General features: G+C 66.2%; 53 protein-coding genes and 1 pseudogene (1 of these 54 cut by a window edge). 38 read left to right on the top strand and 16 right to left on the bottom strand.

Features of this window, described 5'->3' with window-relative positions; genetic code table 11:
- Positions 1-63 carry the start of a sulfatase-like hydrolase/transferase gene (locus V0R62_RS15490; protein WP_330104373.1) on the bottom strand. 1647 nt of this gene lie to the left of the window's left edge, so only the first 63 of its 1710 coding nucleotides appear in the window; it begins with the start codon at positions 61-63; its stop codon lies off the left edge, out of view.
- A gap of 384 nt (positions 64-447) precedes the next feature.
- On the opposite strand from V0R62_RS15490, the gene V0R62_RS15485 reads away from it, so the two are divergent.
- The 17 genes from V0R62_RS15485 to V0R62_RS15405 all read left to right on the top strand — a co-directional run bounded on the left by V0R62_RS15485 (position 448) and on the right by V0R62_RS15405 (position 18846).
- Positions 448-1797 (top strand): UDP-glucose dehydrogenase family protein, encoded by a 1350-nt coding sequence (locus V0R62_RS15485; RefSeq protein ID WP_330104372.1) that lies wholly within the window; start codon positions 448-450, stop codon positions 1795-1797.
- Positions 1794-2858 carry an NAD-dependent epimerase gene (locus V0R62_RS15480; RefSeq protein WP_330104371.1) on the top strand — a complete coding sequence of 355 codons (1065 nt, stop codon included), beginning with the start codon at positions 1794-1796 and terminating at the stop codon, positions 2856-2858. The genes V0R62_RS15485 and V0R62_RS15480 overlap by 4 nt, the downstream gene beginning before the upstream one ends.
- Positions 2855-3601, top strand: a complete 747-nt coding sequence (locus V0R62_RS15475; RefSeq protein WP_050705463.1) for a sugar transferase — start codon at positions 2855-2857, stop codon at positions 3599-3601. Before V0R62_RS15480 ends, V0R62_RS15475 begins: the two co-directional genes overlap by 4 nt.
- A 1-nt stretch (position 3602) precedes the next feature.
- Complete coding sequence (locus tag V0R62_RS15470) at positions 3603-4250, top strand: CpsD/CapB family tyrosine-protein kinase (RefSeq protein ID WP_050705462.1); 648 nt, start codon at positions 3603-3605, stop codon at positions 4248-4250.
- A 22-nt stretch (positions 4251-4272) separates the two neighbouring features.
- Positions 4273-5292: a polysaccharide biosynthesis/export family protein gene (locus V0R62_RS15465; protein ID WP_330104370.1), complete on the top strand. Its 1020-nt coding sequence runs from the start codon at positions 4273-4275 to the stop codon at positions 5290-5292.
- Between the two features lie 14 nt (positions 5293-5306).
- On the top strand, positions 5307-6881 hold the full coding sequence (locus tag V0R62_RS15460; protein WP_330104369.1) for a GumC family protein: 1575 nt from the start codon (positions 5307-5309) through the stop codon (positions 6879-6881).
- Positions 6878-8110: a glycosyltransferase family 4 protein gene (locus V0R62_RS15455; RefSeq protein WP_330104368.1), complete on the top strand. Its 1233-nt coding sequence runs from the start codon at positions 6878-6880 to the stop codon at positions 8108-8110. The genes V0R62_RS15460 and V0R62_RS15455 overlap by 4 nt, the downstream gene beginning before the upstream one ends.
- Entirely contained in the window at positions 8107-9477 is a 1371-nt protein-coding gene (locus tag V0R62_RS15450; RefSeq protein ID WP_330104367.1) for an O-antigen ligase family protein, read from the top strand. The genes V0R62_RS15455 and V0R62_RS15450 overlap by 4 nt, the downstream gene beginning before the upstream one ends.
- Entirely contained in the window at positions 9474-10439 is a 966-nt protein-coding gene (locus V0R62_RS15445) for a glycosyltransferase (RefSeq protein ID WP_203646314.1), read from the top strand. The genes V0R62_RS15450 and V0R62_RS15445 overlap by 4 nt, the downstream gene beginning before the upstream one ends.
- On the top strand, positions 10432-11568 hold the full coding sequence (locus V0R62_RS15440; RefSeq protein WP_330104366.1) for a glycosyltransferase family 2 protein: 1137 nt from the start codon (positions 10432-10434) through the stop codon (positions 11566-11568). Before V0R62_RS15445 ends, V0R62_RS15440 begins: the two co-directional genes overlap by 8 nt.
- Before the next feature lie 9 nt (positions 11569-11577).
- The gene (locus tag V0R62_RS15435; RefSeq protein WP_330104365.1) at positions 11578-12585 is read left to right on the top strand and encodes a polysaccharide deacetylase family protein; all 1008 of its coding nucleotides are present in this window, start codon (positions 11578-11580) and stop codon (positions 12583-12585) included.
- Positions 12585-13889, top strand: coding sequence for an oligosaccharide flippase family protein (locus tag V0R62_RS15430; protein ID WP_330104364.1), 1305 nt, complete (start codon positions 12585-12587; stop codon positions 13887-13889). Before V0R62_RS15435 ends, V0R62_RS15430 begins: the two co-directional genes overlap by 1 nt.
- Complete coding sequence (locus V0R62_RS15425; protein WP_330104363.1) at positions 13886-15796, top strand: hypothetical protein; 1911 nt, start codon at positions 13886-13888, stop codon at positions 15794-15796. The genes V0R62_RS15430 and V0R62_RS15425 overlap by 4 nt, the downstream gene beginning before the upstream one ends.
- Positions 15797-15830: 34 nt before the next feature.
- Positions 15831-16520, top strand: a complete 690-nt coding sequence (locus V0R62_RS15420; RefSeq protein WP_330104362.1) for a GNAT family N-acetyltransferase — start codon at positions 15831-15833, stop codon at positions 16518-16520.
- A gap of 4 nt (positions 16521-16524) precedes the next feature.
- A complete protein-coding gene (locus V0R62_RS15415) occupies positions 16525-17697 on the top strand; it encodes a GNAT family N-acetyltransferase (protein ID WP_330104361.1) in 1173 nt (390 codons plus the stop codon).
- On the top strand, positions 17669-18448 hold the full coding sequence (locus tag V0R62_RS15410; RefSeq protein ID WP_330104360.1) for a ChbG/HpnK family deacetylase: 780 nt from the start codon (positions 17669-17671) through the stop codon (positions 18446-18448). Before V0R62_RS15415 ends, V0R62_RS15410 begins: the two co-directional genes overlap by 29 nt.
- 110 nt (positions 18449-18558) lie before the next feature.
- Positions 18559-18846, top strand: coding sequence for a hypothetical protein (locus V0R62_RS15405; protein ID WP_330104359.1), 288 nt, complete (start codon positions 18559-18561; stop codon positions 18844-18846).
- A gap of 2 nt (positions 18847-18848) precedes the next feature.
- Here V0R62_RS15405 and V0R62_RS15400 read toward each other — a convergent pair whose 3' ends face one another.
- From V0R62_RS15400 to V0R62_RS15390, 3 genes are all read right to left on the bottom strand, one after another.
- A complete protein-coding gene (locus tag V0R62_RS15400) occupies positions 18849-19109 on the bottom strand; it encodes a DUF1652 domain-containing protein (RefSeq protein WP_330104358.1) in 261 nt (86 codons plus the stop codon).
- Between the two features lie 207 nt (positions 19110-19316).
- Positions 19317-20222, bottom strand: a complete 906-nt coding sequence (locus tag V0R62_RS15395) for a LysR family transcriptional regulator (protein WP_186714387.1) — start codon at positions 20220-20222, stop codon at positions 19317-19319.
- Between the two features lie 129 nt (positions 20223-20351).
- Positions 20352-20894: an RrF2 family transcriptional regulator gene (locus V0R62_RS15390; protein WP_330104357.1), complete on the bottom strand. Its 543-nt coding sequence runs from the start codon at positions 20892-20894 to the stop codon at positions 20352-20354.
- Between the two features lie 271 nt (positions 20895-21165).
- Here V0R62_RS15390 and V0R62_RS15385 point away from each other — a divergent pair, with 271 nt between their 5' ends.
- From V0R62_RS15385 to V0R62_RS15370, 4 genes are all read left to right on the top strand, one after another.
- Positions 21166-22368 carry an NAD(P)/FAD-dependent oxidoreductase gene (locus V0R62_RS15385; protein WP_330104356.1) on the top strand — a complete coding sequence of 401 codons (1203 nt, stop codon included), beginning with the start codon at positions 21166-21168 and terminating at the stop codon, positions 22366-22368.
- A 217-nt stretch (positions 22369-22585) separates the two neighbouring features.
- Entirely contained in the window at positions 22586-24211 is a 1626-nt protein-coding gene (locus V0R62_RS15380) for a methyl-accepting chemotaxis protein (RefSeq protein ID WP_330104355.1), read from the top strand.
- A 178-nt stretch (positions 24212-24389) separates the two neighbouring features.
- Entirely contained in the window at positions 24390-26012 is a 1623-nt protein-coding gene (locus tag V0R62_RS15375) for a methyl-accepting chemotaxis protein (protein ID WP_330104354.1), read from the top strand.
- Positions 26013-26168: 156 nt separating this feature from the next.
- Entirely contained in the window at positions 26169-28349 is a 2181-nt protein-coding gene (locus V0R62_RS15370) for a response regulator (protein WP_330104353.1), read from the top strand.
- On the opposite strand, the gene V0R62_RS15365 is transcribed toward V0R62_RS15370, so the two are convergent.
- Complete coding sequence (locus V0R62_RS15365) at positions 28339-30513, bottom strand: ATP-binding protein (RefSeq protein ID WP_330104352.1); 2175 nt, start codon at positions 30511-30513, stop codon at positions 28339-28341. The two genes, V0R62_RS15370 and V0R62_RS15365, sit on opposite strands and share 11 nt — an antisense overlap.
- Positions 30514-30600: 87 nt before the next feature.
- Positions 30601-31233, bottom strand: coding sequence for a LysE family translocator (locus V0R62_RS15360; protein WP_280080010.1), 633 nt, complete (start codon positions 31231-31233; stop codon positions 30601-30603).
- A gap of 415 nt (positions 31234-31648) precedes the next feature.
- Between V0R62_RS15360 and V0R62_RS15355 the strand changes: the two genes are divergently transcribed.
- From V0R62_RS15355 to V0R62_RS15340, 4 genes are all read left to right on the top strand, one after another.
- Positions 31649-31882, top strand: a complete 234-nt coding sequence (locus V0R62_RS15355) for a hypothetical protein (RefSeq protein ID WP_028689390.1) — start codon at positions 31649-31651, stop codon at positions 31880-31882.
- Positions 31883-32118: 236 nt separating this feature from the next.
- A complete protein-coding gene (locus V0R62_RS15350) occupies positions 32119-32484 on the top strand; it encodes a hypothetical protein (protein WP_330104351.1) in 366 nt (121 codons plus the stop codon).
- Between the two features lie 743 nt (positions 32485-33227).
- The gene (locus tag V0R62_RS15345; RefSeq protein WP_330104350.1) at positions 33228-34001 is read left to right on the top strand and encodes a hypothetical protein; all 774 of its coding nucleotides are present in this window, start codon (positions 33228-33230) and stop codon (positions 33999-34001) included.
- 447 nt (positions 34002-34448) lie between these two features.
- On the top strand, positions 34449-35450 hold the full coding sequence (locus V0R62_RS15340; protein ID WP_330104349.1) for a FecR family protein: 1002 nt from the start codon (positions 34449-34451) through the stop codon (positions 35448-35450).
- A 166-nt stretch (positions 35451-35616) separates the two neighbouring features.
- Here the strand turns inward: V0R62_RS15340 and V0R62_RS15335 are convergent, their stop codons facing one another.
- Positions 35617-36936 carry a Na+/H+ antiporter family protein gene (locus V0R62_RS15335; protein ID WP_330104348.1) on the bottom strand — a complete coding sequence of 440 codons (1320 nt, stop codon included), beginning with the start codon at positions 36934-36936 and terminating at the stop codon, positions 35617-35619.
- A 262-nt stretch (positions 36937-37198) separates the two neighbouring features.
- Between V0R62_RS15335 and V0R62_RS26860 the strand changes: the two are divergent.
- The 7 genes and pseudogenes from V0R62_RS26860 to V0R62_RS15305 form a co-directional block, all read left to right on the top strand.
- Positions 37199-38488, top strand: a pseudogene (locus tag V0R62_RS26860) (HAMP domain-containing protein); the annotation flags it as partial.
- Positions 38489-38590: 102 nt separating this feature from the next.
- Positions 38591-39346: a methyl-accepting chemotaxis protein gene (locus tag V0R62_RS26855; protein WP_371041468.1), complete on the top strand. Its 756-nt coding sequence runs from the start codon at positions 38591-38593 to the stop codon at positions 39344-39346.
- A gap of 177 nt (positions 39347-39523) precedes the next feature.
- Positions 39524-40540 (top strand): ABC transporter substrate-binding protein, encoded by a 1017-nt coding sequence (locus V0R62_RS15325; RefSeq protein WP_330104347.1) that lies wholly within the window; start codon positions 39524-39526, stop codon positions 40538-40540.
- Positions 40537-41385: an ABC transporter permease gene (locus tag V0R62_RS15320; RefSeq protein ID WP_330104346.1), complete on the top strand. Its 849-nt coding sequence runs from the start codon at positions 40537-40539 to the stop codon at positions 41383-41385. Before V0R62_RS15325 ends, V0R62_RS15320 begins: the two co-directional genes overlap by 4 nt.
- A 55-nt stretch (positions 41386-41440) precedes the next feature.
- Entirely contained in the window at positions 41441-42304 is an 864-nt protein-coding gene (locus tag V0R62_RS15315) for a LysR family transcriptional regulator (protein ID WP_330104345.1), read from the top strand.
- A gap of 132 nt (positions 42305-42436) precedes the next feature.
- A complete protein-coding gene (locus V0R62_RS15310) occupies positions 42437-43354 on the top strand; it encodes an AEC family transporter (RefSeq protein WP_330104344.1) in 918 nt (305 codons plus the stop codon).
- Positions 43355-43401: 47 nt separating this feature from the next.
- Positions 43402-44013, top strand: a complete 612-nt coding sequence (locus V0R62_RS15305) for a cell wall hydrolase (RefSeq protein WP_330104343.1) — start codon at positions 43402-43404, stop codon at positions 44011-44013.
- 15 nt (positions 44014-44028) lie between these two features.
- On the opposite strand, the gene V0R62_RS15300 is transcribed toward V0R62_RS15305, so the two are convergent.
- The 9 genes from V0R62_RS15300 to V0R62_RS15260 form a co-directional block, all read right to left on the bottom strand.
- On the bottom strand, positions 44029-44271 hold the full coding sequence (locus V0R62_RS15300) for a hypothetical protein (RefSeq protein WP_330104342.1): 243 nt from the start codon (positions 44269-44271) through the stop codon (positions 44029-44031).
- Positions 44272-44436: 165 nt separating this feature from the next.
- A complete protein-coding gene (ureG, locus tag V0R62_RS15295; RefSeq protein WP_330104341.1) occupies positions 44437-45078 on the bottom strand; it encodes an urease accessory protein UreG in 642 nt (213 codons plus the stop codon).
- Positions 45079-45089: 11 nt separating this feature from the next.
- On the bottom strand, positions 45090-45764 hold the full coding sequence (locus V0R62_RS15290; RefSeq protein WP_330104340.1) for an urease accessory protein UreF: 675 nt from the start codon (positions 45762-45764) through the stop codon (positions 45090-45092).
- Positions 45764-46309 (bottom strand): HupE/UreJ family protein, encoded by a 546-nt coding sequence (locus V0R62_RS15285; RefSeq protein WP_330104339.1) that lies wholly within the window; start codon positions 46307-46309, stop codon positions 45764-45766. The genes V0R62_RS15290 and V0R62_RS15285 overlap by 1 nt, the downstream gene beginning before the upstream one ends.
- A gap of 19 nt (positions 46310-46328) precedes the next feature.
- Complete coding sequence (gene ureE, locus V0R62_RS15280; RefSeq protein WP_330104338.1) at positions 46329-46814, bottom strand: urease accessory protein UreE; 486 nt, start codon at positions 46812-46814, stop codon at positions 46329-46331.
- Positions 46815-46824: 10 nt separating this feature from the next.
- Positions 46825-48528 carry an urease subunit alpha gene (gene ureC / locus V0R62_RS15275; protein WP_330104337.1) on the bottom strand — a complete coding sequence of 568 codons (1704 nt, stop codon included), beginning with the start codon at positions 48526-48528 and terminating at the stop codon, positions 46825-46827.
- Complete coding sequence (locus V0R62_RS15270) at positions 48525-48842, bottom strand: urease subunit beta (RefSeq protein ID WP_186714494.1); 318 nt, start codon at positions 48840-48842, stop codon at positions 48525-48527. The genes ureC and V0R62_RS15270 overlap by 4 nt, the downstream gene beginning before the upstream one ends.
- Before the next feature lie 10 nt (positions 48843-48852).
- Positions 48853-49155 carry an urease subunit gamma gene (locus V0R62_RS15265; RefSeq protein WP_038706005.1) on the bottom strand — a complete coding sequence of 101 codons (303 nt, stop codon included), beginning with the start codon at positions 49153-49155 and terminating at the stop codon, positions 48853-48855.
- 11 nt (positions 49156-49166) lie between these two features.
- Positions 49167-50000: an urease accessory protein UreD gene (locus tag V0R62_RS15260; protein WP_330104336.1), complete on the bottom strand. Its 834-nt coding sequence runs from the start codon at positions 49998-50000 to the stop codon at positions 49167-49169.
- 284 nt (positions 50001-50284) lie between these two features.
- Here V0R62_RS15260 and V0R62_RS15255 point away from each other — a divergent pair, with 284 nt between their 5' ends.
- The 6 genes from V0R62_RS15255 to V0R62_RS15230 all read left to right on the top strand — a co-directional run bounded on the left by V0R62_RS15255 (position 50285) and on the right by V0R62_RS15230 (position 56874).
- Positions 50285-50653 carry a glyoxalase superfamily protein gene (locus tag V0R62_RS15255; protein WP_050706017.1) on the top strand — a complete coding sequence of 123 codons (369 nt, stop codon included), beginning with the start codon at positions 50285-50287 and terminating at the stop codon, positions 50651-50653.
- Positions 50650-51003 carry a hypothetical protein gene (locus tag V0R62_RS15250; protein WP_186733310.1) on the top strand — a complete coding sequence of 118 codons (354 nt, stop codon included), beginning with the start codon at positions 50650-50652 and terminating at the stop codon, positions 51001-51003. The genes V0R62_RS15255 and V0R62_RS15250 overlap by 4 nt, the downstream gene beginning before the upstream one ends.
- 333 nt (positions 51004-51336) lie before the next feature.
- Positions 51337-52917, top strand: coding sequence for an ATP-binding cassette domain-containing protein (locus V0R62_RS15245; RefSeq protein WP_330104335.1), 1581 nt, complete (start codon positions 51337-51339; stop codon positions 52915-52917).
- A 630-nt stretch (positions 52918-53547) separates the two neighbouring features.
- Positions 53548-54567, top strand: a complete 1020-nt coding sequence (locus tag V0R62_RS15240; protein ID WP_028690746.1) for a branched-chain amino acid aminotransferase — start codon at positions 53548-53550, stop codon at positions 54565-54567.
- Positions 54568-54827: 260 nt separating this feature from the next.
- The gene (locus V0R62_RS15235; RefSeq protein ID WP_050706019.1) at positions 54828-55508 is read left to right on the top strand and encodes a response regulator transcription factor; all 681 of its coding nucleotides are present in this window, start codon (positions 54828-54830) and stop codon (positions 55506-55508) included.
- Positions 55486-56874, top strand: a complete 1389-nt coding sequence (locus tag V0R62_RS15230) for a sensor histidine kinase (RefSeq protein ID WP_330104334.1) — start codon at positions 55486-55488, stop codon at positions 56872-56874. The genes V0R62_RS15235 and V0R62_RS15230 overlap by 23 nt, the downstream gene beginning before the upstream one ends.
- The last annotated feature ends 55 nt before the right edge of the window (positions 56875-56929 follow it).

Genomic DNA, 56929 nt, shown 5'->3' with positions numbered 1-56929 from the left:
GTAATAGGCATGAAAGCTGGCCAGATAGACGAGCAACAGCAAAAGCTTGATCCATCCGCGCATGTTTCGGCCACTCCGGTCATGGAAATCTTCTCAAACCGTAGCAGTTGTGAAACAAACCACAACGCAAAAAAGTCAAAATTCCGACGACATACCGACACCGTAATCTGGCACCTGCCGCAAGTCGTTGTTGATTCTCCCTATCGTCTACAACCCGCTTATTCCGGTGCATCCAACCGTTCATCGGTTCGTCAAACGGCCAATTGCCACTAGCTATGCGCGCTAACACACGGATTGGAAACGGGTTGGTGGCAGATCGCCCGTTTCGCCAGTGGCTGTAAATTCGACGAAACATGCCATTGCTTTGACGCAAATCCACCGGACTGAGCTATACCCAATTCACATCACTGTTTCATCTCCCTTACTCATCCATACGAGGCACCGCGCATGGACGTGAGCGTTTTTGGCACCGGTTATGTCGGACTGGTTCAGGCAGCAGCCCTGGCGGATGTAGGTCATCGGGTCCTGTGCGTGGATGTCGATACCCACAAGATCAACCAGTTGCGCCAAGGTGTGCCGCCGATCAGCGAGCCGGGGCTGTCGGACCTGCTCGAGGACAACATCAAGGAAGGCCGCCTACTGTTCAGCACCCAGGCCAGCGATGCGGTCAGCCACGCCGAGCTGATCTTCATTGCCGTCGGCACGCCGCCCGACGAGGACGGCTCGGCCGACCTCAGCCATGTGCTCAACGTCACCCGGCAGATCGCCGCGCTGATGGAGACCGACCATACCCTGATCATCAAGTCCACCGTGCCGGTGGGCACCGCCGACCAGGTCATGGCCCTGGCCCGCGACGAACTGCAGCGCCTGGGCAAGGGCCAGTTGCAGGTGCGCGTGGTGTCCAACCCCGAGTTTCTCAAGGAAGGCAGCGCCCTGGCCGATTGCATGCGCCCGGACCGGATCATCGTCGGCACCCTCGACGAAGTCGCCCATGACCAGCTGGCCGAACTGTACGCGCCGTTCTGCCGCAACCACGAAAAGCTGATGTTCATGGACAACCGCAGCGCCGAGCTGACCAAGTACGCCGCCAACGCCATGCTCGCCACCCGCATCAGCTTCATGAACGAACTGGCCAACCTCAGCGAGCACCTGGGCGCCGACATCGAAGCGGTGCGCCGCGGCATCGGCTCCGACCCGCGCATCGGTTACCACTTCATTTACCCGGGCTGCGGTTTCGGCGGTTCGTGCTTCCCCAAGGACATCAAGGCCCTGCTGCATACCGCCGCCCACAGCGGCATGCCGTTGCGCCTGCTGCAAAGTGTCGACGAGGTCAACAACCAGCAGCGGCGCATCCTCTTCGCCAAGCTCAAGCAGCGCCTGGCGGGCCTGGCCGGCAAGTCCATCGCCCTGTGGGGACTGGCCTTCAAGCCCAACACCGACGACATGCGCGAAGCCCCCAGCCGCTATCTTATGGAGGCCCTGTGGGCCGAAGGCGCCACCGTGCGCGCCTACGACCCCGAAGCCATGGACGAGTGCCGGCGCCTGTACGGCTACCGTGACGACCTGCAACTGTGCGCCACCCGCGACGACACCCTGCAGGACGCCGATGCCCTGGTGATCTGCACCGAGTGGAAGAACTTCCGCGTGGTCGACTTCTCGATGCTCGCCAGCAAGCTGCGCGAGCGGGTGATCGTCGACGGGCGCAACCTGTACAACCCCGAGCAGGTTGCCGCCCACGGCCTGCACTACAGCGGCATCGGCCTGCGTCAGGTCACCCCGCAGGCAGACGCGCCATGAAGGTGCTGGTCACCGGCGCGGCCGGTTTCATCGGTGCCCACACCTGCCGCCAGCTGTTGCTCGAGGGGCACCAGGTGGTGGGCCTGGACAACTTCAACGACTACTACGAGCCGGCGCTCAAGCACGCCCGCGTGCACTGGGTACGGCAGACGGTCGGCGACTTCCCGCTGCACTGCCTGGACCTGGGCGACCGCGACGGCATGGCCCGGCTGTTCGCCAGCGAGCGCCCGGAGGTGGTGGTGCACCTGGCGGCCCAGGCCGGCGTGCGCTACTCGCTGCAGAACCCGCAGGCCTACCTGGACAGCAACCTGGCCGGTTTTCTCAACATTCTCGAAGGTTGCCGCCGCCACCCGGTCAAGCACCTGCTGTACGCCTCCTCAAGCTCCGTGTATGGCGCCAACCAGCAGACGCCCTATCGGGTGCAAGACCCGGTGAACCACCCGCTGTCGCTGTATGCCGCCACCAAGAAGGCCAACGAGGCCATGGCCCACAGCTACAGCCACCTTTATGGCATCCCCTGCAGCGGCCTGCGCTTCTTTACCGTGTATGGCCCCTGGGGTCGCCCGGACATGTCGCCGATGCAGTTCGCCAAGGCGATCAGCGAAGGTCGGCCGATCCAGCTGTTCAACCATGGCCGCCACCAGCGCGACTTCACCTACATCGACGACATCGTCGAAAGCCTGGTGCGGCTGATCCCCCTGCCCCCGGTCGCCGACCCACAGTGGGACGCGTTCGACCCGGACCCGGCCAGCAGCCACGCGCCCTGGCGCCTGTACAACATCGGCGGGCAGCGCCCGGTGGAGCTGCTCGACTACCTGGCCCTGCTGGAAAAACACCTGCAGCGCAACGCGGTGATCGAACTGCTGCCGCTGCAGCCGGGCGATGTGCTGGCCACCTGCGCCGACGCCAGCGCCCTGGCCAGGGTCACCGGCTTCACCCCACAAATAGGCCTTGATGAAGGGCTCGGGCGCTTCGTCGCCTGGTTCAAGAGCTACCACTTGCCCGCCGCCAGCGAAGCGGCGCCCACGGGCGAGCAGCCAGATCAGCGGAGGGCGGTATGACAGGACAACCCAAGAGCGCGCAACTGCAGGCGCTGTACCAGGACAAACGCATGGACCCGGCACACCGGCAGCGCATCGATGCCGCCATCCACATGCAGGGTCGCGGTTGGATGACCGGCCGTGCCGGGGGCCGCCCATGGACGCTGTCGCGCACCAATCGCGTGCTGTCGTGCCTGGCCGCGCTGACCCTGCTGCTGCTGCTGTCGCCGGTGTTCCTGGTGCTGGCGCTGCTGATCAAGCTGTCCAGCAAGGGCCCAGTGTTCTTCGTGCAGAAGCGCACCGGCTACCGGGGCCGCGCCTTCGGCATGTACAAGTTCCGCACCATGGTGGCCAACGCCGAGGCGCTCAAGGACTCGCTACGTCACCTGAACAAGCACGGCGCCGAATCCATCGATTTCAAGATCGACAAGGACCCGCGCATCACCTCGATAGGCGGCTGGCTGCGGCGCAGCAGCCTGGACGAGCTGCCCAACCTGATCAACGTGGTCACTGGCGACATGCGTCTGGTCGGACCGCGCCCCACCTCGTTCAACGCCTACCGCTACCACGACAACCACCTGGCGCGGCTCTCGATCTACCCGGGCATGACCGGCCTGTGGCAGATCTCCGGACGCAGCAATATCGACTTCGACCAACGCGTAGAGCTGGACCTGAGCTACATCAACGAACAGAGCCTGATGCTGGACCTGAAGATCCTGCTCAAGACCCCGTTCAAAGTCTTCACTGGCCACGGAGCAAGCTGAGATGGACGGTTCATCCTCAAGAAGTCTGACGATCGCTACCCCAAGCGAGACCAACCTGACCTCCACCGTGCTCGACCTCGACCAGCGCACCCTGCTGCTGACCGCGGCCAACACCGGCAGCGGCACCAGTACCAGCGCCCTGGCCTTTGCCAGCCAGCTGGCATTGATGAGCGCGGGCAACGTGCTGCTGATCGACGCCAGCCTCAGCCCCGGCGGCCTCAGCCAGCAGCTGGGCCTGGGCAAGCTGCGCGGCTACAGCGACCTGCTGTTCAACCAGGACACTCCGCCGCTGGCCCAGGACTGCATCGTGCGTCTGTCCGACCAACCGTTCGACGTGCTGCCGGTGGGCACCTGGAAACGCGGCCGCGACCGCCTTGACCACGAGCAGTTGCGCGTGCTGCTGCACCAGCTGAGCAACCAGTACCGCTTCGTGGTGATCGACGGCGAAGCCATCTATGCCAGCGCCGACAGCCTGGTGATCGGCACCCTGGTCGACGGCGTGATCCTGGTGGTGTGCGCCGAGGAGACCCGCTGGGAAGTCGCCCAGGCCGCCAGCCAGCGCCTGACCCAGGCCGGCGCGCGACTGATCGGCAGCGTGTTCAACAAGCGCAAGTACTACATGCCCAAGTGGCTGTACGAAAATCTCTGAGAGGCCGCACAGGATGAACGCCATGAGATATCCATCGATTGCCCTGTGCGTGCTGGCCCTGGCCGGCTGCGCCAGCCAGGAAGACCGCCAGATGCCGGTGCAGATCCTCACCGCGCCACCGGCCGAAAGCCAGGCCACCGAAGTCGCCCGCCGCGAGCAGGTACTGCGCCCGCAGGACGTGCTGGAGGTGATCTTCCACGTCAGCAACCGTTCGGCCGGGGTCTACCGCATCCAGTCCGGTGACACCCTGGACCTGAACTTCATGGCCGCCAGCGGCCTGAACGGCAACCAGCTGGTGCAGCCCGACGGCAGCATCACCCTGCCCAGCACCAACGCCGCGGTGCGCGTCGAAGGCATGACCCCCGGCGAGGCCGAGAGCGCCATCCGCCAGGCCTACCAGGACAAGCGGGTGTTCAAGCCCAACCGTGACCAGGTCACCGTGCGGGTGATCAGCCCGATGACCGACGAGGTCAACCTGAAGAACGCCCTCAACCACCCCGGCACCGGCATGAGCCGCGACATCACCGTGGGCAACGACGGCCGCGCCACTTTCCCGGAAATAGGCTCGGTGCCGCTGCAGGGCATGACCGTCAACCAGCTGCGCGACTACCTCAACGAGCGCTACGCCACCCTGCCCGGGCGCATGAGCGTGGACGTGCTGCTCAAGTCCACTGCCGCCAACGAGATCTACGTGCTCGGCGAAGTCGGCCAACCCGGCGCCTTCCAGATCCGCCGCCCGGTATCGGTGCTCGAGGCCCTGACCCTGGCCCGTGGCCCGACCCTGAAGGCCAAGCTCGGTTCGGTGGTGATCATGCGCCGTGAAGGCAACACCGTCCACGCGGTCAACTACGACGTCGACCAGGCGCTGTCCGGTGGCAGCCAGAAGCTCGCCTACCTGCAGCCCGAGGACATGCTCTACGTGCCCAAGACCAAGCTGGCCAGCGCCGCCGAGCTGTCCCGGCAACTGGCCGACGTGGTGCTGTTCCAGGGCTTCGGTTTCAGCTTCAGCTACCGCGTCGACAACAAAGAAAGCGACGACTGACCGGGGGAAGGACCATGACCACGCAACCCAAAGAAAACTATGTACATGAGTTCTTCCGCATCTTCTTCGCCAACCGCCAACTGGTGAAACGGGTGTTCCTGGTGTTCGCGGTGATCGCCGTGCTGTTGCCGCTGGTGCTCAAGCAGAGCTTCGACATCACCGCCGAAGTCATCGTGCAGTCCAAGAAACTCTCGCAGAGCGACACCACCTCGGCGCTCAGCCAGCAGGCCGACCAGTTCATCCCGCCGTCGCTGGCCGACATGGAGACCGAGAGCAACATCCTGCGCTCGCCAACCCTGATCCGCCAGACCATCGGCGAGCTGCGCAAGGAAGGCCACTACCCGGACGAGCCCGGTCTGCTGCGCCGTACCGTGCTCGACCCGGTACGCCACGCGGTGTTCGAGCCGCTGCACCGGCTGTTCGGCAACACCGTGGCCGATGACCGCGACACCCAGCTGGACACCCTCACCGATCAGGCGGTCAAGGACCTCAAGGTCGAGACCCTGCCCGGCTCCAACGTGATCTCCATCACCTACAGCGCCGACGATCCGAAGCTGGGCACGCTGTTCGTCAGCCGTCTGCTGGAGAACTTCCTGGCCAACCGCCAGGACCTGCAGTCCAACGAGCTGCCCGAGGCGTTCTACGAGCAGAAGAAACTGCACTACCAGGCCCGCCTGGGCGACCTGGAAAGCCAGCGCCTGGGGCTGCTGACCGCCATCGGCTCGTCGGACCCCAAGGAAGAGATCACCTTCCGCCTCAATGCCATCAACACCGAGGAGCAGGCGCTCAACCTGCAGCGTGACCGCCAGCTGCAGAACCAGAAGTGGCTCGACTACCTGCAGAGCAGCCTGGCCGCGGCCAGCAAGGCGAGGATGGCCGACTACGCGTTCCCCTACACCTTCACCACCACGGTCGACAACGTCGCCTTCGAGGACCGCGAGATCAAGCAGCTCGGCGAGCAGCTGACCACCCAGCTGGCCCGCTACAACGGCGACGCCACGGTGTTCCAGCCGGGTTCCGACCAGATGGTCATGGCCCGCCAGCAGATCGCCCAGTTGCGCGCGCAGTTCCTCAAGATCGTCGAGAACCGCATCCGTGAGCGCCAGCAGGACCTGGCCGTGACCCAGCAGGTGATCGAGCAGAAGACCCAGCGCATCGCCGACTACAGCAAGCGCATCCTCCAGCTGCGCGAGACCCAGAGCAAGACCCGTCAGCTGGACACCGAGATCGATGCCCTGCACAAGGCCTTCTCCACCTATGCCCAGCGTTACGAGGAAAGCCGCGGCCAGGGCCTGCTCGACGGCAGCCAGTCCAACGCGCGGATCCTCAGCGCCCCCTACGAACCCACCGCGGCGAGCTTCCCGAAACCTGGCCTGATCATTCCGTTCGGCCTGGTCACCGGCCTGCTGCTGGCGATCGCCGTGGTCTACGTCAGGGAGTTCTTCGACCACCGCTTCAAGCATCCGGCGCAGATCAGCCACGAGCTGGGCCTGCCGGTGCTGCTGGTGATCAACGACCAGGCCCCGGCGCTGCCCAACCCGCACAAGAGCTGGTCGCTGCCACGCCTGTGGCACTGGGTGCGCAATTGAACGCCGCGCTGCACGCCGGCCGGCCGATCCTGCACCTGCTCGGCAGTGGCGGGTTCTACGGCGCCGAGCGCATGCTCCTGGACCACTGCCAGGCCACCCCCGGCCAGCATCGGGTGCTGTTCCTCGATGCCCCGGCGGAACTGGTGGCGCGCTTTCGCGAGGCCGGTGTCGAATGCGACACCTGCCATGGGCTGGGGGCGGTGCTCAAGGTACTCGGCGCGCAGCGCGGCCAGCGTCCGTTGATCAACAGCCACAACTTCAAGGGCCAGCTGTTCGGCTGGATCGGCGCCACCCTGTGGCGCCTGCCGATGGTCAGCACCCAGCATGGCTTCACCCCGCGCAGCCGCAAGCAGCGCTTCTACACCTGGCTGAGCCTGCAGCTGTGCCGCACGCCGACGGTGGACACGGTGGTATGCGTGGCCGAGAGCATCGCCCGTATCCACCGCGATGCCGGCGTGTCCGAGGCCAAGTTGCGGGTGATACCCAACGGGCTGCCCGAGGCCCAAACGGCTGATGAGGATCATGTAGGAGCGGCCTTGCGCCGCGATGGGCCGCAAAGCGGCCCCAAGGCCTCCCACGCCGATAAGTCAGGCACATCGGATTACTCCGCAGCGGCGGCCGCTTCGCGCCCGATCGCGGCACAAGGCCGCTCCTACAGGGATTGCGATCATGACAAGGCCCCCTGGCTCGCCGCCTACGTCGGCCGCCTGTCCAGCGAAAAAGGTCCCGACCTGTTCCTCGACACCCTGATCCCGGTGTGCCAGCGCCACCCACAGGTCCACGCCGTGATGCTCGGCGAAGGCCCCGAGCGCGACACCCTGCAGGCCCGCATCGACGCCGCCGGTCTCACCGCGCGCATCACCCTGCCGGGCTTCCAGCGCGACATGCGCGGCTGGATGAAGCGCCTGGACGCCCTGGTCATCAGCTCGCGCACCGAAGGCACGCCGATGATCCTGCTCGAGGCCATGCAGGACGGCGTGCCGGTGGTGGCCTTCGGCGTCGGCGGCATCCCCGACGTCATCGAGCATGGCCGCAACGGCCTGCTGGCCGCGCCCCTGGCCAGCGCCGAGCTGGGCGGGCACCTCGAGGCCCTGCTGCAGGATCCTGCACAAGCCGCCGAACTGGTCGCCGGCGCCCGCCGCACGCAACGCGAACGCTACCACCTGCCGACCCTGGCACAACGCTGGGCCCTGGTGTATCGGGGCACGGCCGAGGAGGTTGTCGCATGATCATTCCCCTGTCGCTGGTGGCCCTGGTGGCCCTGCTGAGCCTGGGGCTGCTGGCCAGCCCCTACCCGTTCCTGGCCCCCGGCGGCGTGATCGGCCTGGCCGGCGTGCTGGTGCTGTACCGCAAGCCGGCCTGGGGCCTGCTGGCGATCGCCACCCTGGTGCCGCTGGAGGGGCTGCTCAAGGACGGCCTGGTGTCCGGTGCCAAGCTGGTGGGCATCGGCCTGGTGCTGATCCTCAGCCTGCAACTGGCGGTGCGCCAGTTGCCCGGCGAGCGCCTGCGCAGCAACCAGTGGCGCCTGCTGCTGCCGTTCATGGCCCTGTACCTGCTGAGCCTGTGGGCCAGCGACGACCTGGCGCTGTCGAGCGGCCACCTGCGCGAGTTGCTGGTGGGCCTGGTGGTGTTCGTCATCACCCTGCTGGTCGGCCGCGATCTCAACCTGCCGATGCTGGCCCGGCTGATCACCGTCAGCGTGTGCGTCACCTGCCTGTTCGCGATCTTCTCCACCAAGTACCAGGAGCAGGGCCGCGCCTCGGCCATGCTCGACCCCAACGCCTTCGCCCTGCTGATCACCATCGCCATGCCGCTGGGGCTGTGGCTGGCGATCAAGGCCCGGCAGATCCCGACCAAGCTGTTCTGGGCCGGCTGCTGCCTGTTGCTGCTGGTGGGCATGACCAAGACCGAATCGCGCTCGGGGCTGGTGGTGTTGCTGATCAGCCTGGGCATCGTGCTGTACAACTATCGCGAACAGCTGACGCGCATCCGCCCGCGCCACCTGGGCTTCGCCATGCTTGGCCTGGCCATCGTCCTGCCCCTGGGCGTGGCGCTGATGCCGGCGGGCTACGCCGAACGCATCCAGTCGCTGATGCTGCTCAAGTCCGGGGTCAACGCGCACCAGGATGAATCACTGGGCCGACGCGCCTCCTACCTGGTGGTGGGCAAGGAGATGATCAGCCACAGCCCGCTGCTCGGCACCGGCCCCGGCACCTTCCCGCTTCACTACGCTGACACTGGCTTCTCCAAGGCCTTCGCCCCGGTCAACAGCAAGACCACCGACCTCTACCGCCGCGCCCACAACACCTACCTGGAGCTGTTCAGCGAGGTTGGCCTGCCAGCGGGCCTGCTGTTCGTCGGCATGATCGCCCTGGCCCTGCGCAACTTCTGGCGGGCCCGCGCCATCTTCCGCGCGGCCGGCGATGCGGACCGCGCCGACCTGATGACCCACCTGACCATGAGCATGCTGGCCATCGGCCTGTTCCTGATGTTCCTCAGCGCCCCCAGCCACAAGTACCTGTGGCTGATGCTGGCGCTGTCCAGCGTGCTGCTGGGCCAGGCCCGTGAACAACAGCCAGTGGAGGTGGCCCGATGAGCCGGGTGAGCATCGTCATCCCGATGTTCAACGAGGCCCGCCATATCGGCCGCACCCTGGACGCCGCCCGGCGCTCGGCCAGCGCGGCGGGCCTGGCCTGCGAGCTGATCGTGGTCGACAACGGCTCCAGCGACGACGGCCCACGTATCGCCCGCGAACACGGCGCCCAGGTGCTGACCCTGCCCGGGGTGGCCATCGGCGCCCTGCGCAACGCCGGCGTGGCCGCCAGCCACGGCGAATGGCTGGCCTTCCTCGACGCCGACATCGAGGTGCCCGAGCACTGGCTGGACCTGCTGCTGGACCTGCAGCGCCGCGGCGAAGGTGATGTCTTCGCCCTCGACTGCGACACCCCGCGCCACGCCCCGTGGTTCGCCCAGGCCTGGCAACGGCGCACCCTGCGCACCGGCCAGACGGTTCAGGACTGCACCTGGCTGCCCACCCCCAACCTGCTGATGCGCCGCAGCTGGTTCGAGCAGGTCGGCGGTTTCGACGAGCGCCTGCGTACCGGCGAGGACAAGGACTTCACCCTGCGCCTGCATGAGTCCGGCGCCCGCCTGCGCGTGCTGCGCCAGCCCGCGGTGCTGCACTGGGGCTATGAGGCCAACTGGCGCGAATGGCTGGGCAAGGAGATGTGGCGCCAAGGCAGCCACCTGCAGTTGCTACGCAGCCATGGCGTCAGCCTGCGCCTGCTACGCTTCCCGCTGCTCTCGGTGGGGGCCTGGGTGCTGGACGCCATGGCCCTGTCGGCCCTGCTCGATGGTTTCCCCCATGTGGCGCTGTTCTTCCTGCTGGTCAGCGCCCTGCCCGCGCTGTTCCTGAGCCTGCGCCAGAGCCGCCGGCACCGTGACCCGCTGCTCACCCTGCAACTCTGGGGCCTGCACTGGCTGCGCCTGCACCTGGCCGGCGCGGCGTTCATCCTCAGCCTGTTCAACCGCACCGCAAGGAGGCCCGCCCGTGGCTGAGTTCATCTTCTGGCTATGCCTGCTGCTGCCGCTGTACGCCTGGGTCGGCTATCCCCTGCTGCTGACCCTGGCCGCGCCGTTCTTTGCCCGTCGCACGCATTCGCCCTTGCCGGCGCAGCGGGTGAGCGTGGTGATCGCCGCGCACAACGAAGAGCGGCATATCGAAGCCAAGCTCGCCAGCGTGCTCGGCCAGGACTACCCGGCCGCCGAGCTGCAGGTGGTGGTGGCCAGCGACGGCTCCAGCGACCGCACCGTGGCGCTGGCCCGTGCCCTGGGAGACCCGCGGGTGCAAGTGCTGGACCTGCCGCGCCTGGGCAAGGCCGGGGCGCTGAACAGTGCCGTGCAGGTGTGCACGGGCGACCTGCTGGTGTTCACCGACGCCGACAACCAGTGGTCGGCCGACACCCTCGGGCTGCTGCTGGCACCGTTCGCCGACGCGCAGGTTGGCGGCACCGCCGGGCACATGATCATCCCCGACCCGGGCAAGGGCCTGAGCATCGGCGACAGCCTGTACCGGCACTACGAAGCCTGGGTGCGCAAGGTGGAGAACCGCACCGGCTGCATGGTCTCGGCCGACGGCGCCCTTCTGGCCCTGCGCCGGGCGCTGTACCAACCGATTCCCAAGCAGGTCAATGACGATTTCTTCATCAGCACCTGCGCCCCGGCTGCAGGGCTGCGTATCGTCTACGTGCCCGAGGCGGTGGTGCTGGACCAGGGCGTGGACGAGGCCGACAAGCAGTTCCGCCGCCGCCAACGGGTCACCGTCGGTGGCCTGCTGAGCCTGGCCGCCCGCCGCGAGCTGCTCAATCCGGCACGCCACGGCCTGTACGCCATCGCCCTGATCAGCCACAAGCTGATCCGCCGCCTGGCCCCGGTGCTGCTGCTGCCATTGTTGCTGGCCAACCTGTGGCTGGCCATCGAACCCGGTTTCTACCGCCTGACCCTGGCCCTGCAATTGTTCGGCTACGCCGCCGCCATCGCCGGCCTGCTCGACGCCCGCCGCCGCCTGCCGCGCCCGTTCCGCCTGGCCGCCTTCGTGCTGGTCACCCTCGCCGGCATGAGCGTGGGCCTGTGGCAGTTCCTGCGCGGGCACAGCTACAGCCAATGGAACCCCGACCAGAATCGATGAGCGACGGACATGCCGATCAAGACCCACATCAAGCAGGCCAGTGGCTGGTTCTATTTCAAGTCGCCGCGCGGGCGCGCCGAGCTGCGCGGCGCCGGGGTGATCCTCATGCTGCACCGGGTACTGGCCGATGACGCCAGCGCCGCCCTGCCCCATCGCAACGAACTGTGCGTCGGCCCCCGGGCCTTCGAAGGGCTGCTGCGCTGGCTGCCCCGGCATTTCGACTGCGTCAGCCTCATGGACCTGCTCAAGAGCCACGAGGAGCCCCGCAGCGATACCCGCCCCAAGGTGGCCCTGACCTTCGACGACGGCTGGCGCGACAATGCCGTCAACGCCTTCCCGCTGCTGCAGCGCCACCAGGTGCCAGCGAGCATCTTCCTGTCCACCGACTTCATCGGCAGCCGCCAGCGCTTCTGGTGGGAAAGCGTCGGCGAGACCTTGTGGGGTACCCACGGCGAGGAGGCCCGCCGGCAACTGATCGAGCGCCTGCGCAAGCTCGGCCGACCATTGCCTGCGGCCTACTTCATGCACGAGCACAGCAAAGCCCGCAGCCTGGTGCTGGCGCGCTACCTGCAGACCCTCAAGAGCCTCAGTCCCCAAGCCCTGCATGTGCTGACCGACGCCTGCCCGCCGGAGTCGCTGCCCCAGGCCATGGACTGGCAGCAGGTGCGCGCCCTGGAGGACTCCGGCCTGGTGCGCTTCGGCCCCCATGGCGCCAGTCATGCCCTGCTGCCGTACCTGGACGACCACCGCCTCAACGAGGAGCTGCAACGCAGCCACGCCGCACTCAACGCCGGCTGCCGCGAACCGCTGCCGGTGTATTGCTACCCCAACGGCGACCACGACGAGCGCGTGCGCGCGCGGGTCGCCGCGCACCGCTACCCCTACGCCCTGAGCACCCGCCCGGGCATCTGCCAGGGCCACGACGACCCGCTGGCGCTGCCGCGCATCGGCGTCAGCCAGCGCAATGCCAGCCGGCCCTCGTTGCTGGCCTGGCGCATCAGCCGCGGAGAACGCTGATGAACCGCAACAGCTACCTGCGCCACCTGGCGCTGAGCATGGGCACCAAGCTTGCGATGATCGCCCTGCGCCTGCTGCGCAACGTGCTGCTGGCGCGCATCCTCGGGCCCAGCGAACGCGGCCTGTTCGCCCTGCTCAGCACCCTGCCCGACCTGATCAGCGCCGCCACCAGTGGCGGCCTGAACAGCGCGGTCGGCTACCAGGCGGCCAAGCAGCGCGACATGGGCCTGCTGCTGACCCAGGTGCTGGTCTACGGTTGCCTGCTGGCCGGGCTGCTGACCCTGGTCTGCGTGTTCCTGGTGCGCGAGTTCGGCACCGACCTGGAAATTACCGTGCAGCTGGGCCTGCTGGCCTGGCTGTTGCTACTGGCGGTGCCGATGACCGTGCTCAAGAGCGGCCTGCTAACCCTGCACAACGCCAGCGGCGGCGTCGGCGCATTCAACGCCCTGCGCCTGACCGAGTCGCTGGCACCGCTGCTGCTGTTCCTCGGATTGTTCTGGATGTGGCGCGACGAGGCCCTCGAGGCCGCGCTGATCAGCTGGCTGTGCGGCATCGCCCTGGTGCTGGCGCTGGGTCTGTGGTGGCTGCGCCGCCAGCACCCGCTGGCCTTGCGCTGGGATCGCGGCGGCCAGCGCGAGCTGCTGAGCTACAGCGCCAAGAGCCACCCCGACCTATTGTTCCAGCAGGTGATCCTGCGCTCGGACTACCTGTTCATCGGCGCCATGCTCGGCAGCACCGCCCTGGGCCACTACGCCATGGCCAGCGCCGCCGCCGAACTGCTGCTGATCGTCCCCGAGGCGGTGACCACCCCGCTGATGAAACGCCTGCTGCAGCAGGACGCCGGCATGGAGCGGCTGACACCCCTGGCCCTGCGCCTGACCGCCACGGTGATGCTCGGCGCCTGCCTGAGCATGGCGCTGATCGGCCAGTGGCTGATCGTCACCCTGTTCGGCGCCGACTACGCGCCGGCCTATCCGGCGCTGCTGGCCTTGCTGCCGGGCCTGTTCGGCCTGTGCTACGCCAGCATCCTGCGCCTGGACCTGCTGGGCAAGAACCGCCCCGGCACGGTGTCGCTGCTGATGGGCGCGGGCGCCGCGCTGAACCTGGTGCTCAACGTCTTGCTGATCCCCGCCTGGGGCATCGTCGGCGCGGCGGCGGCCTCGTCCATCGCCTACCTGGCGGTCACCCTGGCCATGCTGGTGCTGTATTGCCGCCTCAGCGGCGTGCCGCTGGGCCAGACCCTGATCATCCTGCCCGCCGACCTGGCGCCGCTGCGCCAGATGCTGCAACGGAGGGCGGCATGAAAGCCCTGCTGCTGTGCACCACGCTGTTGGCGCAGACGGCGCTCGCCGCGCCCGTGCAATGGGGCGAGATCCGCGATGGCAGCCTGTACCTGCTGCCGGCCCGCGCCGACGAGCTGCGCATCCAGTGGCGCCCGGCCTGGCAGGCCGACGCCAACCCGGAGCGCCTGTACCTGCTGGACGGCCAGGGCCGGCTGGCCGGCGAGCGGCGCATCGAGGCCGCGCAGGTGCGCGGCGAGCAGCGCTGGCCCCTGGCATCGGGTGGCGGCACTTATCGCCTGGAAGTACCCGGCTACAGCTTCCGCGACTACCGTATCCAGCACGATGCCAGCACCCGTGCGCTGTTCGCGCCGGCCAAGGTGCACTTCAGCGCCGAGGTCGGGCCGGGCGTCGAGCTGTACTTCCGGGTCAAGGCCGGCGAACGGGCGGTGTTGGCCGGCAAGCACCACGGCGGCGTCCACGGGCTGTTCGCCGAACGCCTCGGTGATGGTCGCCGCGTGCAATTGCCGCTCAAGCCCTACCGCGCCTACTGGCGCTTCGACCAGCTGCCGCTGCCGGTCAGCAGCCGTGACGAGACCTGGCGCCTGGGCCTGCAGGGCAGCGGCAAGGCGGCGTTCTGGCTCGACGGCAGCGCCAACCTGTTCGCCCAGCGTGCTGACGACCTGGGCGACCTGCCCCAGCAGCCGGGCCAGGTGCGCCTGGCCCTGGGCAGCAAAGTACTCGGCCCCACGCCAAGGCTAGGTGTGGCCCTGCCCTACGTGTTGCCGCCGGCCTCGAGCTTTGCCGCCCTAGATGCCCTGCGGCCCCAGGCCGCCGGTTTCTACAGCTTCGTCGACGTGCTGCAACGCCAACCCGACTTCGAGAACGCCTGGCGCAAGCTCTACCAGGAACGTTTCGGCATCCTCCAGGACATCACCCTGCTGGCCGGCAGCGCCCGGGTCGCCGACCTGCGCAGCGACCGCACCAGCAGCGATGGCCTTGACGCCTGGCTCGAGGCGACCAAGGCCCTGGGCGGCAAAGGCACCCACTACCTGGCCTTTGCCGACGAGCCCAACCTCAACTACCGCGACTACGCCAGCTACCGCGACTTCTTCCAGGCCATGGCCAGGCGCGTGCGCGAGTACCCCGGCGCCCGCGAGGCCGGCGTGCGCATCGCCATGCCGGCCTCCTCGCGCCTGCTCGGCGGGCCCTTCACCGACGACGGCAAGCAACGCCGAGGCATCGACTGGGCACGGCGCCTGCTCGCCGAACAGGGCGCGCAGATCGACGCCCTGGCCTGGCACGAGTGGATGGTCCGTGACCTGCTCGCCACCCGCAGCTACCGTGACAGCGTGCGTCAGGCCGCCGACCTGGTGGGCCTGGACGACCAGGGCCGGCCACGCAAGGCATTGCTGCTGGACCAGACCAACCTGTCCAGCGGCTCGAGCCTCAGCCCCTACGAACAGAACACCCACTACGCCGGCCTGTGGTGGACCTCGGTGGTGATCAACGCCGCCGGTGACGGCCTGCTCGACATGCTCAACTGGTTCCATGTCGCCGACGAGCCCGAGTGGCCCAAGGGCATGCTGCGCGATACCGGCGACCAGCGCTACGAACTCAAGCCGGTGGGCCTGGCCCAGCAGTTCATCCAGCGCCACTGGCTCGACCAGGTGCTGGCCCTGGACAACGACGCCTTCGAGGTCGACGCCCTGGCCATGGCCCGCCAGCGCCAGCGCAGCCTGCTGGGGGTGAACAAGGCCGAGCGCTTGCAACAGGTGGCGCTGACCCTGGGCGACTGCCCCGCCGGCCAGCTCGAATTGTTCGGCCCCGACAACCAGAGCCGCCGCGTCAGCTTCAGCTGCGCCGATGGCCAGGTCCGTTTTCAACTGCCAGGGCAGACCGTGTTCGCCCTGACCTGGAGCGCGTCATGAGACGCACCTCGATCAGCCATGCCCAGGAGGCACCATGACTGCATTCACCAAGATCCAGGACCGTATCAAGCGCAAGGGACTGCGTGACACCCTCGGTAGCGCCTTCCGGCACTACGTCTTCTATCATTGGGAACTGCTGTGGATGGAGCGCGACCTGGTCAGCCCGGTGCCGCCGCACCGGCTCAAGCCTTACGGCAGCCTGCGCGTCGAGAGCATCAGCGTGCACAACGTGCAGGCCTTCGCCCGCCACTTCGGCGACCGCGTCGAGACCATGCGCGAGCTGGCCGCCGAGGGCCATACCGGGCTGATGTTCCTCGACGACGACAACGACGCCGTGGCGTTCATCTGGGGCAGCAGCCGCCACTACCACGACCGTCACTACTACGGCTGCTGGTTCCCGGTCGGCCCGGGCGAGTTCTTCGAGTTCGGTGGCGAGCTGATCCGCAAGTACTGGGGCACCGAACTGTCGGTGGACCTGCAGCTGGAGTTGTGGAAGGCCATGGCCGCCCAAGGCTGCACCAAGGTGGTGGACGTGTGCGAGCAGCACAACATCCCGGCGCTCAAACTGCACCTGCGCATGGGCTATCAGGAGCAAGGACGGATCATGAACGTGTACTGCCTGTTCGGCCGCTGGAGGTTCTACCGCGAGAGCCGCTACACCACCTCGCGCCTGGAACCGCTGCGCAAGCCGGAGGTCCCGGCCTCCTCGGCCTCGGCGGGCTGAACCTATGACCCTGCAGCTCAGCTGGTGCGCCTCGCTGCGCAGCGACGATTTCCCCGCCGCCGACTACGAGGCGCTGCGCCGGCGCCTGCCCGGCAGCACGCCGTTCAACCACCTCGGCTGGCTACGCGCCGCCGAGGCCGCCCTGCTGCCCGGCCAGCGGCTCGGCGTGCTGCTCGGCTACCAAGACGAGCGCCTGTGCCTGTGCCTGCCCCTGGTCCGCGCCAGGGAGCCCTTCGGCCCGATGTTCGCCTCGGTAGTGCGCCACCTGGGCTATCCGCTGAGCGATCGCATCGCCCTGCTCATCGACCTGCCGGCGCTCTATGCCGACCAGGTCCTGCAGGCCATCCGCAAGCACCTGCCCCATGCCCTGCTGCAACTGAGCGAGGTGCCGGACAGCGCCGAGCAGGAAGGCTGGCTGCGCCAGTGGGCCGGCGCCAGTTCAACCTGGCAGCAGCGCCTGACCTGTCGCGTGCCGGTGCACCGCATCAACGAACAGGATCGCCAGGAGGTCAGCGGCGACCCGCGCTACAAGTTGCGCCGCGCGCGCAAACGGATCAACGCCTGCGGCGCCAGTGTGCGCCGGGTCATCGCCACTACTGAGAACATGGACGAGTTGCTCGACGCCATCAGCGCCGTCGAGGCCGTGAGCTGGAAAGGCGACGACGAGGTCGGCATCTTCTCCGGTCCCCAGCGCCGCCAGTGGATGTACCAGGCCTTCACCGCGCTGGCCGGCGAAGGCCTGGTGTGCCTGGTGCTGCTGGAGCTGGACGGGCGCTGCATCAGCTACCGCCTGGGCCTGTTGGAGCGCGGCCGGGTCTACGACTACAACCTCGCCTTCGTACCGGAACACCGTGACCTGGGCAGCGGCCGCGTGCTGCTGGAGGAGTGGATCCACTGGGGCCTGGATGCGGACTGGAAATGGATCGACGCCTCGCGGGTCAGCCTGGACAACTCCAGCCACCAGTTGCACGAACGCATGACCGGCCAACTCGAACAGTGGCGCCTGAGCAGCTACAGCTGGCGCCCCGACGGCGTGCTGCTGGGCCTGGCGCTGCGCTGCTGGCAATGGCTCAAGCCGCGCCTGCGCAGACGTTCGCCGCGCAACGAAGCCGATGTTGTCGCCCCCACCCCGCCACAGGAGCGCCCGGATGCCATCCCAGGTCATAGTCAACGCTGATGATTTCGGCCTCAGCGCCCACACCAACGCGGTCATCCTGCACGCCTTCCAGGCCGGGCTGATCAGCTCGGCCACGGCCATGGCCAACATGCCGGCCTTCGCCGCCGCCTGCGCACTGGCCCAGCAACCGGCGCTCAAGGGGCGTATCGGGCTGCACTTCAACCTCACCTACGGCCGCCCGCTGAGCCAGGCGATCCTTGCCGAGCCGCGCTTCTGCACGCCCCACGGCGAGTTCGACCTGCGCCTGAAGCAACGCACCCTGCGCCTGTCACGCCGCGAGCGTGCCGCGGTCGAAGCGGAGCTGGAGGCCCAGTGGAAACACTGCCTGGACCACGGCCTGATGCCCAGCCACCTGGATTCGCACCAGCACGTGCACAACATCTGGCCGGTAGGCACCGTCGTCGCCCGCTTCGCCCGCGCCCAGGGCGTGCCGGTGCGCCTGGCGCGCAACCTGGGGCACAACATCGGGCCGGCCAAGCGCACGTTCAAGACCCTGCTCAACTGGCGCCTGCGCCAGCTCGCCGGGAGCTCCGCCGACTTCGTCTGCACCCCGGCCGACCTCAAGGCCGGCCTGGCCCCCGAGCATGGCGTGCTGGAACTGGTAGCCCATCCCAGCGCGCTGGGCGGGCATGACTTCGGCGATGCCTACCTGGCCAGCGGCGAGTCGCTGCTGGCGCTGGTCGAACAGCGCCTGGGGCAGGTGCCCCGGGTAGGTTATGCGAGCCTGGGTATGCAGGAGGGAATGGGTTGATGGCCATTCCTGCAGGCATACAGGAGAAGGCACAGTCTGAAATAATTTGAACGTCTTGCCCTTTTAAGCTTCCAACGTTCGAGGTATGCCTCTTTCGTCGGAAAGCCACCATGAAGATGCCCTGCCGCGCCCCCTGCGTCTGTCTGGAACTGGACTTCGTCCGCGACACCCTGTTCGGCCGGGTGGCCCAGCGCGTCGAGTGCCAGGTGCAGCTGGCGGCCCTCAGCCTGCAGGGGCGTCCGGCACTGCGCCTGCACATCGAGCCACCACTGCCGGGCAAGGTCGAGAAAGCCCACAGCGTTGCCTTCGCCTGGGAGGGACGCAACTATCGCGGGGTGGTCCGCGAGCACGTCAGGTGCGGTGACGGTGGCATCAACCTGCTGCTCGAGCTTTTATGACCTCAGGCGCTGACCTTGCGCACAGTGGCCGGGGCATTGCGCTGCGCCTTGACCCTTGCCACCAAACCCAATAGATCATGGCAGCTGTTGAGCTCGGCTATCGGCACGCCGGTCACGGTCAGGCAGTCGTCCAGGCTCTCGCCCTGACCTAGCCGAATGGTCAGGTGTTCGCCGTCCGGGCAGCTCACCTCGCAGCGGTCAGGCAGGCAGGCCTGTTCGATCATCTGCCGCATCTCAAGCATCGAAACGCCAATCAACGACATGGTAAGACCCTCTCTGTACTGGATGGCCTGTTGGGTGTGGTACGCCCTCGACTGGCGTGTCGCCAATTGATATTGCCCATGCCCGGGCGCAGGTCCATTCGCCCAGGCAATGACAACGTCGAAGTGCCTTTAGCACCTTAGTGGAAGAAACCGCCGGCATGGGATTGTTCGATCAATGCGGCCATCTCGGCGACGGGTGGTCGGGGCTTAAAAGCGTGCCAGTTCCTCGCGACAGAACTCGACGAACAATTGCGCCGGTTTGGTCAGCTGCACTCGCTTGAGGTGCGCCGCCGCCAGACCGGACAGCGCCACCGGCTCGGTGATGTCGAGGGTCACCAGACGCTGCCCGTCGTAGGTAAATTCCGAATGCGGCCGGGTTACCAGCAGCGAGAAGCCGAAGCCCTGCCCCACCATGCCCCGGACCATCTCGATCGACGGCGAACTGAAGACGATGTTCGGCGTCAGCCCCAGCTCGTTGAACAGGCTGACGAAGTAGGTGCGGCTCGGCGCCACGTCGAGCAGGATCATTGGCTCCGGGCACAGGTCGCGCAGCGACACCTGGGTTTGCCCGGCGAAACGGTGCTTCTCCGGCAGCAGCACATAGGGTTTCTGCGCCGGCATCAACGGCTCGGTCTCGATGGTGCCGTCCAGGTCATGATCGTAGAGGAACGCCAGGTCGAAGGTGCCCGCCGTCAGGCCCTGGATCAGGTCCTGCTGTTCGCCATCGCGCAGGCGGATGTCCACCCCCGGGTAACGCTGGCGAAAACCGGCGATCAGTCGCGGCAGGTAAAGTGGCGCCACGGTCTCGAAGCAGCCGATGTCGATCTGCCCGGCCACCGTGTCGTTGTCGGCCAGGGCGTTCTGCTCGAACTCATGGGCCATCTGCAGCAAGGCTCGGGTCTTGGCGTAGAAGCGCTTGCCGCTGGGCGTCAGCGACACGCCCTGGGCGTGATGACGGATGAACAGCTGCACGCCGAAGCTCTCTTCCAGGCTCTTGATCGCGGTGGAGATCGACGGCTGGGCGATGTACAGCTGTCGCGAGGCCTCGGCGACGCTGCCGGCCTCCACGGTGGTGACGAAGTACTTGAGTTGGCGCAAGGTGTAGGAAGCCACGGTGACCTCTCGCGGGAGCTTTTCTGTCAGCTTACCTCGACTCAAGGCCGGTGGGCCGATCGCCCAGGCAAGGATTTACCTGGGGCCTGAGCACAATTTTCCGTTGCACAGCCAGCCAGGACCGGCTCGTCAGACGGCCTGCAGCGGAATATCCCCACCCACGCCCTTGCCGTCGCGCCGCTCGCTCATCCAGTCATTGACCTTCTGTCCGAACTCGGCCGGCGCCTTGCGCCCGAAGCGCCGTGCCAGGTCGAGAATGGTCTGCTGGGCCAGCGCCTCCTCCATGCGCTTCTGCGCCCCCAGCATCACCGCATGGATCGCGCAGGTGCCTTCGGTGGCCCAGGCCGGCGCCGCGCCCTCGAACACCGCGCAACGCTCGCGGATCTCCCGGCAATCGAAGAGCTTCTTCGGCCCGTCGATGGCCGTGACGATATCCAGCACGGTGATCTCGTCGGAAGGCCGCGCCAGGCGGAACCCACCGCGCACGCCTTCGGTCGCCGCCACCAGCCCGGCGCGGGCCAGCTTGGTGAAGACCTTGGCCAGGTATTCCTGGGGCACGCCCTGCAACTCGGCCAGGTCGCGCACGCTGGACTCGCGACTGTCGCCGCGCTCGTCCACCAGGAACAGCAGGCAGTGGATGCCGTATTCGACACCGGCGCTGTAAAGGGACATATCAATCTCCGACTAGATCTGTCGCAAATAGTACGCCCTTAATCGGTGGCGGGCAAAGCCAGTCGTCACCGTCCGTCGCCGCACAAACACATCAGCATCCCCGCATAAGCCAATAAACACAATGGTTGCAGCCGATGCACCAGCGCTTGCGAAAGCACGCTCCGAAAAAAAACGCTTGCCGATCTAAACTACGACCAATACAGTCGTAGTTATTCGACAGGCAGTGAACGCCTCATCGAAGACCTTTTCCCTATCCTTGCGGAGCACCCACATGACCTCTCGTATCCTGATCATCGGTGCCGGCTTTGCCGGTGTCTGGAGCGCCCTGAGCGCCGCCCGCCTGCTCGACCAGGCCCAGCGCGGCGACGTGCGCATCAGCGTGCTGGCCCCGCAGCCGCAACTGCGCATCCGTCCACGCTTCTACGAGGCCGACGTCCACACGCTGCAGGCACCGCTGGAGGCCCTGTTCGACGTGGTGGGCGTGGAGTTCATCCCTGGCACCGCCGACAGCATCGACAGCGCTGCCCGCCAGGTCGGCTACCGCGATGCCGATGGCCAACCGCGGCAGCTCGCCTACGACCGCCTGATCCTCGCCGCCGGCAGCCAGGTAGCGCGCCCCGCCGTGCCGGGCCTGGCCGAGCACAGCTTCGATGTCGACCAGATGGAGTCGGCCGTGCGCCTTGAACAGCACCTGCACGGCCTGGCCAGCCTGCCCGCCTCGCCGGCGCGCAACACCGTGGTGGTCTGCGGCGGCGGCTTCACCGGCATCGAGACCGCCACCGAAATGCCGCCGCGCCTGCGCGCCATCCTCGGTGAAGGCCATGCCCGCGTGGTGCTGATCGACCGTGGCGCCAGTGTCGGTACCGCCCTCGGCGCCGGGATCACCCCGGCCATCGTCGCCGCCAGCGAGCTGGCGGGCGTCGAATGGCTGACCGGCACCTCGGTGGTGGCGGTGGATGCCGGTGGCGTGACCCTGGACAACGGCGAGTACATCGCCAGCAAGACCGTGATCTGGACTGCCGGCGTCAAGGCCAGCCCGCTGACCGCGCAGGTCGCCGGCGAGCGTGACGGTTTCGGTCGCCTGCGGGTCGACGACCACCTCAAGGTGATCGGCCAGGCGCACATCTACGCCACCGGCGACGTGGCCTGGGCTGCGGTGGACGAGCTGGGCAACCATGCCCTGATGACATGCCAGCACGCCATCCCCATGGGCCGTCACAGCGGCAACAACGCCATGGCCGACCTGCTGGGGCAGGCGCCGATAGCGTACCGCCAGCCCAAGTACGTCACCTGCCTGGACCTGGGCGACTGGGGGGCGGCATACAGCGAAGGCTGGACCCGCGAACTGAAGCTGCAGGGCCAGGAAGGCAAGGACCTCAAGCGCCAGATCAACTCGGTGTGGATCTACCCGCCGGCCGCCGACCGCGCCCAGGCACTGGCAGCGGCCGACCCGCTGATTCCGATCGTCGAGTGAACGAAAACAACAGGCCCGTCCCGGAAGTGACGGGCCTGTTTGCATGCGTCATTAGATTGAACGACTGGTCAATAATAGTGGCGTTATGTCATCATTCAGAAAAAACAACATGAACCGTGAGGATATAACCCCTTTCGCAGTGCATCGAGAGCCTTTCCAGCCGAGCCCGGTCAGTCCGCGCTCTTGACGCCTGCCAGCCACCGTCAAGGAGCGTCGCATGCAGTTACGGAACATGAAGATCGGTATTCGGGCAGCGGGCATGTTCACCCTGCTCGGGATCCTGGTCCTGGCCCTGGGTCTGGTCGCCCTCTACGAGACCCGCCGAATGGACAGCGCCAGCGACGAGATCCGCGTCACCTGGATGCCCGCCGTGCTCGCCCTGGGTGAAGTCAGCAGCAACCTGGGCCGGGCCCGCGCCCTGACCCTGCGCAGTGTCCTGGAGGACAGCAGCAGCGCCCGCCACGCCACCCTGGACAAGATCGTCCAGGTCAACCAGCAGCTCGAAGGCGACCTCAAGGCCTACGAGCGCACCATCATCGCCGCGGACGACCGCGCGCTATTCGACACCTTCATGGGCCTGAGCGAACGCTATCACGGCCTGCAACAAGCCATTCGCGCCGCTGCCGGCAACGATCGGCTGGACGAGGCCCGCCGCCTGGTCAACGGCCCGCTGGCCGAGTACGCCGACAGCATGATGAAAGCCCTGGCCGCGCTGATCGACTACAACACCAAGGGCGCCGAGCAGGCATCGCTGCGCAGCAGCGCGGCGTCCGACGAAGCCTTCAGGCTGATCATCGCCGCCATCGCCGTGATCACCCTGGCGTTGATCGGCATCGCCACCCTCCTCACCCGCAGTATCGTCGTGCCCCTGGCCGACGCCGTTGCCGTGGCCGAGCGGGTCGCCACCGGCGACCTGACCCGCGAGATCGTCGTGCTCGGCCGCGACGAACCGGCCTTGCTACTGGCCGCCCTGAGCCGCATGCAGCACAGCCTGCGCGACACCCTGCGCAGGATTGCCGCGTCTTCCGACCAGCTGGCCTCGGCCTCCGAGGAGCTGCACACCGTCACCGAGGACACCAGCCGCGGCCTGCACCAGCAGAGCGCCGAGATCGACCAGGCCGCCACGGCGGTCAACCAGATGACCGCCGCCGTCGAAGAAGTGGCCAACAATGCCGTGAGCACCGCCGATGCCTCCCAGGGCGCCGACCGCACTACCCGCGACGGTCGCGACCAGGTCAACCAGGCGCTGGCCTCTATCCAGCACCTAGTCGATGACGTGACCGGCACCTCCGGGGAGATCGAGCAGTTGGCCAGCCACGCCAACGAGATCAGCCAGGTCTTGGACGTGATCGGCTCGATCGCCGGGCAGACCAACCTCCTGGCCCTCAACGCCGCCATCGAGGCCGCCCGCGCCGGTGAGGCCGGCCGCGGCTTCGCCGTGGTCGCCGACGAGGTGCGCGCCCTGGCCCACCGTACCCAGCAGTCCACCGCCGAAATCGAGCAGATGATCGGCGGCATCCAGACCGGCACCGAGCGCGCGGTCAGCGCCATGCACAACAGCCAGGGCCGCGCTAGCGGCACCCTGGCCGTGGCGCAGTCGGCCGGCCAGGCCCTGGAACTGATCGCCGAGGCGATCGCCACCATCAACCAGCGCAACCTGGTGATCGCCACCGCCTCCGAGCAGCAGGCCCAGGTGGCCCGGGAGGTGGACCGCAACCTGGTGAACATCCGTAACCTGGCGATGCAGACCTCGGCCGGCGCCAACCAGACCAGCGCGGCGGCCCAGGACCTGTCGCGCCTGGCGGTGGAACTGAACGGGATGGTGGCGCAGTTCAAGGTCTGAGCCGTCCGGAACGACATCGTGGGGGCCAGTCCGTGCCCCCACGAGTTTCGCATCACGCTTCACGTAAATGACGAATAGGAAAAAACCGCAGCACCTTGTGATACCTGGCGACTACTCCCACCTCCATCGTCCCACCATGCTCCTGATGTAGGCATTTCTCTTACATCAAGGAACATCCATGCTGCTTAGAAACCTGAAGATCGGCAAACGGGCTGGCTGCCTGTTCACCCTGCTGGCTGTGCTCGTCCTGTCCATGGGCGGCGTCGCGCTGTACGAAACGCAACAGATGGAAAACGCCACCGGCGAGATCCGCGTCAACTGGCTACCGGCCGTGATCGCGCTCAACGAGGTCGGCGCCAGCCTCGCCCAGGAGCGCGCGGCCACCCTGCGCACCGCCCTGGAGGACAGTAATAACGAGGGCGCCAGCAGCGACTTGCTCAACCGCATCGACGCAGCGCTGCAGCAAAGCCTGAGGGCTTACGAGTCGACCATCGACGGGGCTGAGGACCGCAGCCTGTTCAACGCCTTCATCGCGGCGCGCAAGCAGTACACCGACCTGCAGCAGCAGGTGCTCGGCAATATCAACGAGGGTCGCATGACAGAGGCCAGGCGACAGATCAGCGGCCCGCTGATCCAGCGCGCCGACCAGATGATGGAGGCGATGGCGACAATGGTCGCCTTCAACTACAAGGGGGCGCAAGCCGCCTCGCAGCGCAGCAGCGAAGTCGGTAGCGAGGCCTTTCGCGTGATCATCGTTTCGCTGGTGCTGATCGTCCTGGTACTGGTCGTCATTGCGTTCCTGTTCACCCGCAGCATCGTTACCCCACTGGCCGAGGCCGTCACGGTGGCCGAGCGCGTCGCCACCGGCGACCTGACCCGTGAGATCGCGGTAGTCGGCCAGGACGAGCCGGCATTGCTGCTGCATGCCCTGCGCCGCATGCAGCAGAGCTTGCGCGACACCATCGGCAGGATCGCCGCGTCCTCCGACCGCCTGACCTCCGCCTCCGAGGAGCTGCACAGCGTCACCGAAGACACCAGCCGTGGCCTGCAGCAGCAAAGCAGCGAGATCGATCAGGCCGCCACCGCGGTTAATCAGATGACCAGCGCCGTCGAGGAAGTGGCAAGCAACGCCGTAAGTACCGCCGAGGCCTCCCAAGGCGCGGACCAGACCACCCGCGAAGGCCGCGACCAGGTCAACCAGGCGCTGGCCTCGATCCAGCATCTGGTCGAGGACGTCACCGGCACCGCGGAAGAAATCGAGCGCCTGGCCAACAGCGCCAACGACATCACCCGGGTGCTGGATGTGATCGGCTCAATCGCTGGGCAGACCAACCTGCTGGCCCTCAACGCCGCCATCGAGGCTGCACGCGCCGGTGAGGCTGGTCGTGGCTTCGCCGTGGTCGCCGACGAGGTGCGCGCCCTGGCTCACCGTACCCAGCAGTCCACCGCGGAGATCGAGCAGATGATCGGGGGAATCCAGAGCGGCACCGAACGCGCGGTCAGCGCCATGCACAGCAGCCAGGGCCGCGCCACGGGTACCCTGGAGGTGGCGCAAGCAGCCGGCCAGGCCCTGGAACTGATTGCCCGGACCATCGCCTCGATCAACCAGCGCAACCTGGTGATCGCCAGTGCCACCGAGCAACAGGCCCAGGTGGCGCGCGAGGTGGACCGTAACCTGGAGAACATACGTGACCTGGCGCAGCAGACCACGACCGGGGCCAACCAGACCAGCGCCTCCGCCCAGGACCTGTCCCAGCTGGCACTGGAGCTGAATGGGCTGGTCGCGCAGTTCAAGGTCTGAAACATCGCGGGTCAAGTCGCATCGGCGCACCGCCGCTCCCACAATGGAACGCCGACATCCGTGGAAGCGGGCCAACACGGCCCGCACAAAACCCCTCGCCAAGCGCCGCGTCTCGGTGCACCCTGATGCTCTTACGCACAAGGACCCGCACAGCTCATGGCGAAATGGCTCGACGGCGGCGGCCTCATGGCCGACCGCATCCGCAACCACGACTGGTCGTCGACCGCGCTGGGCCCCCTAACCACCTGGCCCGACGTGCTCAAGACCACGGTCGCCCTCTGCCTGGCCTCGCGCTTCCCCCAGGCCGTGCTGTGGGGCGACGCGCTGATCACCCTGCACAACGACGCTTTCAGCGAGATCCTCGGCAACAAACCTTCAGCCCTGGGCCGGCCCTTCAGCGCGGTCTGGCAGGAAGCCTGGAGCGATATCCGCCACCTGGCCCAGCGCGCGCTCGATGGCGAAGCGGTGTACATCGAGGACTTCCCGCTGATGATCGAGCGTCACGGCAGCCCCGAGCGCGCCTACTTCACCTTCTGCTACAGCCCCATCCGCGACCACGACGGCCAGGTGGTCGGCATGATCGACACGGTCACCGAGACCACCGCCAGCGTGGTCGCCAACCAGCGCCTGAACTTTCTCGACAGCCTGAGCCGGGCAACGGCCAACGCCACCGATCCGGAACGGATCATGGCCACCACTACGCGCCTGCTGGGCGAGCACCTGCGCCTGTCGAGCTGCGCTTATGCGGTCATGGACCCCGACGAGGACGGTTTCACCATCTGCGGCGACTGGGTCGCGCCAGGCTCGCCGCGCCTGCTCGGCCAATACCGCCTGGGTGACTTCGGCGAGCTGGCCGTCAGTCGCCTGCGCGCCGGCCTGGCGCTGGTGATCGACGACAACCTCACGCAGTTGCCGGCCCATGCGTCAGCGACCTTCCAGGCCATCGGCATCACCGCGACCATCTGCATGCCGTTGATCAAGGAAGGCCGCTTGACCGCGCTAATGGCCATCCACGACAAGCTGCCCAGGACCTGGACCCGCTACGAGCAGACCCTGCTCAATGAAGTGACGGAGCGCTGCTGGGCCCATATCCAGCGGGTCCAGGCCAGTGCCGAGGTGCGCGAGGCGCTGACCGCCCTCGAAGCACTCAACGCCACCCTCGAGCAACGCGTGGAAGAGCGTACCGACCAGTTGCTGCACACCGAGGCCGTGCTGCGCCAGACCCAGAAACTCGAGGCCATCGGCCAGCTGACCGGCGGCGTGGCCCACGACTTCAACAACCTGCTGACCATCATTCGCTCATCGATCCACTTCCTGCAGCGCCCGGACCTCGACGAAACCCGCCGCAGCCGCTACTTCAGGACCGTGTCCGACACCGTCGATCGCGGCGCCAAGCTCACCGGACAGCTGCTCGCCTTCGCCCGCCGCCAGGCCCTCAGCCCGCAGGTGTTCGAAGCCGGCCCACGGCTCCAGGCCATGGCCGAGATGCTCGACACCGCCACCGGCGCGCGCATCCAGGTCAGCCTGGAATTGCCCGACACCCCCTGCCATGTGCACGCCGACCTCGGCCAACTGGAAACCGCGGTGATCAACCTGATGATAAATGCCCGCGACGCCATGGCCGGCGCCGGCACCTTGCGCCTGCGCCTCGAAGGTGACCAGTGCTTGCCAGCGCTTCGAGGCCAGCCGGCGCAGGACGGCCCCTTCGCGGCAATCTCGGTGATCGACTGCGGTGCCGGTATCGCCCCGCACCTGCTGGAACGCATCTTCGACCCGTTCTTCACCACCAAGGCCTCCGGTCAGGGCACCGGGCTGGGCCTGTCGCAGGTGTTCGGCTTCGTCAAGCAGTCCGGTGGCGATGTACAGGTGCTCAGCGTCGAGGGCCAGGGCACCACCTTCACCCTGTACCTGCCCCAGGTGGCCCAGCCCGCCGCCGAGGTGCCCGGCGTGGTCGCGCAGCCCACACCACAGGGCGAGCGCAAGCGCATTCTGGTGGTGGAGGACAACCCGGATGTCGGCAGCTTCACCGCGCAGATCCTGCGCGACCATGGCTACCAGATCAGCTGGGCGACCTCGGCCGAGGACGCCCTGGCCCAGCTCGCGGCGGCCAGGGGCGGATTCGACGCGGTGTTCTCCGACGTGGTGATGCCGGGCATGGGCGGCCTGGCCCTGGCCAGGGAGTTGCGTCGCAGCCAGCCGCAACTGCCGGTGATCCTCACCTCCGGCTACAGCGAGGCGATCGCCGAGGGTGGCCACCAGGGCTTTGCCTTCCTGGCCAAGCCCTACTCCGCCGAGCAGGTGTGCCAGATGCTCGCTGGGGTATTGGCTAGGACTTGAGCAACCGCGCCAGGCTCTGCCCCAGCTCGTCCTGGCGAAACGGCTTGCGCAGCACTTCGAAGCCATGCAGCTCACGGGGCGTGAGGTTGGCGTAGCCGGTGATGATCAGTACCGGCAGCTGCGCCAGCCGCTCGCGTACCTGCTGGGCGAAGCGCACGCCGGTGGTCTCGGCCATGACATGGTCGGTCATCAGCACATCGGGCAGCAGGCCCTTGTCCAGCAACGCCAGTGCCTGGGCCGGCCCTTCGGCCTCGGTCACCTCGTAGCCCAGGGCGCGCAGTTGCAGAAGCGTGGCCTGGCGCACCAGCGGCTCGTCATCCACCAAGAGCACGCGGGTCATCCGCTGCGCCCTAGGTATCTCGACGCTTTTCACCGTTTCTTCAACCACCTCATGTTCGCTTGCCGGCAACCACAAGGTCGCCTCGGTGCCTTCGCCCACCCGCGAGCGAATACCGAAACCACCGCCGGACTGCAACGCCAGGCCCTGCACCATCGGCAGGCCCAGCCCGGTACCGCGGCCCACGCCCTTGGTCGAGTAAAACGGCTCGATGCAATGCGCCAGCACGTCTTCGTTCATGCCGCAGCCGTTGTCGGCAACCCGCAGCCACACTTGCGGCACTGCCTGCAAACCAGGCGGTCGGGGCGCGCCATCGCCGTCGAGACCTGCGCGAATGGTCAGTTTCCCGCCCTCGCCCATGGCATCGCGGGCATTGACCACCAGGTTGAGCAACGCCAGTTCCAACTGATGCGGATCCACCAGCACCCCAGGCAACGCCGCCTCGACACTGACCTCGATGGCAATGGTGGGCCCCAGCGAGCGGACGATCAGTTCGCGCATCTCGCCCACCAGCACCGCCAGCGACACCGTGGTGGGCTTGAGGGTCTGGCGCCGGGCGAAACTGAGCAGGCGGCCGACCAGGTTGCGCGCCCGCTCGGCCGCTTGCAGGCCGCCATCGATCAGGCGTTCGGCGCGCTCCGGCTGGGGATGGAGGCGCAGCAGCTCCAGGGAGGCGATGATCGGCGTCAGCATGTTGTTGAGGTCATGGGCGATGCCGCCGGTAAGCTGGCCGATCATCTCCATCTTGCGCGCTTCGTGCAGTTGCACCAGCGAAGCCTCGCGCTGGGCAAGCATGTTGGCTACCCGCTCTTCCAGGTTTTCGTTGAGTACATGCAAGGCACGCTCGGCGCGAGCATGGGTGACCGCCGCCCAGACTTGTCGGGCGGCTTCCTCGACCAGCAGGCATTCGCTTTCGGCCCAGGCATGGGGGGTATGGAAATGCACCGCGAGCATCGCCTCCAGGTGCTCGGCGCGCAGCACCGGAACGTGCAGCGTCGCGCACAGGCCCTTGAAGCGGGCCGGCGCACCCTTGCTTGCCTCATAGTTGCGCTGCACCGCCTGGCCGGCCAGCAACGCCTCGCGCAATGCCGGGTCCAGGGCCGAGTACTGGTTGAAGCCGACCATCGACGGCACCTCGGCGGCCCATTCCTGGCCGACCCGATAGCGCCGGCCATCACCCAGGTCCTCGCCGAAGCAGACCCGCGCCGCACCCAGCTCCTCACCCAGGCGGCGCACCGCGTGAGCCTCGATGCGCTCTGCCTCGCCCAGGCCGGGCAAGGCCTGGCGCAGCTCCTGGAGAAACGCCTGGCGTTGCTGGAAACGCACCCGCTCGGTGGTGTCGGTGACGATGCACAGCACGCCTCCCACCCCACCGTCGGCCTCGCGCACGGCGGAATAGGAGACATCGAAATAGGCGGTTTCGCCCGGACCATGCCGTTCGATATAGAACGGTCGGTCCCGGGCCGAGAAGGTCACCCCGGTTTCACGCACCCCGCGCAGCAGCGGCTCGAGGTCGTTCCACAACTCGCTCCAGTGCTCCTGTCCGGGCCGGCCCAGGGCCGCGGGGTGCTTGCTGCCGATGGTCGGCCAGTAGGCATCGTTGTACAACGCGATGTACTGCGGCCCCCAGAACAGCACAATCTGCGCCTGCGCCGGCAGCAGCATGGCCACCACCGACTGCAGCACCGGCGACCAGCCGTCCGGCGCCCCGAGCGGGGATTGTCGCCAGTCCATCGCCTGCAGCAAACAGCTGACTTCGCCACCGCCGCCCAGGAAGCTCGGCAGTGCTTTCAGGTTGACCGTCTTGCTCTCCTGGCGCGCTTTCATGTCTCGGCTTTCCCGGGCACGTTTTCATTCCTCTGAGGGTAAGAAATCGCCCGGTGGCAAAACGTTCCATCGGATCGACGCCGACGATCAGCGGCGCCCTTCGGCCAGCATGCGCAGCGCCAGCGCCGCCAGCACCGTGCCCATCAGCCAGCGCTGGACCTGCTGCCACACCGGCCTGCCGGCCAGGAACACGGCGATGGAACCGGCCATCACCGCGATCAGCGCGTTGACCGTGACGCTGATGGCGATCTGCGTGCTGCCCAGCACCAGCGACTGTGCCAGCACGCTGCCGTGGCCGGGCTCGATGAACTGCGGCATCAGCGACAGGTACATGACCGCGATCTTCGGGTTCAGCAGGTTGGTCAGAAACCCCATCATGAACAGCCGCCGCGGGCTGTCGGCCGGCAGGTCGCGGACCTGGAACGGCGAGCGTCCGCCTGGGCGCAGCGCCTGCCAGGCCAGGTACAGCAGGTACAACGCGCCGCCGATACGCAGGGCGTCGTAGGCAAACGGTACGGCCATGACCAGCGCGGTGATGCCCAGTGCGGCGCAGAGCATGTAGAAGACGAAGCCCAGCGCCACGCCCGCCAGCGAGATCAACCCGGCGCCGCGCCCCTGGCAGATGGAGCGGGAGATCAGGTAGATCATGTTGGGGCCGGGGGTCAGCACCATGCCCAGGCTGATCAGGGCGAAGGCGAGCAGGTTGGAGGGTTCGGGCATCATGCACATCCTTGTGTGGGTTGAAGTGCACGAAGTGTATCCGTACATGAACGCACCTTGAAACGGTTATCCGAGCCCGGTAACCTTGGCGCGTTGCTGTAAGTCCAGCAGCCGGGTTTGGTAGCCCGCGATCAATCAAGGCGCACAAGCGCCCGCTCAGCGATTCAGTCGGCGCTTTTTTGTGTCCGCTGTTTCGTTCAATGGCGGCTGTGCGCAGGGCGCCCCCGTGCGCGCCGGTTTCCTTGATTCCCGGTCTACCAACCTGCGTCCAGCCGTCACCATTCGTTTGGTAGCGAACTGTGGCGGCTCCATTGAATCAAGGAGCGACACAATGACAAAAGGCTTACCTGATCCTCCGTCCCGCGCCACCACGGCGCACTCCAGCTTCGGCAACTGCGAATGCAGCCACCCTTCCCTGTTCGCCGTGCGTGAAGGCGTGGACTTCGAAGATGCGCTGGTGCACCTGTCCACCCTGCTCAAGGGCGCGTTCGCCACCAACCTCAAGGCCATGGAGCTGGCGACCGGCACCTGCCACGACCTGCTGCTGGGCAACGATCACGGGCTGGATGCGGCCAAGGCGGTGGTCGAGGCGTTGCTCGACGGGGTGGAGATGCAACAGGTGGAAAAGGCACGATTGCGTACGGTCTGAGGACAGGCCAAGCCCGCTCCCGTGCTGGGGCGGGCCGGTGCCGCAAGGGCGGCGCGGTTACCGAAACAGACACCATCAAGGGTAAGCCTGCACTCCCGATAGCGAACGTTTGCTCCCCATTCCCCAGATGCTTACGGCTTCTCAGGATTGTCTTTGCTCATACCTGATATTTTTGCCAGTTGTTGCCTCCCCTTGCCCGCACCTCTAATTAAGTCATCGGGCAAGGGAGCATTCGCATGGATTCGTTACTGAGAAACGGGGTGATCTCTGTTGCGTTACTCACCCTTCTTTTGGCCTGCTCCACCACCGAACAGGTTCCCGCGCCGATATCCACAGTGTCGCCAGCGCTGCTCGAACACAGTCGGGCAATGGACCGCCAAGCCTGGCTCGACCTGCGGCGCAAACTGAACCTCGCACCCTATCTGAATCGGCTCGATTACCTGGGAGCTGGGCAGCAAGTGCTGATCAAGGTCGATCCCTCGAAACGCACGCTGAGCCAAACCTGTGTCCAGGTAGAAGCCCCGGATCCACCGCCCCCAAGCAGCTTGCCGCACGGCGACCAGCGGCACAACCGACGGCAGTCAGTACCATCCGGGTCATGATGATGAGTACTGTCCAGGCCCGTGAGGGTTTCTCCCGGTGGCCGGCAGACTATCCAACCCTGTCCGATATCATGGAAGACCATCTGATTTTTGCCAATCGACAATTGTAAGACAGTGGCGTGTATATCCAGTATGAGTTCGCTGGATATATTGAAAGCATTGCCAGTGAAAAAACCTGACGCCCAACGCTGTCTTGAACTTGATTCGCATGAGTGGCAGCGATGTGTATGCACAGATGCAAGAAGCGCGTGAGCGCTTGCGTGCTGATCTGGTACTCACTGCCATCAGAGACCCATCAGTCTTCGGAGCAAGCTATCTCGGTGAGACGCGCAAGGAAACTGGGCTTTCTACCTGGAACGTGCTTGGCGACTATCTGGATATGGGGCACCGACTGGTGCCATATCATAGGGGCTCAACATTACTTGGAACCGGACAAGCCCGATTTATTCATCCCACCCTACCAGCACGGCTATCTGCTTCCCGTTGGTAACGCAATGACCATTATGGCGAACTATAACGACTGCAGAACCTGCACGAGATTGAACTATTAATCGAATCCTCGCAAGGAGTGGCAAGGTGGACCACTAGGCACGGTAGAGCGCTATAACGTCGCGCAGTGTTTTAACGAACGACGGACAGCCATTGAAGCTCTCTATCCTTGAAAGCGCCCATACAGTATGAGTTTTTACTGAACACCCATTTACGACGCAGCTGTAGAACACCCACTCAACTGGAGTACAGCCATGAACATTCGATCACAGCTTTGCGCCCTCACCTTGGCAAGTTGCTTGACAACACTTCATTCAATTGGTGCCATGGCTGGAAACCAGGCTAATTCGATGTCGAACGTCCCGCTTAATTACACGCTAGACACCGCTGTTTTTCAGGGCCCCGAGTGCGAGGGCACCCTCAGCAATTACGGAACAGTCAATGCCTGCCGGCTACCTAGCGGGACAGTACCGAAAAGGATCCAGTTCAGCAGCGCTTCAGATTACTCAAGCCTGTGCGCATTGGATAAAGATGGCTTCATAGAGTTTTGCCTTTTGGGTAGCCTGGGCATGGGCAGGCCTCTACTTGATAATGCATCAAGCGCTTCCGGTTGGGGCTTCGTAAAATTCATACAGTTTCCGTTTAGCATTGAAAAATTTGAATACGGCCCTGGGTTTTCCTGGATAGAACTGTATTCCGATCTTGACTTACAGGGGGACCGACTATGCGTCATGATTCTGACATTGGGCTCCACCCAACAAGCCTGTAACGGTATTGGACGACAAGCCAGATCAGCTAAAATATTTGGCTTCTATTTTAACTATGACGCCAAGTATGAAATTTGCTTAAGAACACCTCAGGACGAAGCCAACCGGTGCTTTTATCACAACACAGCGAATACCCTAGGAGAGTTTTCAGTCATGAATATCGACAGCAAAAATCCCCCGGAAGGGCGGGTAGGCGTCAGGGCTAAAGGAGATAAAATTTCCGGTTCATTATACTCAGTAGATTATTTGAAGACACGTTGATACGCATGGATGAGCACGCCGCTGAAAAAGTTTCGGCGGCGCACGCGCATTTCGCGATACCGTTTTTTCACTCTCCTCGGGCGGCCTTGGTTGAACACGAGCATCATGGGTGGTGCCCGATCTGGTCTCCAGGTCACAGCCCAAGCCGGCGCTATCGATGAAAAACCTATCGTGGGCAAGCTTGAATCGCGAGTTGTCTACTGGCGTACCGAATCAGAGCCCCGCCCATAGCCAATCACCATCGCCATCAACTCTGCCAAGCTATGCGCCTGGGAGCACTTCATCACCCGCCGTCGATAAAGCTGGGATATTGTGTTCAACCACCCGTCACAGATGAAACCCAACCTCAGATACGACGAAAAAATGCACAATTGATAGTCATTCGCCATTAACTCGTTCTCGGAAGCACCCGCCCGGGGGTAGAATGCCGCAAAACCGGGAGCCGCGATGAACCAGGACCGCCACATTCCAAGCGAAGAAGATGCCATCACCGATGCCGCCGCGCATTGGTGCATGCGCCTGCACGCCGACGATTGCACGGCGGGTGAGCGCGAGGCGTTCGGCCAATGGTTGGCGAACGACCCGCGGCACGCCGAGGAATACCAGGCGATGCTGGAAATCTGGGACACCGCCGACCTGCTGCCGCGCAGCGCGCAGGTGATCCCGCTGCCACCCCGGCAAGCGGCGCCGACGCGCCACTGGCGCCCGTTCGCCTCGGCCGCGGCCATCGCCCTGCTCGCCCTGCCCTTGGCCGGTTGGGTCGGCTGGGAGCAAGGTTGGCTGCCCAACGGCTACCAGCACTTCGAAGCCACCGACCACCTGCGTCAGGTGCGCCTGAGCGACGGCAGCAGCGTCGAGCTGAACCTGCATAGCGAATTGCGTTTTCTCAACTACAAGGACGAGCGCAAGGTCACCCTGGTCAAGGGCGAGGCGTTCTTCAAGGTCACCCACGACAGCAACCACCCGTTCATCGTCCACGCCGCCAACGGCCAGACCCGGGTCACCGGAACCCAGTTCAACGTGTGGAAGTACGAAGACCAGGTCAAGGTGACACTGGTGGAAGGCTCGGTGCTGGTCAGCGCCGGCGGCAACGCTGGCGGCTATCGCCTTGGCCCGGGCATGCAGGCCAGTTACCACAAGGGTGATTTCGAGCCCGAGCTGAACCAGAGCGACGACTACGCCAACAGCCTGGCCTGGCGCAGCGGCAAGCTGGTGCTGGACAACCTCAGCCTCGGCCAGGCGCTGCCAGTGATAAACCGCTACCTGGACAAGCCGCTCCTGCTGGCCGACGACAGCACCGCCAGTATCCGCATCAGCGGTGTCTACAGCACCCGCGAAGTCCCACGCCTGGTCGACACCCTGCCCAAGGTGCTGCCGGTGTACCTGACCCGCAGCAAGGACGGCAGCACCGTCCTCAACCGCATCGTCCCGGCGCCGACCCGGGGCTGACCAGCAGCAGCGCCCACTCCCACTGTAGGAGCGGCCTTGCGTCGCGAAAGGGTCGCGTAGCGACCCCAGGATTTCAGCGTTTACGCAAAAATCGCCGGGGCCGCTACGCAGCCCTTTCGCGACGCAAGGCCGCTCCTACAGAGACAGCGTGCGTCGTGACAACGGGTCAGAGCGTCATCGCCGCCAACCAGCCAAACGCCAACAGCGGCAGGTTGTAGTGAATGAACGTCGGCACCACGGTATCCCAGATATGGTGGTGCTGCCCGTCCACGTTCAGCCCCGAGGTCGGCCCCAGGGTCGAGTCCGACGCCGGCGAGCCGGCGTCGCCCAAGGCGCCGGCGGTACCGACGATGCACACGGTGGCCAGGGGGTCGAAGCCCAACTGCACGCATAGTGGCACGAAGATCGCCGCCAGGATCGGCACGGTGGAGAACGACGAGCCGATACCCATGGTCACCAGCAGCCCCACCAGCAGCATCAGCAGCGCGCCGATGCCCTTGCTGTGGTCGATCCACTGGGCCGAGGTTTCCACCAGGCTCTTCACCTCGCCGGTGGCCTTCATCACTTCGGCGAAGCCGGAGGCGGCGATCATGATGAAGCCGATCATCGCCATCATCTTCATGCCTTCGGTGAACAGGTCGTCGGTGTCCTTCCAGCGCACGATGCCCGACAGCGAGAAGATCAGGAAACCGACCATCGCGCCGATGATCATCGAGTCCAGCCACAGCTGGATGATGAACGCGGCGGCGATCGCCACCCCCGCCACCAACAGGGTCACCGGGTTGTACTGCACGCTGACCTGCTCGACCTGCTCGATGCGCGCCAGATCGTAGTCACGCTTCTTGCGGTAGCTGAAGCACACCGCCAGCAACAGGCCGGCGAGCATGCCCGCCGCCGGGATGGCCATGGCGTGGGTCACGTTGACGCCGCTGACGTCCACCCCGGCGCGGCTGACGTTGGCCAGCAGGATCTCGTTGAGGAAGATATTGCCGAAGCCCACTGGCAGGAACATGTACGGGGTGATCAGGCCGAAGGTGATCACGCAGGCAATCAGCCGGCGGTCGATGCGCAGGCGGGTCAGCACGTACAGCAGCGGCGGCACCAGCAAGGGAATGAAGGCGATGTGGATCGGCAGGATGTTCTGCGACGACACCGCCACCACCAGCATCAGGCCGACCAGCAACCACTTGACCTTGCCACCGTCGGCATGGCCCTGGCGATCGATCATCGCCAGCGCCCGGTCGGCCAGGGCATGGGCCAGCCCGGACTTGGCGATGGCCACCGCGAAGGCGCCGAGCAAGGCATAGGACAGGGCCACCGTGGCCCCGCCACCCAGGCCTCCGTTGAAGGCCTTGAGCGTACCCTCGATACCCAAGCCACCGACCAGGCCTCCGGCCAGGGCGCCGATGATCAGGGCGATGACCACATGCACGCGGGACAGGCTCAGGATCAGCATGAGCCCGACCGCGGCAATCACTGCATTCATGGTGTGCGAACCTCGTTACGACAGACAAAAAGCGGGCATTCCGGCGACAGACTGCGCGCGGGCAGTGGCCGGACCAGGGGATGTTGTTATGAAGGGCGCACACTCTGAAGCACAGGCCGGCAGAAGTCAAAAGCGTCTGCGCCGCAACATCGCGTAGGAAATAGACGAAAGTCGCAGGGTTTAATTGAACGTTTGAATAAAGAAAAATCCGAGCAGGCCGACACAGTCGGCAGCATCAAACCTATTACAAGGGATTTTCCCCATGCCTTTGCTGCGACAACTCTCCATCCAATGGAAGATCACCCTGCTGGCGGGCCTGTGCCTGGCGGCCATCGTCACCCTGCTCGTCGGCCTTTCGCTGTACCGCATGGACCACAGTTCGGACCTGGTGAAAGCCAGCAGCATGCGCATGCTCTCCGACTCGGCCCAGTCGCGCATCGAGTCCCAGGGCGAGGTCCAGGCCCTGAACATCCGCCGCCAGTTCATGGACGCCTACCAGTACGGCGCCGGCTTCGCCCGCCAGGTGCTGTTCCTGCGCGAGCAGGCGGAGAAACGCTTCCTCGACGCCTACGACCTGCGCCAGGACATGACCGCCCAGGTGCGTGCCGCGCTGCAGGCCAACCCCGACCTGCTCGGCCTGTCGCTGGTGTTCGAGCCGGGCGCGCTGGATGGCAAGGACAAGCTGTTCGCCGGCCAGAGCGAGCTGGGCAGCAACGAGACCGGGCGTTTCGCCCTGTACTGGTCGCAGCCGCGGGTCGGCCAGCTGACCTCGATGGCCCTGCCCGAGCACGACATGGCCAACACCGAGATCGGCCCCAGCGGCCAGCCGGCCAACACCTGGTGGGTGTGCCCGCGCAGCACCGGCACGGTGTGCGTGGTCGAGCCGTACTTCTATGACATCGACGGCCAGCGCGTGCTGATGACCAGCATCGTGTTCCCGCTCAAGGCCGGTGACAAGGTCATCGCCACCCTGTCCATCGACATCAACCTCAACAGCCTCCAGGCCCTGAGCCAGACCGCCAGCCGCAGCCTCTACGAAGGCCAGACCACCGTGGGCATCCTCAGCCCCGTGGGCCTGCTGGCCGGCTACAGCGCCGACGCCGGCAAGCTGGCCCAGCGCTTCGACCAGGTCGACCGGACCCAGGGCGCCGAGCTGGTACGCAAGCTCGCCGACGGCAAGCTGCAGATCCTCCATGACCAGCAGCGCCTGAAGGTGCTGGCCGCGTTCGAACCTATCCCCGGCGGCAAGCCCTGGGGCGTGCTGCTGGACGTGCCGGAAAGCGCCCTGACCGGCCCGGCTGAGGCCCTCAAGGTTGAACTCGACGCCCTCAATACCAGCGGCACCCTGCTCGAGCTGGGCCTGGGCCTGGCCGCCGCCATCGCCGGCCTGCTGCTGGTGTGGCTGATGGCCCGCGGCGTGACCAAACCGATCCTCGGCGTGGCCGCCATGCTCAAGGACATCGCCAGCGGCGAAGGCGACCTGACCCGCCGCCTGCAGTACGACAAACAGGACGAGCTGGGCGAGCTGGCCGGTTGGTTCAACCGCTTCCTCGACAAGCTGCAGCCGACCATCGCCGAGGTGAAACGCTCGGTGCAGGCCGCCCGCGGCACCGCCGACCAGTCGGCGGCGATTGCCGCCGAGACCAGCGCCGGCATGGAGCAGCAGTACCGTCAGGTCGACCAGGTGGCCACCGCCTCCCACGAGATGAGCGCCACCGCCCAGGACGTCGCCCGTAGCGCGGCCCAGGCCGCCCAGGCCGCGCGCGAAGCCGACCAGGCAACCCGCGAGGGCCTGGCGGTGATCGACCGCACCACCACCAGCATCGACACCCTGGCCGCCGACATGAGCGGCGCCATGGCCCAGGTCGAGGGGCTGGCGCGCAACAGCGAGAAGATCGGTTCGGTGCTCGAGGTAATTCGTTCGATCGCCGAGCAGACCAACCTGCTGGCGCTCAACGCCGCCATCGAGGCCGCCCGTGCCGGTGAAGCCGGCCGTGGCTTTGCCGTGGTCGCCGACGAAGTGCGCAACCTCGCCCGCCGCACCCAGGAGTCGGTGGAGGAAACCCGCCAGGTGATCGAGGCCCTGCAGGCCGGCACCCAGGAAGTGGTCGGCGCCATGGACAGCAGCCACCGCCAGGCCCAGGGCGGCGTGGAGCAGGTCGGCCAGGCCGTCACCGCGCTTCAACGCATCGGCCAGGCGGTGACCGTAATCACCGACATGAACCTGCAGATCGCCAGTGCCGCCGAGGAGCAGAGCGCGGTGGCCGAGGAGATCAACAGCAACGTCGCCACCATCCGTGACGTGACCGAGTCGCTGAGCGGCCAGGCCAATGAGTCGGCGCGAGTCAGCCAGTCGCTCAACAGCCTGGCCAACCAGCAGCAGGGGTTGATGGATCAGTTCCGCGTTTGAGCCCACCCCGTCGGGGCCGCTTTGCGGCCCTTTCGCGGCACAAGGCCGCTCCTACAGAGTCCACGTCAGACCCTGTAGGAGCGGCCTTGTGCCGCGAAAGGGCTGCGAAGCAGCCCCGGCAACCTCGTCGTCTACACTTCTGCCGGAACCCAAGGACCGGCAACCGACGAGGCCCCGATGAAGAAAGCCCCCACCCTGCTGGCCAGCCTGCTGCTGGCCATCGGCCTGGCCACCACCGATAGCGCGGCGTCCGCCGAACAACCCGCCCCCATCCATTTCGGCGCCATCGGCTGGGAAAGCGGCGCCCTGACCACCGAAATCCTGCGCCTGATCGTCGAACACGGTTACGGCTACCCCACCGACACCCTCCCCGGCAGCACCGTCAGCATGGAGGTGGCCCTGTCGCGCAACGACCTGCAGGTGATCGCCGAGGAATGGGCCGGACGCAGCCCCGCCTGGGTCAAGGCCGAACAGGCCGGCCAGGTGTTCGCCCTCGGCGACACGGTGAAGAACGCCGAGGAAGGCTGGTGGGTACCGGCCTACGTGATCAAGGGGGACCCTGCACGCAACCTCGCACCGCTGGCGCCGGACCTGCGCAGCGTCGACGACCTCAAGCGCTACCCCCAGGTATTCGACGACCCCGAGGCGCCCGGCAAGGGCCGCTTCCTCAACAGCCCCAGCGGCTGGACGTCCGAGACCGTCAACAGCCAGAAGCTCAAGGCCTATGGCCTGGACGGGTTGTACAACAACTTCCGCAGCGGCACCGGCGCCGCCCTCGACGCCGAGATCGCCGCCAAGATCAAGCTCGGCAAGCCTGTGCTGTTCTACTACTGGAGCCCCACGCCGCTGATGGGCCGCTACGACCTGGTACGCCTCGAAGAACCCCCGTTCGACTCGGCCGCCTGGGCCACCCTCACCGATGCCGCCAACCCCAACCCGAAAGGCACCCGCTCGTTGCCGGCCAAGCTCTCGATCGGCGTGTCGAAGGCATTCCGTGACGCCCACCCCGAGCTGGTCGCGGTGTTCGAAAAGGTCGACCTGCCCATCGCCACCCTGAACAAGGCCCTGGCACGCATGAGCGAGACCCGCCAGCCACCACGCGAGGCCGCCCTCGCCTTCCTGCGCGACAACCCCGCTGTGTGGAAAGCCTGGCTACCCGCCGAAAAAGCCGCCAAGGTCGAGGCCGGCCTGTGAGTGGTGGTTTCCCCGAAGCCCTGCAATTTTCCTTCGCCGCCTGGGTCAACCGCCTGGTCGACTGGCTGGTGCTGCACTATGGCGATCACCTGCGCAGCATCTCCGACCAGCTGCTGCAACTGCTGCTAGGCCTGGAAAACCTGCTCCGGCTGCTGCCCTGGTGGATGCTGTTGCTGCTGGTCGGGCTTTTGGCCTGGCACGCCAGCCGCAGCCTGGCACGAGCATTAGTGTTACCGCTGCTGCTGGCGCTGATCGGCATGCTCGGCCTGTGGGACAAACTGCTGCAGACCCTCGCCCTGGTCCTGGTGAGCACCGGCCTGTGCGTGCTGGTCGGCGTGCCGCTAGGCATCCTGCTGGCCACCCGGCCACTGGCCCGGCGCCTGGTGTTGCCGGTGCTCGACGTGATGCAGACGCTGCCGGCCTTCGTCTACCTGATCCCGGTATTGATGCTGTTCGGCCTGGGCAAGGTGCCAGCGGTGTTCGCCACCCTCATCTATGCCTTGCCGCCGCTGGTGCGCCTGACCGACCTGGGCCTGGCGCAGATCGACCCATCGCTGCTGCAGGCCGCCCACGGCCTGGGCGCCAGTCGCTGGCAGCGCCTGCGGCGCATCGCCCTGCCGCTGGCTCTGCCAAGCATCATGGCCGGGCTCAACCAGTCGGTGATGATGGCGCTGTCGATGGTGGTAGTGGCCTCAATGATCGGCGCCCGCGGGCTGGGCGAGGACGTACTGGCCGGGATCCAGACCCTGAACGTCGGCCAGGGCGTCGAGGCGGGGCTAGCGATCGTCGCCCTGGCGATGGTCATCGACCGCATCAGCCAGGCCTATGGTCGCCCCGGGCGCTGAGGCCCACATTCGCGTATCGTACCCGGGTCCTGCCAGCATCCGGAGCCTGCCTCGCGTGTCCCTCAAAGCCCTGCGCACCCTGGTCACCATCGCCCGCCACGGCACCTTCGCCCGGGCCGCCGACCTGCTGAGCCTGACCCCGTCGGCGGTGAGCCTGCACATCAAGACCCTGGAGGACGAGCTGCAGGTCGCCCTGTTCGACCGCAGCCGCCGTCAGGTCGTGCTGACCGAGGCCGGCCAGTTGGCCGTGGCACGTGCTGAAAGCATCCTGGCGGCCTACGACGAACTGGCAGACACCCTGGCCGGTGGCCCGAGCCTGCGCGGGCGCCTGCGCATCGGCGCGATCCACACCGTGCTCGCCCGGCGCCTGCCCAGGGCGCTGGTGTGGATCAAGGCGCACCATCCCGAACTGCATGTCAGCGTGGTCTCTGGCATGTCGGCGGAGCTCGCCCGCCGGGTCGAGGATGGCGAGCTGGACGCGGCGATCACCACCGAGCCGGTCAGCCCCTACCCGCGGAGCCTGCAGTACACGCCGCTGTTCGAGGACCGCTTCTGGGCCATCGCCAGCCCGGACCTGGCCGGCCAAAGCCTGCCAGCGCTGCTCGCCAGCCAGCCATTCCTGCGCTTCGACAAGCGCGCCTGGGCCGGCCGGCAGATCGAACAGGAACTGCGCCGCCAGCGCCTGCAGGTCAACGAGCAGATGGAACTGGACAGCCAGGAGGCCCTGGCGCGGATGGCGGCCATGGGCTTGGGTGTGGCGGTCATTCCCATGAGCGACGAGGACGTCGAACGACTGCCTGCCGCCAGCGTGCTGCCCTTCGGCGAACCGCAGCTGACCCGGCGCATGGTGCTGCTGGAGCATGAGAAGAGTCAGCGCCGGCACTTGAGCGCGGTGTTGAGGACCGCGCTGGAGGCCTGAGATCACTCAGTCCTGCAGGAGTGGACTCTTTATACGTGCAGTTTTCCTCAACGGTCGCTAAAGAAAACACCGTTTTTTCTGCTCACTGCACTCCGCTAGTCTGTGGCTGTACCCGACCACGGACCCACGCCCATGCTCCATCTGCTGCTCACCACCCTCGTCCCGATCATCCTGCTCATCGCCCTGGGCACCTGGCTGCGAGTGCGTGGTTTTCTCGCCGAAACCTTCTGGCCCGGCGCCGAGCGCCTGAGCTACTACGTGCTGCTGCCATCGCTGTTCCTCCACGGCCTGGCCACGGCCAACCTCGACGGCGTGCCGGTACTGGGTATGGTCGCCGTGCTGATGCTCTCGACGCTGCTCGGCGCCCTGCTGCTGGTGCTCTACCAGAGCGCCGCCAGCCATGACGGCGCCGACTTCACCTCGGTGTTCCAGGGTGGCGTACGCTTCAACAACTATATTGGCGCGACCCTGGCCGCCGGTATCTACGGCACGGCCGGCATCGCCCTGGCGGCGGTGGCCAACGCCGCCATCGTGCCCCTGGTCAACCTGCTCTGCGTGCTGGTCTTCGCCCGTTTCAGCGCTCGCCACAGTTCAGCGGCCACCGTGCTCAGGGCGATCTTCGCCAACCCGCTGATCATCGGCTGCGCCGGGGGGCTGCTGCTACGGGTGACCGGCCTGGGCCTGCCGGCAGGTCTGGAACCCACGATCAAGGCCCTGGGCCAGGCAGCGTTGCCCTTGGGCCTGCTGTGCGTCGGTGCGGCACTGGGTGGCGCGCGCCTGGGCCAGCAAGTCAAACCGCTGGTGGCGGCGTCGCTGTTCAAGTTCCTGGTCATGCCGCTGACCACCTGGGGCTTGTGCCGGCTGCTCGGACTGAGCGGCCAGGCAGCCGTAGTAGCGGTGCTTTTCCAGGCCCTGCCCACCGCCTCGTCATCCTACGTGATGGCCCGGCAAATGGGTGGCAACGCCCCCCTGATGGCCACCATCATCGCCCTGCAGACCATCGTCGCCGCCGCGACCCTGCCACTGGTGCTGACCTTGACGCTCAGTTGAAGCGATACGGCTAGACTGTGGACAGCCCATCTCGCGGAAACTCGACCATGCGCCTATCGTGGATGCTGTTCGGCCTGTCCCTGACCCTGCTTGCAGGCCCCCTCTCCGCCGCCGACAGCCAGAAGGCCGCGATCGCCGAAGACAAGGCACAGGTGCTGGAAGAAAAGGTGGTCGAGGATGCGCCACCGCCGAAAAAGCAGGAAACCCTCACCCCCGGTGAAGCCCAGGCCGTCGACCCGGCCGGCCAGGCGCCGATGGACGACAGCATCACCTGCCTGGCACGCACCATCTACTGGGAGGCCAAGGGCGCCGACACCAAGGACATGAGCGCGGTGGCCAGCGTGGTGCTCAACCGCCTCGGTCACGAGGGCTTCCCCGACAGCATCTGCGGGGTGGTCAAGCAAGGGGTGGAGAGCAAGAGCTGCCAGTTCTCCTGGTGGTGCGACGGGCGCCCCGACCTGGTGGAAGAGGAGGGACGCTACACGGTGGCCAAGGAAATCGCCCGCAAGGCCCTCAACCAGCAGTTGCAGGACCCTACCGGCGGCGCGCTGTACTTCCACGACCGCAATGTGAACCCGGACTGGGCCAAGGCCTACCGCAAGACGGCCGAGACCACGCACTTTCTGTTCTACAAGCCGAACCAGGCGCTGGCTCGCTAGGTTCGGCAGCTGCGGTCAATCAAAATCGAAGGGAGGCTGACAGGTTCCGGCCGGCGTGCGCTCCGTCCCGGACGGGCATGATCCAGACCCGATATCGCCAATGTACCCTGCGGCAAGCTGCAGCCGCTGTACGCCAGCGTCGTCACGACTGAACGGCGAATGCCCTTTGGCAACGACTGCGCCCGCCATTTCATCGCCATGGGCAGCCTGGATCAAACCAGCAGATGCAAAAAACGCTGCCAATACAACCTTTTTCATACGGTGTCCTTTCAATGAGTCTTGGTTTCATTTACCACCGGCGAATTCTTTCCCCTGCAGCCCGACAGACTTTATCTGTCAGCCGGGCCAATCAGCTTTAGGAAAAGCCCACTCCGCCGCCTGAAACCCTCTTCAAAGCCGTAGGAAATCAATCGAATAAAGGGCTCACACGCCATTACTCCTACAACCTCTTTCTCCCAACATCCCTCGCTCGACGATGAAATCGATCACTGCCTGCAACCCCTCGCCTTTCTTCAAGTTGCTGAACGTCCATGGCCGCTCCGGGCGCATGCGCCGGGTATCACGCTCCATCACTTCCAGCGAAGCACCGACATAAGGCGCCAGGTCGGTCTTGTTGATCACCAGGAAATCCGACTTGGTGATGCCCGGCCCGCCCTTGCGCGGGATCTTCTCGCCCTCGGCGACGTCGATCACGTAGATGGTCAGGTCGGCCAGCTCCGGGCTGAAGGTGGCGCTGAGGTTGTCGCCGCCACTCTCGACGAAGATCACTTCGAGGTTGCCGAACCTGCGCGCCAGATCCTCGACGGCAGCCAGGTTCATCGAGGCGTCCTCGCGGATGGCGGTATGCGGGCAGCCGCCGGTCTCGACACCGACGATGCGCTCGGGCGCCAGGGCCCCGGCCTCGGTGAGGATGCGCTGGTCTTCCTTGGTGTAGATATCGTTGGTCACCACGGCGATCTGGTAATGGTCGCGCATGGCCTTGCACAGGCACTCGAGCAGCGCGGTCTTGCCGGAACCAACCGGGCCGCCGACACCGACGCGCAGGGGTTGCTGGTAGTTTTCCATCTAGGCAGTCCTCAGGAACGGAACAAACGGGTGTATTGGGTTTCGTGACGCGATGAGGCGATGGCCAGCAGCGGCAGGCCGCCGCCGAGCTGGTCGTCGTCGAGCGCCAGGGCATGGTCAAGCACGGCGGGCAGTGCCTCACCCAGGTCGCGGAGCAAGGTCTGGGCGGCTTGCTGACCGAACGGCACCAGCTTCACCCCCGCCATCACCGCGCCTTCCAGCCAGGCAAAGCCATGGCCCAGGGCGAGCTGGCGCAGCGGGATCGACCAGTGCGCGCCGAGCCAGGCCATGCCGCCCAGCTGGCTGAGTTCGAGGCTGGCGCGCCAGGCCGGAGCCTGCGCCAGCTGCCAGCCATCGAGCAGGCGCGCCAGGGCGCTGCCGCGCTGGCGCTCCTCGAGGCGCAACTCGGCGGTCTCGCGGTTGGCCAGCAGGAACAGGCTCCAGTGGGCGAAGGCCTCAGCATCGTCCGCCTGGCAGGCCCGGTAGAGGCGCGCCAGCAGCGGCCAATCGAGATGGCCGAGGGTGTCGTGCAACTGCTCGCGCTGCCAGGCGGCGAAGCCCTCGGCATCCTTCACCCAGCCGGCTTCCACGGCCCATTCCAGGCCTTGCGAGTAGGTGAAGCCACCCACGGGCAGGCCGGGGCTGGCCAGCTGCAACAGACGCAGCAGTGCCAGGTCGCTGTTCATCAGCCGGCCAGCACCAGCGCGGCCCCAGCCAGCAGGCCGCCGCCAAAGGCTTTCTGCAGACCCGCATGGCGACGCAGCAGGCAGCCAACGCCGAAGCCCACCGCCAGCAGCAGGCCGCTGACCGTGACGAAGCCGGCGCTGAACTGCCAGAAGGCGCTGGGGGTGGCTTCCACGCCGTGGGCCCAGCCGTGGAACAGGGCGAACACCGGCATGATCAGCGACAGCAACAACTGCCGGCTCGGCAGCAGCATGGCGGCGGCGGCCACCAGCAGCGAGCCGAGGATCATCTGTTCCATGCCGACCACGTCGCCGAACAGATGGCCGCATACCGCGCCGCCGAACATCGCCGCCAGGGTCGCCAGCGGCAGGGTCAGGTTGCGTCGGGTCAGGGCGGCGAGCACGCCAGTGCCGAGCAGCATCAGCAGGTGATCGAGGCCGGTCAGCGGATGCAGCAGGCCGTCCTGCAGCGGGTTGGCGTCGTGGCCAGGGTGGGCGAAGGCCGGCAGGGCCACCATCAGCAGTACCAAGGCGAAAGTCTTTTTCATTGTGGGCTCCAAGGTGAGGTCAGGAATGGGCTGGCAGGCGTACGAACGGATGGTCGTGGCCATGGGAATGGCCATGGGGTGCGCTCTGGTAGGCGCCGGCCTCGGGCTCGAACGGCGCCTGTTCGGCGACCACCTCCAGCCCCAGACCGCGCAGCATGTCGTCAAGCACATGATCATGCTGGTAGCGCAACAGACCCGGCTCGATCTGCAGCGGCACATGGCGATTGCCCAGGTGGTAGGCGGCGCGGGCCAGCAGGTGCGGGTCGGTGCAGCGCACCGTGGACACCGCCTCCGGCGCGGCCAGTACCTGGATCACCTGGGTACCGTCGGCATCGCACAGCAACTCGCCACCGCGCAGCAGATGGCCGCGCTCGAGCATCAAACCGGCCTCGCGGCCATCGTCGAGGATCACGCGCAGTCGACTCTTGATGCGGCTGTCGACATCGAGGGTGACTGTGCCGGTGATGGAGCCGGGCTGGGTGATTCGACGGGTGAGGAGAATCATGTTCGCTCCTTCAGAACAGGAAATAACGCTGCGCCAGCGGCAGCTCATGGGCCGGCTCGCACACCAGCAGCTCGCCATCGGCGCGCACCTGGTAGGTCTGGGCGTCGACCTCGATCAGCGGTTGCAGGGTGTTGTGGATCATGTCGGCCTTGCGCACCCGCCGGCAGCCATGGGCCACGCCGATCAGGCTTTGCAGCTTCAGCTCATGGGGCAGGTCACGGTCCAGTGCGGCCTGGGGCAGGAAGGTCATGCGCGTGGCATGCCGCGCCGCGCCCAGGGCGCCGAACATCGGCCGGTAGTGCACCGGTTGCGGGGTCGGGATCGAGCCGTTGATATCGCCCATCGGCGCCGTGGCGATCATCCCGCCCTTGAGCACCAGGGCCGGCTTGACCGCAAAGAACGCCGGCGCCCACAACACCAGGTCGGCCAGTTTGCCCACCTCCACCGAACCGACTTCGTGGGCGATGCCATGGGTCAGCGCAGGGTTGATGGTGTACTTGGCGATGTAGCGCTTGACCCGGAAGTTGTCGCTGTAGGCACCGTCCGGCGCCAGCGGGCCGCGGCGCAGCTTCATCTGGTGCGCCACCTGCCAGGTGCGCAGCACCACCTCGCCGACCCGGCCCATGGCCTGGGAGTCGGACGAGGTCATGGCGAAGGCGCCCATGTCGTGGAGGATGTCCTCGGCGGCGATGGTCTCGCGGCGGATGCGCGACTCGGCGAAGGCCACGTCCTCGGCGATGCTCGGGTCCAGGTGGTGGCAGACCATGAGCATGTCCAGGTGTTCGTCCACCGTGTTCACGGTGTAGGGCAGCGTCGGGTTGGTCGAGGACGGCAACACGTTGGCCTGGCCCGCCGCGCGGATGATGTCCGGCGCGTGGCCGCCGCCCGCCCCTTCGGTGTGGAAGGTATGGATGGTGCGCTCGCCGATAGCGGCCAGGGTGTCCTCGATGCAACCCGACTCGTTGAGGGTGTCGGTGTGGATCGCCACCTGGATGTCCATCTCCTCGGCCACCCCCAGGCAGCAGTCGATGGCGGCAGGCGTCGAGCCCCAGTCTTCGTGCAGCTTGAGGCCCACGGCGCCGGCGGCGATCTGCTCGCGCAGGGCCTCGGGCCGCGAGGCGTTGCCCTTGCCCAGCAGGCCGATGTTGATCGGCAGGCAGTCGGCGGCCTGAAGCATGCGCGCCAGGTACCAGGGGCCGGGGGTGCAAGTAGTGGCGTTGGTGCCAGTGGCAGGGCCGGTGCCGCCGCCGATGAACGTGGTCACGCCGCTGGTCAGCGCCTCCTCCACCTGCTGCGGACAGATGAAGTGGATATGCGAGTCGATGCCGCCGGCGGTGACGATCTTGCCTTCGGCGGCGATCACCTCGGTGCCCGGCCCCACCGGCACCGTGACGCCGGGCTGTACATCGGGGTTGCCGGCCTTGCCGATTGCGGCGATACGCCCGTGCTTGACGCCGATATCGGCCTTGACGATGCCCCAGTGGTCGATGATCAGTGCGTTGGTCAGCACCAGGTCCATGGCCTCGGCCGCGAGCATCTGGCCCTGGCCCATGCCGTCGCGGATCACCTTGCCGCCGCCGAACTTGACCTCTTCGCCGTAGATCGTGAAGTCCTTCTCCACCTCCACCCACAGCGCGGTATCGGCCAGGCGTACGCGGTCGCCGACGGTGGGCCCGAACATGTCAGCGTAGGCCTGGCGGGAAATGCGGCTCATGCCCTGCCCTCCAGCGCGCCCATCACCTTGCCCTGGAAGCCGTACACCTCACGCTTGCCGGCATAGGCCACCAGTTGCACGGTGCGCGCCTGCCCCGGCTCGAAGCGCACCGCGGTGCCGGCCGGAATGTCCAGGCGAAAGCCACGGGTCGGCTCGCGCTCGAACACCAGGGCGTCGTTGACTTCGTGGAAGTGGTAGTGCGAGCCCACCTGCACCGGGCGGTCGCCATGGTTGGCCACGCTGACGCTGAGGGTCTGGCGGCCGACGTTGAGCTCGATGTCGCCCGCGGCGACCTGGACTTCTCCGGGGATCATGCCGGCCTCCTTAAACGATGGGTTCATGCACAGTCACCAGCTTGGTGCCGTCGGGGAAGGTCGCCTCGACCTGGACGTCGTGCAGCATCTCCGGCACGCCGGCCATCACCTGCTCGCGTACCAGCACTTCGCGCCCCAGGCTCATCAGCTCGGCCACCGTGCGGCCATCGCGGGCGCCTTCGAGCACCGCGGCGCTGATCAGCGCCACCGCTTCCGGGTAGTTGAGTTTCAGGCCACGGGCCAGACGCCGCTCGGCCAGCAAGGCGGCGGTGAACAGCAGCAGTTTGTCTTTCTCTCGCGGGGTCAGCTCCATGGCGGCTCTCTTCAGGTGGCCCAGATGCGCGGCGGGCACGGCGCCAGGCCGAGCACGGCCGGGCGCAGCAGGTGCCAGAGGCGCTGCAGGTTGCGTTGCAGGTGTTGGTTGTCGTGGTCGAGCAGGCGGATTACCAGCAGCGGGCCGAGCAGGGTCGCGCCAGCTGGCGTGGCCAGTTCGTCGAGGGTCTGGCGCACCTGATCGAGCAGCGTCTGGTCAGCTGGCGCGGCGCAGAACGTGGCGACCAGCGGGTGCCCAGCCAGCTTGTCCAGGTGCCCGCCTTCGATGCGCAGGCGCTCGTGCAGGCCGGGCTCACCGGGCAGTTCGATGCGCAATCGGCTATCCAGGGCGCCCTGCTCGAAGCGCTCGCCCATCACCGGGCGGCCCAGGCACAGCGTCTCCCAGGCCAGCAGGCGGGCACCGGGCTCGAGGGTGAAACGGCTGTCCAGGCAGGCCCGGGCACCGTTGAAGAAGATGCTGTCCTGGGGCAACCACTCCAGGGTGCTGCCGGTGGCGAGGTGAAAGCGCTGGGCCAGGCGCGCGGTGGGGCCGATGCTGCGATAGAACTTGCTGGCGCCGGGCATGGTCAACAAGGCGTGGCTGCCGCTCTCCAGCTGGATGTCCAGCTCCAGGCGGTCACCGGCGACGATCCCGCCGGGCGGGTGCAGCACATAGACATGGCACGGCGCGCCCTCCGGGTAGAACGGCCGCTGCACCAAAAGAGGTCCGACATGACGCCGCGCACCAAGGCGGGTCACGCCCTCGCGCTGGACAAAGCGCAACTGCAGATGGGCGCTCCAGCCCGGGTCTGCCTGCGGTGGGTCGATCTGTTGCGCCAACGACATCCTGGAACCCCTGAAATCCGTGGCCTGGTGGCCGGATTGAGGGTCAAGCGCGGGGGGCTTGCAGGCACGCCGGGCTGACCACTCGATCAATATTTGCTGAGGGGATATAGCAGGGAGCGGGCCAACTGCGCAGATGAACGATGATGAAACTTTCGGACCGCCAGTCATGCCGCAAGGCTACGGCCCAGAGCGGCTGCGCCCGGGCGCGCAATTCGGGTGCCAGCCTCGATGGCGAAGTGCGCTAAAGTGACCACCCTGCCCTTTTTCGAGCCAAGGACGCCCCCATGCAATTCGCCCCCGCCATTCCGATCCTGCGGATTTTCTCGGTCGACAAGGCCCGGGAGTTCTACCTCGACTTCCTCGGTTTCCAGCTCGACTGGGAACACCGCTTCGCCCCGGACCTGCCGCTGTACATGCAGGTCCACCGCGACGGCCTGATCCTGCACCTGTCCGAGCACCACGGCGACGCCACGCCGGGCGCGGCGGTGTTCGCCCGGGTCGAGGACCTCAAGGCCCTGGAGCGTGAACTGCTGGCAAAACAATACGGCTATGCTCGACCGCACGCCGAGGCAGTCGACTGGGGCCTGGAGATGCAGGTGGCCGACCCGTTCGGCAACCGCCTGCGCTTCTGCCAGCAGATCGACAACGTCTGATGGCCGGCGGCAAGCGTGCCCTGGCGCGCCTGGAGCGGGAGATGGTCGCCTGCCTGACCGAAGCCTGCGCCACCGCCCAGGGCGAGATCGTCGGTTTCGCCTGGCTCACCCACCAGGTGGACCTCGACGACTTCCCCGCCAGCCTGCGCATCACCTGGGTGTTCACCGACGACACCGACAAGGCCCGGGCCCTGGCCGGTGCGGACAAGGCGCGGATGATCGCGTTGACCGCCCAGGCGCTGAGCGACGCGGGGATCGAGCTGGACCATGTGGCCTGGCATGTACGCTTCGACAGCGAAGAGGCATGCTGGCGCGATCATGGCGGCGACTGGAACCGGCGCTTGCGCTGAGCCCTTCAAGCCCTGCGCAGTCCTTGTAGGAGCGGCCTTGTGCCGCGAAAGGGCTGCGCAGCAGTCCTTAGACCTCTGCGCCGAAGCTGATATTGCCGGGGCCGCTTAGCGGCCCTTTCGCGACACAAGGCCGCTCCTACAGGGGATTGCGCATGTGCTGACAACGCGTATAGGCGAAAACGTTGCCTTCCAACGCGTTGCTGGACTAGTCTTGCACCCACTCCACACCACGAGGTATTCGTCCAATGCGCCATTGATGCCGCCGTCAGCCTGACGGCCAGTCTTCAGCCTCCGGTTCACACCGGGGATGTCGCGGCATGAGTGGAGTTGTGCATGACGAACTCGTCGATCCTGACGCTGGACAGCGTCACCCTGGTCCTGCCCGATGGCAGGCCACTTTTCACCGACCTCAACGAATCCTTCGACCTGCGCCACACCGGCCTGGTCGGACGCAACGGCGTTGGCAAAAGCCTGCTCGGGCAGCTGCTGGCCGGCCTGCGCGAGCCCAGCCAGGGCCATTGCCTGCGCCATGGCCGGGTGCATCATCTCGACCAGCAGGTACTCGCCAACAGCGCCACTCTCGCTGACCTGGCCCGGATCGGTGGCACCCTGCGCGCCCTCGAACGGATCGAACGCGGCAGCACCGACCCGGCGGACTTCGACGCAGTCGGCGATCGCTGGGACATCCGCTCGCGATTGCAGGCCCAGTTGCAACGCCATGGCCTGGGTCATCTCGACCCGCACTGCCCGGCCAATCGCCTGAGCGGCGGCCAGGCCATGCGCGTCGCCCTGCTTGGCGCCTGGCTGAGCGAGGCCGACTACCTGATCCTCGACGAGCCAAGCAACCACCTGGACAGCAGCGCCAGGGCCATGCTGCTGGACATGCTCCAGGGCTGGGAAAAAGGCCTGCTGGTGATCAGCCACGACCGGGCACTGCTCGGGCACATGGCACGCATCGTCGAACTGTCGTCCCTTGGCTTACGCGCCTATGGCGGCGATTTCGCCTTCTACCGGCAGCAGAGCATCGCGCAGGCCGAACTGGCCGCGCAGGGACTGCTGCGCCTCAAGCAGCAGCGTCAACGCCAGGCCCAGGCATTGCAACGTCAGCGCGAGAACCTCGAGCGTCACCAGGCCAGCGCCGGGCGCCAGGCCAGGCAGGCGAACCAGGCGCAGATTCTGCTCGACCGCCAGCAACAGCGCAGCCAGGCCACCGCCGGGCGCCAGCGCCGCGAGCTGCGGGATGCCAAGGCGACCCTGGACGAACAAGTGCGCCAGGCGGCACGTCAGGTCGAACGCGAGGTGCCGATCATGCTGCACGCCCCCACGCCGCAACGACATGCCGGACGCGAGGTGCTGGCCCTGGAAGGGTTGTACCTGCCACGGGGCACGACCACGGCGCTGGACCTGCGCCTGTGCCTGGGCCAGCGGCTGGGGGTGGTGGGCGACAACGGCAGCGGCAAGTCCACCCTGTTGCGGGTGCTGGCCGGTGAACTGGCGCCACGCGCGGGCAGCCTGCGGTTGACCGGCGAAGTCGCCCTGCTCGACCAGCATGGCAGTTGCCTGGGGCCACGGCAGAGCGCCCTGGAACATCTGCGCGCCGCCAATCCTCGCCTGCAGCGCGACGAACTGCATCGTCGGCTGGCGCAGCTAGGCATCGATGCGGCACGCATCGCACTGCCCGGTGCCCTGCTCAGTGGCGGCGAACGGCTCAAGGTCGCGTTGGCTGCCGTGCTGTACCGGGAACAGCCATTGGACCTGCTGCTGCTCGACGAGCCGAACAACCACCTCGATCTGCCGTCGCTCGAGGCGCTGGAGCAGTTGTTGCGACAGTTCAAGGGGGCGCTGCTGGTGGTCTCGCATGACCACGTTTTTCTGGAAAGCCTGATTCTGAAGGACTATCTGCGTTTAGGCTGAATTCAGCAAAGACATGTCTGACTAAGCACCTGACTACCTTCAGAATCTTCCTACGCATCATTCGGAAGCCGGGGTCTTTAGCAACACCCCCCTGCACGGCAATGTTCCTGGCCAAGGTAAATTCCAAGGAAGGTGGATGTGCAGTTCGATAACGTCAGACAGATCGTTACCACACATGGACCAGTATTCGACCTCTATGCACTGACAGTGCCCCCCCCCAGACCGACCGGTCAAGCCAATCGCTGATTATCCAGGCACAGCCATGAACGCCTTCATCGCCGCGATACTGCTCACACTTGTAGCAGCCGTGCTCCGCCACAGCCTTCGCGCTGCAAAGCTCCGCAAATGGGCCGGGCTGTCTCTGCTTGGCGCAGGTGTGTTGGCTTAGTGGTTCCTGCCTCAGGGTCTGTACCTGAATGTAGAGTGGTCCATGTGGGTGACATTTCTGCTCTGCACAGGCTCAGGCCTGTTCGTTCATCGTAATCGCCATCGCGACAGCGACTGACCCGAACGTACACGCCCGGCGGATTGTGTGACTGGCCGTTCCCGATCCGCGCCGGATGTATTATGGTGGCGGGGTGCGCATATAAAAGCAGCCCGCCGTGTTCGGGCCAGAGCAATGAGGGTGTCATGAGTAACGAAAGCATTAACTGGGACAAGCTGGGTTTCGACTACATCAAGACCGACAAACGTTACCTGTCCGTATGGCGTAACGGCGAGTGGGACAAGGGCACCCTGACCGAAGACAACGTGCTGCACATCAGTGAAGGCTCCACCGCCCTGCACTATGGCCAGCAGTGCTTCGAAGGCCTGAAGGCCTACCGCTGCAAGGACGGTTCGATCAACCTGTTCCGCCCCGACCAGAACGCCGCGCGCATGCAGCGCAGCTGCGACCGCCTGCTGATGCCACGGGTCTCGACCGAGCAGTTCATCGAAGCCTGCAAGCAGGTGGTCAAGGCCAACGAAAAATTCGTGCCGCCGCACGGAAAGGGCGCGCTGTACCTGCGTCCGTTCGTGATCGGCACCGGTGACAACATCGGCGTGCGCACCGCTCCCGAGTTCATCTTCTCGGTCTTCGCCATCCCGGTCGGTTCGTACTTCAAGGGCGGCATGACCCCGCACAAGTTCCTGATCTCCGACTACGACCGCGCAGCCCCGCAAGGCACCGGCGCAGCCAAGGTCGGCGGCAACTACGCGGCCAGCCTGCAACCAGGCTACGAGGCCAAGAAAGCCGGCTTCGCCGACTGCATCTACCTCGATCCGCTGACCCACAAGAAGATCGAAGAAGTCGGCTCGGCCAACTTCTTCGGCATCACCGCCAACAACGAATTCGTCACGCCGAAGTCGATCTCGGTATTGCCGGGCATCACCCGCCTGTCGCTGATGGAACTGGCCGAATCGCGCCTGGGCCTGAAAGTGATCGAAGGCGACGTGGAAATCGACAAGCTCGACCGTTTCGTCGAAGCCGGCGCCTGCGGCACTGCCGCGGTGATCACGCCGATCGGCGGTATCCAGTACAACGGCAAGCTACACGTGTTCCACAGCGAAACCGAAGTCGGCCCGGTTACCCAGAAGCTCTATGCCGAGCTGACCGGCATCCAGAGCGGTGACGTCGAGGCTCCAGCAGGCTGGATCGTCAAGGTCGCCTGAGGCACCAGCCTGCAGTAGAGACGGGGCATGCCAGCGATGGCATGCCCCGTTTTTCTTGGACTCCACGGCCCCTGTAGGAGCGGGCTTGCCCCGCGAAGCAGGCACCACGCTGCATGGCACCGGCTTCGCCGGTGTTCGCGGGACTAGCCCGCTCCTACAGGGGAGATGCGTCTCCCGGACCGCCAGATGAATTTTTCTTAAATCGCCGGTTGTCTATTCTTTGGCACAATCAGGTCTCCACTCGCCGCCCAGGAACCAGCATGCCTCGCGTACTGACCATCGAAGACGACGCCGTCACCGCCCAGGAAATCGTCGCCGAACTGTCCAGCCACGGTCTGGAAGTCGACTGGGCCGACAATGGCCGTGAAGGCCTGGCCAAGGCCATCGCCGGCGGCTATGACCTGATCACCCTCGACCGCATGCTGCCCGAGGTCGATGGCCTGACCATCGTCACCACCCTGCGCAACCTGAAGATCACCACGCCGATCCTGATGATCAGCGCCCTGTCGGACGTCGACGAGCGCGTGCGCGGCCTGCGCGCCGGCGGCGACGACTACCTGACCAAGCCGTTCGCCTCCGACGAGATGGCCGCCCGGGTCGAGGTGCTGCTGCGCCGCAACAGCGTGCCGATGACCCAGACCCGCCTGCAGGTCGCCGACCTCGAGCTGGACCTGATCAGCCACGAGGCGCGCCGCGGCGAACAGGCGCTGAACCTGCTGCCCACCGAGTACAAGCTGCTTGAGTACCTGATGCGTCACTCTGGCCAGGTGATCACCCGGATGATGATCTTCGAGGAAGTCTGGGGCTACCACTTCGACCCGGGCACCAACCTGATCGACGTGCACATCGGCCGTCTGCGCAAGAAGATCGACTCGCCCGGGCAGAACCCGCTGATCCGTACCGTGCGGGGCTCCGGCTATGCCATTGCCGAACCCGTCTAAGGGCTGGAGCTCCTCCACCAGCCGCCTGCTGGCGCTGTACAGCTTCCTGTTCGTGGCCTGGAGCAGCATCCTCATGGGGGTGCTGTACTTCGAGGTCACCAGCTACCTGAACAAGCTCACCCGTCATTCCATGCTGCAACGCCAGCACCTGTTCGCCCATATGAGCGGCAAGCAGCTGGACGACGCACTGATCGCAAGCCAGGCCTTCGAGGAGCGCAGCTTCGACGCCTACGGCCTGTTCGACCCACAGCTCAACCCGATTGGCGGGCGCATCCGCAGCATCCCGCCGGAACTGGGCCTGGACGGCAAGGTGCACGAACTCAAGCGCTGCCTGGACGCCGACGATCCGCACCTGCCCCGCGACAGCTGCGACGCCGTGGCGATCAAGGTCCAGGACGGTCGCTGGCTGGTGCTGGTGCGCGACAACGGCTCGCTGTTCGTGGTCACCCGGATCATTCTCGACGCGCTGCTTTGGGGTATTTCCCTGACCCTGATTCCAGGCTTCGCCGGCTGGTACCTGCTGCGCCGCCGACCGCTCAAACGCATCCGGGCGATCCAGGCCCAGGCCGAACTTATCGTCGCCGGTGACCTGACCCACCGCCTGCCGGTGTCGGTGCGCCGCGATGAACTGGACATGCTGGCCGCCATCGTCAACGCGATGCTCGACCGCATCGAAAGGCTGATGCATGAGGTCAAGGGGGTCTGTGACAACATCGCCCACGACCTGCGCACGCCCCTGACCCGCCTGCGCGCGCAGCTCTATCGCATTCGCCAGCAAAGCGGCGCCGACTCTGCCGAAGGCGCGGCGCTGGACCAGGCGATCGGCGAGACCGACACGCTGATGGCGCGCTTCCGTGGCCTGCTGCGCATCAGCGAACTGGAAGATCGCCAGCGCCGCGCCGGCTTCGTCCAGCTCGACCCGCAGGCCTTGCTGGTGGAGTTGCACGACTTCTACCTGCCACTGGCCGAGGATGGCGGCATCCGTCTGCAGCTGGAGCAGCCCGCGCAACTGGCGGCCCTGCATGGCGATCGGGAATTGCTGTTCGAAGCCCTGGCCAACCTGGTAGGCAATGCAATCAAGTTCACCCCGCAAGGCGGCCAGGTGCGCATGGTCGCCAGCGAAGACGATCAAGGCGTGCATATCGCAGTCGAGGACAGCGGGCCGGGGATTCCGGCGGATGAGCGCGAGGCGGTGTTGAAACGCTTCTACCGCAGCGAGGAAGGCCATCGCCACCCGGGGTTCGGGCTGGGGTTGTCGATCGTCGCGGCGATCGTCGACCTGCATGGCTTTGGGCTTGAGGTGGGGGCCAGCGAGTTGGGTGGGGCGAGGTTGGTGCTGCATTGCCCATTGACTGGGGTTCAATAAAGAGCGGGGCCGCTTTGCGGCCCTTTCCGGCCGGGGCGGCCCCGCCGGCCCGCCC

This window comes from Pseudomonas carassii (assembly GCF_036324045.1).
GTDB classification, from domain to species: domain Bacteria; phylum Pseudomonadota; class Gammaproteobacteria; order Pseudomonadales; family Pseudomonadaceae; genus Aquipseudomonas; species Aquipseudomonas peradeniyensis.
The sequence above is the reverse complement of the archived record's forward strand: the minus strand, read 5'-3'. Positions and strand labels throughout refer to the sequence as shown.

What these genes read in the sequence shown, in the direction of transcription:
- V0R62_RS15485 (WP_330104372.1), top strand. Translation starts at nt 448, where the DNA reads ATGGACGTGAGCGTTTTTGGCACCGGTTATGTCGGACTGGTTCAGGCA.
- V0R62_RS15480 (WP_330104371.1), top strand. Translation starts at nt 1,794, where the DNA reads ATGAAGGTGCTGGTCACCGGCGCGGCCGGTTTCATCGGTGCCCACACC.
- V0R62_RS15475 (WP_050705463.1), top strand. Translation starts at nt 2,855, where the DNA reads ATGACAGGACAACCCAAGAGCGCGCAACTGCAGGCGCTGTACCAGGAC.
- V0R62_RS15470 (WP_050705462.1), top strand. Translation starts at nt 3,603, where the DNA reads ATGGACGGTTCATCCTCAAGAAGTCTGACGATCGCTACCCCAAGCGAG.
- V0R62_RS15465 (WP_330104370.1), top strand. Translation starts at nt 4,273, where the DNA reads ATGAGATATCCATCGATTGCCCTGTGCGTGCTGGCCCTGGCCGGCTGC.
- V0R62_RS15460 (WP_330104369.1), top strand. Translation starts at nt 5,307, where the DNA reads ATGACCACGCAACCCAAAGAAAACTATGTACATGAGTTCTTCCGCATC.
- V0R62_RS15450 (WP_330104367.1), top strand. Translation starts at nt 8,107, where the DNA reads ATGATCATTCCCCTGTCGCTGGTGGCCCTGGTGGCCCTGCTGAGCCTG.
- V0R62_RS15445 (WP_203646314.1), top strand. Translation starts at nt 9,474, where the DNA reads ATGAGCCGGGTGAGCATCGTCATCCCGATGTTCAACGAGGCCCGCCAT.
- V0R62_RS15435 (WP_330104365.1), top strand. Translation starts at nt 11,578, where the DNA reads ATGCCGATCAAGACCCACATCAAGCAGGCCAGTGGCTGGTTCTATTTC.
- V0R62_RS15430 (WP_330104364.1), top strand. Translation starts at nt 12,585, where the DNA reads ATGAACCGCAACAGCTACCTGCGCCACCTGGCGCTGAGCATGGGCACC.
- V0R62_RS15425 (WP_330104363.1), top strand. Translation starts at nt 13,886, where the DNA reads ATGAAAGCCCTGCTGCTGTGCACCACGCTGTTGGCGCAGACGGCGCTC.
- V0R62_RS15420 (WP_330104362.1), top strand. Translation starts at nt 15,831, where the DNA reads ATGACTGCATTCACCAAGATCCAGGACCGTATCAAGCGCAAGGGACTG.
- V0R62_RS15415 (WP_330104361.1), top strand. Translation starts at nt 16,525, where the DNA reads ATGACCCTGCAGCTCAGCTGGTGCGCCTCGCTGCGCAGCGACGATTTC.
- V0R62_RS15410 (WP_330104360.1), top strand. Translation starts at nt 17,669, where the DNA reads ATGCCATCCCAGGTCATAGTCAACGCTGATGATTTCGGCCTCAGCGCC.
- V0R62_RS15405 (WP_330104359.1), top strand. Translation starts at nt 18,559, where the DNA reads ATGAAGATGCCCTGCCGCGCCCCCTGCGTCTGTCTGGAACTGGACTTC.
- V0R62_RS15400 (WP_330104358.1), bottom strand. Translation starts at nt 19,109, where the DNA reads ATGTCGTTGATTGGCGTTTCGATGCTTGAGATGCGGCAGATGATCGAA.
- V0R62_RS15390 (WP_330104357.1), bottom strand. Translation starts at nt 20,894, where the DNA reads ATGTCCCTTTACAGCGCCGGTGTCGAATACGGCATCCACTGCCTGCTG.
- V0R62_RS15385 (WP_330104356.1), top strand. Translation starts at nt 21,166, where the DNA reads ATGACCTCTCGTATCCTGATCATCGGTGCCGGCTTTGCCGGTGTCTGG.
- V0R62_RS15380 (WP_330104355.1), top strand. Translation starts at nt 22,586, where the DNA reads ATGCAGTTACGGAACATGAAGATCGGTATTCGGGCAGCGGGCATGTTC.
- V0R62_RS15375 (WP_330104354.1), top strand. Translation starts at nt 24,390, where the DNA reads ATGCTGCTTAGAAACCTGAAGATCGGCAAACGGGCTGGCTGCCTGTTC.
- V0R62_RS15370 (WP_330104353.1), top strand. Translation starts at nt 26,169, where the DNA reads ATGGCGAAATGGCTCGACGGCGGCGGCCTCATGGCCGACCGCATCCGC.
- V0R62_RS15365 (WP_330104352.1), bottom strand. Translation starts at nt 30,513, where the DNA reads ATGAAAGCGCGCCAGGAGAGCAAGACGGTCAACCTGAAAGCACTGCCG.
- V0R62_RS15360 (WP_280080010.1), bottom strand. Translation starts at nt 31,233, where the DNA reads ATGCCCGAACCCTCCAACCTGCTCGCCTTCGCCCTGATCAGCCTGGGC.
- V0R62_RS15350 (WP_330104351.1), top strand. Translation starts at nt 32,119, where the DNA reads ATGGATTCGTTACTGAGAAACGGGGTGATCTCTGTTGCGTTACTCACC.
- V0R62_RS15345 (WP_330104350.1), top strand. Translation starts at nt 33,228, where the DNA reads ATGAACATTCGATCACAGCTTTGCGCCCTCACCTTGGCAAGTTGCTTG.
- V0R62_RS15340 (WP_330104349.1), top strand. Translation starts at nt 34,449, where the DNA reads ATGAACCAGGACCGCCACATTCCAAGCGAAGAAGATGCCATCACCGAT.
- V0R62_RS15335 (WP_330104348.1), bottom strand. Translation starts at nt 36,936, where the DNA reads ATGAATGCAGTGATTGCCGCGGTCGGGCTCATGCTGATCCTGAGCCTG.
- V0R62_RS26855 (WP_371041468.1), top strand. Translation starts at nt 38,591, where the DNA reads ATGGAGCAGCAGTACCGTCAGGTCGACCAGGTGGCCACCGCCTCCCAC.
- V0R62_RS15325 (WP_330104347.1), top strand. Translation starts at nt 39,524, where the DNA reads ATGAAGAAAGCCCCCACCCTGCTGGCCAGCCTGCTGCTGGCCATCGGC.
- V0R62_RS15310 (WP_330104344.1), top strand. Translation starts at nt 42,437, where the DNA reads ATGCTCCATCTGCTGCTCACCACCCTCGTCCCGATCATCCTGCTCATC.
- V0R62_RS15305 (WP_330104343.1), top strand. Translation starts at nt 43,402, where the DNA reads ATGCGCCTATCGTGGATGCTGTTCGGCCTGTCCCTGACCCTGCTTGCA.
- V0R62_RS15300 (WP_330104342.1), bottom strand. Translation starts at nt 44,271, where the DNA reads ATGAAAAAGGTTGTATTGGCAGCGTTTTTTGCATCTGCTGGTTTGATC.
- ureG (WP_330104341.1), bottom strand. Translation starts at nt 45,078, where the DNA reads ATGGAAAACTACCAGCAACCCCTGCGCGTCGGTGTCGGCGGCCCGGTT.
- V0R62_RS15290 (WP_330104340.1), bottom strand. Translation starts at nt 45,764, where the DNA reads ATGAACAGCGACCTGGCACTGCTGCGTCTGTTGCAGCTGGCCAGCCCC.
- V0R62_RS15285 (WP_330104339.1), bottom strand. Translation starts at nt 46,309, where the DNA reads ATGAAAAAGACTTTCGCCTTGGTACTGCTGATGGTGGCCCTGCCGGCC.
- ureE (WP_330104338.1), bottom strand. Translation starts at nt 46,814, where the DNA reads ATGATTCTCCTCACCCGTCGAATCACCCAGCCCGGCTCCATCACCGGC.
- ureC (WP_330104337.1), bottom strand. Translation starts at nt 48,528, where the DNA reads ATGAGCCGCATTTCCCGCCAGGCCTACGCTGACATGTTCGGGCCCACC.
- V0R62_RS15270 (WP_186714494.1), bottom strand. Translation starts at nt 48,842, where the DNA reads ATGATCCCCGGAGAAGTCCAGGTCGCCGCGGGCGACATCGAGCTCAAC.
- V0R62_RS15265 (WP_038706005.1), bottom strand. Translation starts at nt 49,155, where the DNA reads ATGGAGCTGACCCCGCGAGAGAAAGACAAACTGCTGCTGTTCACCGCC.
- V0R62_RS15260 (WP_330104336.1), bottom strand. Translation starts at nt 50,000, where the DNA reads ATGTCGTTGGCGCAACAGATCGACCCACCGCAGGCAGACCCGGGCTGG.
- V0R62_RS15255 (WP_050706017.1), top strand. Translation starts at nt 50,285, where the DNA reads ATGCAATTCGCCCCCGCCATTCCGATCCTGCGGATTTTCTCGGTCGAC.
- V0R62_RS15245 (WP_330104335.1), top strand. Translation starts at nt 51,337, where the DNA reads ATGACGAACTCGTCGATCCTGACGCTGGACAGCGTCACCCTGGTCCTG.
- V0R62_RS15240 (WP_028690746.1), top strand. Translation starts at nt 53,548, where the DNA reads ATGAGTAACGAAAGCATTAACTGGGACAAGCTGGGTTTCGACTACATC.
- V0R62_RS15235 (WP_050706019.1), top strand. Translation starts at nt 54,828, where the DNA reads ATGCCTCGCGTACTGACCATCGAAGACGACGCCGTCACCGCCCAGGAA.
- V0R62_RS15230 (WP_330104334.1), top strand. Translation starts at nt 55,486, where the DNA reads ATGCCATTGCCGAACCCGTCTAAGGGCTGGAGCTCCTCCACCAGCCGC.